47 protein-coding genes are annotated in these 57,671 nt (G+C 71.0%); 29 read left to right on the forward strand and 18 right to left on the reverse strand.

Features of this window, described 5'->3' with window-relative positions:
- Positions 1–599: tetratricopeptide repeat protein (locus ACIQV3_RS35780; protein ID WP_403720103.1), on the forward strand; the 599-nt coding region annotated here is incomplete at its 5' end.
- Between the two features lie 468 nt (positions 600–1,067).
- Positions 1,068–1,496 (forward strand): hypothetical protein, encoded by a 429-nt coding sequence (locus ACIQV3_RS35785; protein ID WP_403720105.1) that lies wholly within the window; start codon positions 1,068–1,070, stop codon positions 1,494–1,496.
- Between the two features lie 15 nt (positions 1,497–1,511).
- Here ACIQV3_RS35785 and ACIQV3_RS35790 read toward each other — a convergent pair whose 3' ends face one another.
- The 6 genes from ACIQV3_RS35790 to ACIQV3_RS35815 all read right to left on the reverse strand — a co-directional run bounded on the left by ACIQV3_RS35790 (position 1,512) and on the right by ACIQV3_RS35815 (position 7,884).
- Positions 1,512–2,489: a recombinase family protein gene (locus ACIQV3_RS35790; RefSeq protein ID WP_403720108.1), complete on the reverse strand. Its 978-nt coding sequence runs from the start codon at positions 2,487–2,489 to the stop codon at positions 1,512–1,514.
- 251 nt (positions 2,490–2,740) lie between these two features.
- The gene (locus tag ACIQV3_RS35795; protein ID WP_403720110.1) at positions 2,741–3,208 is read right to left on the reverse strand and encodes a hypothetical protein; all 468 of its coding nucleotides are present in this window, start codon (positions 3,206–3,208) and stop codon (positions 2,741–2,743) included.
- Positions 3,209–3,949: 741 nt separating this feature from the next.
- A complete protein-coding gene (locus ACIQV3_RS35800) occupies positions 3,950–6,061 on the reverse strand; it encodes a hypothetical protein (RefSeq protein ID WP_403720112.1) in 2,112 nt (703 codons plus the stop codon).
- Positions 6,058–6,180, reverse strand: a complete 123-nt coding sequence (locus ACIQV3_RS35805) for a hypothetical protein (RefSeq protein ID WP_403720115.1) — start codon at positions 6,178–6,180, stop codon at positions 6,058–6,060. Before ACIQV3_RS35805 ends, ACIQV3_RS35800 begins: the two co-directional genes overlap by 4 nt.
- A 320-nt stretch (positions 6,181–6,500) precedes the next feature.
- Positions 6,501–7,049 (reverse strand): UTRA domain-containing protein, encoded by a 549-nt coding sequence (locus ACIQV3_RS35810; RefSeq protein ID WP_403720119.1) that lies wholly within the window; start codon positions 7,047–7,049, stop codon positions 6,501–6,503.
- A 58-nt stretch (positions 7,050–7,107) separates the two neighbouring features.
- Complete coding sequence (locus ACIQV3_RS35815) at positions 7,108–7,884, reverse strand: GntR family transcriptional regulator (protein WP_403720122.1); 777 nt, start codon at positions 7,882–7,884, stop codon at positions 7,108–7,110.
- 694 nt (positions 7,885–8,578) lie between these two features.
- Between ACIQV3_RS35815 and ACIQV3_RS35820 the strand changes: the two genes are divergently transcribed.
- The 14 genes from ACIQV3_RS35820 to ACIQV3_RS35885 all read left to right on the forward strand — a co-directional run bounded on the left by ACIQV3_RS35820 (position 8,579) and on the right by ACIQV3_RS35885 (position 20,207).
- Positions 8,579–9,091, forward strand: coding sequence for a hypothetical protein (locus ACIQV3_RS35820; RefSeq protein ID WP_403720125.1), 513 nt, complete (start codon positions 8,579–8,581; stop codon positions 9,089–9,091).
- Positions 9,092–9,226: 135 nt separating this feature from the next.
- A complete protein-coding gene (locus ACIQV3_RS35825; RefSeq protein ID WP_403720128.1) occupies positions 9,227–9,628 on the forward strand; it encodes a hypothetical protein in 402 nt (133 codons plus the stop codon).
- The gene (locus ACIQV3_RS35830) at positions 9,625–10,101 is read left to right on the forward strand and encodes a hypothetical protein (RefSeq protein ID WP_403720131.1); all 477 of its coding nucleotides are present in this window, start codon (positions 9,625–9,627) and stop codon (positions 10,099–10,101) included. The genes ACIQV3_RS35825 and ACIQV3_RS35830 overlap by 4 nt, the downstream gene beginning before the upstream one ends.
- Positions 10,102–10,128: 27 nt before the next feature.
- Positions 10,129–12,129, forward strand: a complete 2,001-nt coding sequence (locus ACIQV3_RS35835; RefSeq protein ID WP_403720137.1) for a hypothetical protein — start codon at positions 10,129–10,131, stop codon at positions 12,127–12,129.
- A gap of 111 nt (positions 12,130–12,240) precedes the next feature.
- On the forward strand, positions 12,241–12,738 hold the full coding sequence (locus tag ACIQV3_RS35840; RefSeq protein WP_403720138.1) for a hypothetical protein: 498 nt from the start codon (positions 12,241–12,243) through the stop codon (positions 12,736–12,738).
- Positions 12,735–12,950 (forward strand): hypothetical protein, encoded by a 216-nt coding sequence (locus ACIQV3_RS35845; protein WP_403720141.1) that lies wholly within the window; start codon positions 12,735–12,737, stop codon positions 12,948–12,950. Before ACIQV3_RS35840 ends, ACIQV3_RS35845 begins: the two co-directional genes overlap by 4 nt.
- A gap of 125 nt (positions 12,951–13,075) precedes the next feature.
- Complete coding sequence (locus tag ACIQV3_RS35850) at positions 13,076–15,256, forward strand: hypothetical protein (RefSeq protein ID WP_403720145.1); 2,181 nt, start codon at positions 13,076–13,078, stop codon at positions 15,254–15,256.
- 14 nt (positions 15,257–15,270) lie between these two features.
- Positions 15,271–15,981 (forward strand): hypothetical protein, encoded by a 711-nt coding sequence (locus ACIQV3_RS35855; protein WP_403720148.1) that lies wholly within the window; start codon positions 15,271–15,273, stop codon positions 15,979–15,981.
- An 86-nt stretch (positions 15,982–16,067) separates the two neighbouring features.
- Entirely contained in the window at positions 16,068–16,913 is an 846-nt protein-coding gene (locus tag ACIQV3_RS35860) for a hypothetical protein (RefSeq protein ID WP_403720150.1), read from the forward strand.
- Positions 16,913–18,505, forward strand: coding sequence for a transfer protein (locus ACIQV3_RS35865; RefSeq protein WP_403720273.1), 1,593 nt, complete (start codon positions 16,913–16,915; stop codon positions 18,503–18,505). Before ACIQV3_RS35860 ends, ACIQV3_RS35865 begins: the two co-directional genes overlap by 1 nt.
- Before the next feature lie 78 nt (positions 18,506–18,583).
- Positions 18,584–19,123 carry a hypothetical protein gene (locus ACIQV3_RS35870; protein ID WP_403720153.1) on the forward strand — a complete coding sequence of 180 codons (540 nt, stop codon included), beginning with the start codon at positions 18,584–18,586 and terminating at the stop codon, positions 19,121–19,123.
- Positions 19,124–19,140: 17 nt separating this feature from the next.
- A complete protein-coding gene (locus ACIQV3_RS35875) occupies positions 19,141–19,464 on the forward strand; it encodes a hypothetical protein (RefSeq protein WP_403720156.1) in 324 nt (107 codons plus the stop codon).
- On the forward strand, positions 19,461–19,922 hold the full coding sequence (locus ACIQV3_RS35880; protein ID WP_403720159.1) for a Pycsar system effector family protein: 462 nt from the start codon (positions 19,461–19,463) through the stop codon (positions 19,920–19,922). The genes ACIQV3_RS35875 and ACIQV3_RS35880 overlap by 4 nt, the downstream gene beginning before the upstream one ends.
- Positions 19,923–20,060: 138 nt before the next feature.
- Entirely contained in the window at positions 20,061–20,207 is a 147-nt protein-coding gene (locus ACIQV3_RS35885; protein WP_403720161.1) for a hypothetical protein, read from the forward strand.
- A gap of 275 nt (positions 20,208–20,482) precedes the next feature.
- On the opposite strand, the gene ACIQV3_RS35890 is transcribed toward ACIQV3_RS35885, so the two are convergent.
- Complete coding sequence (locus ACIQV3_RS35890; protein ID WP_403720163.1) at positions 20,483–20,896, reverse strand: restriction endonuclease; 414 nt, start codon at positions 20,894–20,896, stop codon at positions 20,483–20,485.
- Positions 20,893–21,186, reverse strand: coding sequence for a hypothetical protein (locus tag ACIQV3_RS35895; RefSeq protein ID WP_403720165.1), 294 nt, complete (start codon positions 21,184–21,186; stop codon positions 20,893–20,895). Before ACIQV3_RS35895 ends, ACIQV3_RS35890 begins: the two co-directional genes overlap by 4 nt.
- Positions 21,187–21,571: 385 nt before the next feature.
- On the opposite strand from ACIQV3_RS35895, the gene ACIQV3_RS35900 reads away from it, so the two are divergent.
- The 3 genes from ACIQV3_RS35900 to mobF all read left to right on the forward strand — a co-directional run bounded on the left by ACIQV3_RS35900 (position 21,572) and on the right by mobF (position 27,755).
- Complete coding sequence (locus ACIQV3_RS35900; RefSeq protein ID WP_403720167.1) at positions 21,572–22,879, forward strand: hypothetical protein; 1,308 nt, start codon at positions 21,572–21,574, stop codon at positions 22,877–22,879.
- A gap of 13 nt (positions 22,880–22,892) precedes the next feature.
- A complete protein-coding gene (locus ACIQV3_RS35905) occupies positions 22,893–23,474 on the forward strand; it encodes a GNAT family N-acetyltransferase (protein WP_403720171.1) in 582 nt (193 codons plus the stop codon).
- A gap of 381 nt (positions 23,475–23,855) precedes the next feature.
- Positions 23,856–27,755 carry a MobF family relaxase gene (gene mobF / locus ACIQV3_RS35910; RefSeq protein ID WP_403720174.1) on the forward strand — a complete coding sequence of 1,300 codons (3,900 nt, stop codon included), beginning with the start codon at positions 23,856–23,858 and terminating at the stop codon, positions 27,753–27,755.
- A 574-nt stretch (positions 27,756–28,329) separates the two neighbouring features.
- On the opposite strand, the gene ACIQV3_RS35915 is transcribed toward mobF, so the two are convergent.
- Positions 28,330–28,923, reverse strand: a complete 594-nt coding sequence (locus ACIQV3_RS35915) for a hypothetical protein (RefSeq protein WP_403720176.1) — start codon at positions 28,921–28,923, stop codon at positions 28,330–28,332.
- Positions 28,924–28,946: 23 nt separating this feature from the next.
- Entirely contained in the window at positions 28,947–30,026 is a 1,080-nt protein-coding gene (locus ACIQV3_RS35920) for an NlpC/P60 family protein (protein ID WP_403720178.1), read from the reverse strand.
- 293 nt (positions 30,027–30,319) lie between these two features.
- Between ACIQV3_RS35920 and ACIQV3_RS35925 the strand changes: the two genes are divergently transcribed.
- Genes ACIQV3_RS35925 through ACIQV3_RS35965 form a run of 9 tightly spaced genes read left to right on the forward strand, consistent with a single transcriptional unit; the run spans position 30,320 to position 49,623 of the window.
- A complete protein-coding gene (locus tag ACIQV3_RS35925) occupies positions 30,320–31,213 on the forward strand; it encodes a hypothetical protein (RefSeq protein WP_403720181.1) in 894 nt (297 codons plus the stop codon).
- A gap of 16 nt (positions 31,214–31,229) precedes the next feature.
- A complete protein-coding gene (locus ACIQV3_RS35930; RefSeq protein ID WP_403720184.1) occupies positions 31,230–31,574 on the forward strand; it encodes a hypothetical protein in 345 nt (114 codons plus the stop codon).
- A gap of 2 nt (positions 31,575–31,576) precedes the next feature.
- Positions 31,577–32,356: a hypothetical protein gene (locus ACIQV3_RS35935; protein WP_403720188.1), complete on the forward strand. Its 780-nt coding sequence runs from the start codon at positions 31,577–31,579 to the stop codon at positions 32,354–32,356.
- On the forward strand, positions 32,346–34,193 hold the full coding sequence (locus ACIQV3_RS35940) for a hypothetical protein (protein ID WP_403720191.1): 1,848 nt from the start codon (positions 32,346–32,348) through the stop codon (positions 34,191–34,193). The genes ACIQV3_RS35935 and ACIQV3_RS35940 overlap by 11 nt, the downstream gene beginning before the upstream one ends.
- A 1-nt stretch (position 34,194) precedes the next feature.
- Positions 34,195–35,715 carry an SCO6880 family protein gene (locus ACIQV3_RS35945; RefSeq protein ID WP_403720193.1) on the forward strand — a complete coding sequence of 507 codons (1,521 nt, stop codon included), beginning with the start codon at positions 34,195–34,197 and terminating at the stop codon, positions 35,713–35,715.
- 1 nt (position 35,716) lies between these two features.
- The gene (locus tag ACIQV3_RS35950) at positions 35,717–37,276 is read left to right on the forward strand and encodes a type VI secretion protein (protein WP_403720196.1); all 1,560 of its coding nucleotides are present in this window, start codon (positions 35,717–35,719) and stop codon (positions 37,274–37,276) included.
- A gap of 1 nt (position 37,277) precedes the next feature.
- Positions 37,278–39,044, forward strand: coding sequence for a type IV secretory system conjugative DNA transfer family protein (locus ACIQV3_RS35955; RefSeq protein WP_403720198.1), 1,767 nt, complete (start codon positions 37,278–37,280; stop codon positions 39,042–39,044).
- Between the two features lie 33 nt (positions 39,045–39,077).
- Entirely contained in the window at positions 39,078–39,599 is a 522-nt protein-coding gene (locus tag ACIQV3_RS35960) for a hypothetical protein (protein ID WP_403720201.1), read from the forward strand.
- A 10-nt stretch (positions 39,600–39,609) separates the two neighbouring features.
- Positions 39,610–49,623, forward strand: coding sequence for a hypothetical protein (locus ACIQV3_RS35965; RefSeq protein ID WP_403720204.1), 10,014 nt, complete (start codon positions 39,610–39,612; stop codon positions 49,621–49,623).
- A 59-nt stretch (positions 49,624–49,682) separates the two neighbouring features.
- Here ACIQV3_RS35965 and ACIQV3_RS35970 read toward each other — a convergent pair whose 3' ends face one another.
- The 4 genes from ACIQV3_RS35970 to ACIQV3_RS35985 form a co-directional block, all read right to left on the reverse strand.
- Positions 49,683–49,925 (reverse strand): hypothetical protein, encoded by a 243-nt coding sequence (locus ACIQV3_RS35970; protein ID WP_403720206.1) that lies wholly within the window; start codon positions 49,923–49,925, stop codon positions 49,683–49,685.
- Between the two features lie 83 nt (positions 49,926–50,008).
- On the reverse strand, positions 50,009–51,385 hold the full coding sequence (locus tag ACIQV3_RS35975; protein ID WP_403720210.1) for a zeta toxin family protein: 1,377 nt from the start codon (positions 51,383–51,385) through the stop codon (positions 50,009–50,011).
- A complete protein-coding gene (locus ACIQV3_RS35980; protein ID WP_403720214.1) occupies positions 51,378–51,644 on the reverse strand; it encodes a hypothetical protein in 267 nt (88 codons plus the stop codon). Before ACIQV3_RS35980 ends, ACIQV3_RS35975 begins: the two co-directional genes overlap by 8 nt.
- 52 nt (positions 51,645–51,696) lie before the next feature.
- Entirely contained in the window at positions 51,697–52,140 is a 444-nt protein-coding gene (locus tag ACIQV3_RS35985) for a hypothetical protein (RefSeq protein ID WP_403720217.1), read from the reverse strand.
- A 366-nt stretch (positions 52,141–52,506) separates the two neighbouring features.
- Between ACIQV3_RS35985 and ACIQV3_RS35990 the strand changes: the two genes are divergently transcribed.
- Entirely contained in the window at positions 52,507–52,908 is a 402-nt protein-coding gene (locus ACIQV3_RS35990) for a hypothetical protein (protein ID WP_403720219.1), read from the forward strand.
- Here the strand turns inward: ACIQV3_RS35990 and ACIQV3_RS35995 are convergent.
- From ACIQV3_RS35995 to ACIQV3_RS36010, 4 genes are all read right to left on the reverse strand, one after another.
- Positions 52,905–53,447, reverse strand: a complete 543-nt coding sequence (locus ACIQV3_RS35995; protein WP_403720222.1) for a Ku protein — start codon at positions 53,445–53,447, stop codon at positions 52,905–52,907. The two genes, ACIQV3_RS35990 and ACIQV3_RS35995, sit on opposite strands and share 4 nt — an antisense overlap.
- Positions 53,448–53,456: 9 nt before the next feature.
- Entirely contained in the window at positions 53,457–55,988 is a 2,532-nt protein-coding gene (locus ACIQV3_RS36000) for an FtsX-like permease family protein (RefSeq protein WP_403720224.1), read from the reverse strand.
- The gene (locus ACIQV3_RS36005; RefSeq protein WP_403720226.1) at positions 55,985–56,695 is read right to left on the reverse strand and encodes an ABC transporter ATP-binding protein; all 711 of its coding nucleotides are present in this window, start codon (positions 56,693–56,695) and stop codon (positions 55,985–55,987) included. The genes ACIQV3_RS36000 and ACIQV3_RS36005 overlap by 4 nt, the downstream gene beginning before the upstream one ends.
- Positions 56,696–56,772: 77 nt before the next feature.
- Entirely contained in the window at positions 56,773–57,153 is a 381-nt protein-coding gene (locus tag ACIQV3_RS36010) for a peptidase inhibitor family I36 protein (RefSeq protein WP_403720229.1), read from the reverse strand.
- Between the last annotated feature and the right edge of the window lie 518 nt (positions 57,154–57,671).

A 57,671-nucleotide genomic window follows, 5' to 3' on the forward strand; every position in this document is an offset into this window, starting at 1 on the left:
CCGCCGAGCAGGCGTTGGAGGTCTACCGCAGGCTGGCGGCCGGCACCTCCGGCGCCTACGAACCCGACCTCGCCCGCTCCCTGTCCAACCTCGGCAAACGGTTGTCGGAGGCGGGGCGCCGCGCGGAGGCCCTGACCGCCGCCGAGCAGGCGTTGGAGGTCTACCGCAGGCTGGCGGCCGGCACCTCCGGCGCCTACGAACCCGACCTCGCCCGCTCCCTGTCCAACCTCGGCAACCACCTGTCGGAGGCGGGGCGCCACGCGGAGGCCCTGACCGCCACCGAGCAGGCGTTGGAGATCTACCGCAGGCTGGCGGCCGGCGACTCCGGCGCCTACGAACCCGACCTCGCCCGCTCGCTGACTGTCTTGGCAATGCTTACCGCGATGGAGGGTGACCTTTCCGGGGCTCTACGGGTGACGGCGGAGGCTGCGGAGCTCTACCACCGTCGTATCGCCACGACGCCCACCCTGCTTCCGGGACTTCATGCCGTGCTGGCGCTGCAAGCATTGGTGCTCGAGGAGCTCGGCCGCCCGGAGGACGCGGAGACAGTGCGCCGCTGGCTCGGGGAGAATCCGCTCCCACCTGGTTCTCACAATTGACCATCTGTGAGAGTTCTGAGAACGACCCCCGGGTGATCACGTTTCCGCAGGTCGCCACTCGCAAAAGTCCCCTCAAAACCCGCGTGTTGTGCGAGGCACTTCTGAGAGACTTCCCGCATGGATCTCACGCCCGATCAGGCCGCACTTGCGGTAGAACGTCACGACTGCCCGAACTGTGACGCCCCCGCCGGCAGCAGCTGCCGCACCCGGGGCGGGAAGACCGGGTGTGAGTAGTTGCGGTACAGAAAGTGCCGCCGAGATTGATCATGGTCCGGTGTGACTGCACGCAGGGCGTTGACGCGGTTCCCTTGCTTGGCTCTGTAGACGACAAGTGAATCCACTGGAAGGTGAGTTCTGGCTCCGACTGCGGCCGTACATCGTTACAGCCGTTGGCGCTGAGAACGATCACGGTCCGATCGGTGCGAACTCCTCACCGGGCCGCTCACCGGGATCTACGACCCGGGCGGCATGGGCGCGATGTTCTTCGCCGTGCTCGCCGTCGCCGGGCAGATCGAGCGCAACTACATCCGGGAGAAGACTCTCGAAGGCCAGGTCATCGCCGCGTCCAAGGGCAACCACGGCGGACGCCCGAAGGTCATCGACGACGACATGCTCACCTTCGCCGTCGCACTGAAGGACAAGGGCATCCCCGTCCCCGAGATCGCCAAGAAGCTCACCATCAAGGTCGGGAAAAACGCGGGCAAGCACCCCTCGGTCGCCTCGCTCTACCGGGCTCTCGCGGAGGCCGAGGCCGCCGCAGTGGACGACGGCCTGCCGCTCCGGCCCAAGCCCGCACGCATCCGCCGGCCCGAGGACCCGCTCACCGCCAAGGAGATCGACCTCCGCGCTCGGCTCCAGTCCGGCCTTGGGGAACATCGGTACAGCCGTTGGCGCTGAGAATGATCAAGCGGTCTAGCTGCGGATCTCCGTGTTCGGGTGGGGCTGGGACTGGAGGCGTTCGCGGAGGTCGATCTCTTCGGGGGTGAGCGGGTCCTCGGGCCGGCGGATGCGGACGGGCTTGGGCCGCAGCGGCAGGCTGTCGTCCACCGTGGCGGCCTCGGCTTCGGCGAGCGCCCGGTACAGCGAGGCGACCGAGGGAGACTTGCCCGCGTTCTTGCCGACCTTGATGGTGAGCTTGTTCGCGATCTCGGGGACGGGGACGCCCTTGTCCTTGAGGGCGAGGGCGAAGGTGAGCATGTCGTCGTCGATGACCTTCGGGCGGCCGCCGTGGTTGCCCTTGGACGCGGCGATGACCTGGCCCTCCAGGGTCTTCTCCCGGATGTAGTTGCGCTCGATCTGCCCTGCGACGGCCAGGACGGCGAAGAACATGGCGCCCATGCCGTTGGGGTCGTAGATCCCGGTGAGGGGGCCGGTGAGGAGTTCGAGCTGGATGCCGCCGGCCTGGAGCTCGGCGGACAGCGTCATCAGTTCGGCCGCGTTCCTGGCGAGGCGCTTGAGCTCGTGCACCGTGAGGATGACCGGTGTCTCGGGCGCGGCCTCTTTGAACTGGTGGGCCAGGGCGAGCGCCTTCTCCAACTCGGGCCGGAACTTCACCCGGGTGCTGATCTGCTCCCTGAAGACCTTGTGGCACTGGGCCCGGTGGAGGGCTTCGAGCTGGCTCGCCAGCTCCTGCCGGGCGGTCGACGTCCTCGCGTACCCGATCCGGACCGGCCGCTCGGTGCGGGGCGCGGGCACTATGGCGAGCGCCGGGCCCTGCTTCCATGCGCGGCCCGGGTGCCGGTCGGCGGGGACGGGGATCTCCAGTTCCTCGCGGAGCGCGGGGACCAGGACGAAGCGGGGGGTGTGGTACTTCGCGGCGGTCTTCCCGCCGCGGGTGCGGCAGGCGCTGCCGGCGGGCGCGTCACAGTTCGGGCAGTCATGACGTTCCACCGCAAGTGCAGCTTGATCGGGCGTGAGATCCATGGAGGCAACCTCTCAGAACCCCGTCGCACAACGTGCAGGTTTTGAGGGGACTTTTGCGAGTGGCGACCTGCGGAAACGGATCGGCGCCCGGGGCTCTCGCAGAACTCTCACAGATGGTCGTATCTGCGAGACCAGTAAACGGAACCATCGCTACCGTTAACCACTGTTCCGTTGGTCCTACCGACGCCATGTGCGCCTACCGGTGATCAGAGCGCTGCCTAGCGTCGCGACGAGCTGCGCCAGCACCGCCACGCGCGACGCAGCCGACCGACCCGCATCTCCAGCACGTGGGCAACCGCGGCGTCCACCTCAGCCCGGCCCTGCTCCCGCAACCAGCGAGTAAGGCCGCTATCGTCCGTCCCGTACGGCGCGGCGGCAGCTCGGTACCTCCGCCACAACGGCTCCACGCCGTCAGGTGCGAACCGCGCCAGCGCCCACGCCCGCAGCAGCGGCATCGGGAACTCGGACTCGGGCAGGAAACGGATCCGCGCTGACAGGTCCGGACTGGCATTGGTGCCGCCGCTCTCCAGCGAGTGCACGGCGATCTGGGCCAGCTGCTCCAGGTAGAAGTCCGCCCGCCGCTCCCGGATCAGCGCCCGGCTGGACGAGACCAGTTGCCACATCGCCAGCAGTACGGCGGCCACCGCCGCAACGTCGCCCCAAGAGATCTCGTTCTTCCAGGTCATCGAACGTCTCATCCGTGCTGGTAGCGGGCGGTTCCTTCACACGTTGAGAATCTACGCACCATGCCGGGACTGCGGCCGGCTCGACTCGCGCCTGCGGAGTCTCCTCAAAACCGGTTTCCTGGGCCGCTCCTACTCGGACCCCCACCCGCCTCAGGACCTCCACCGGCCTCAGGAGGTACCTATGCCGGAGAAGAGGGCCAGTAGGCCCCCCATGCGGCCCTTAGGGCGCCGATCCCGCGAAAGGGGCCCCCGTTCTACCCCCAGCCCCTGAGAGGCCGTTAGGCGGCGTCGCAGGGATTCGAGGCCTACCCTTTCCAGTCGCCGCGCGAAGCGCGTCCGCTTTCCTGACCTGCAGATAACCGCTCAGGCCAGCCCCCACGGCGCGGGGCCCCGTCATACCCCAGCCACACGCATGCGGTCAGCGTCCCACCGGCCGCCACCCGAACGGGTGACGGGGCCCCGCGCTTCTCCCTTCTAACCCCTAACAGGCCCTCGCGCCTTCCTTTTCCGGCGGCGCCTCGCTGCGCCTGTTCGCCACCCGCGGCTCCACCGTGGCGCAGGTTCGAGCTCCGCATTCAGCGCCTGGGGCTTGCCTGCCGAAGTGGCAGTGGGTCCAGTACCGGAAGGACTGGACCCACTGAGAGGGAGGCGCGAGGGCCTGTTAGGGGATGCACCAAGATGTGCTGATGCCCCGCGGCCGGCCCGCCGTCAGTGCCAGCTGGTACTGACGGCGGCGTGGATCTAGAACGGGGCGTCGGTGGCCTGGTTGTTCTCGACGGCCGGCCAGGCGCCGGGAGCGCGCGCGGCGCGGGCGGCCATGTCGGCGGCCTGGGCTTCCCGGTTCCGATCGGTCTTCCAGTCAGCCATGCGGCGGCGGACCTCGGTGTCCAGGGCAGTGCCCACCAGACCCTTGGCTACTAGCTCGGCGCGCACGGTCTGTTCCTTCGCGGCGCGGCGGCCACGTCCGGCGGCCTGAGGAAAGTCGGTGCCGGTGCGCGGGCCGGGGACATCAGCAGGGACGGCCGGGGCCTGCCCGGCGGCGGCCAGCTCAGCCCCCACCAGCTCACGGAGGCGGGCTGTCTCCGCGGCCTCGGCAGCGGCCTGAGCCCGGTGGGCGTCCTCGGTTAGGGCCGCGTCGTGGTCTGCGTCCCGGCGCGAGGCCAGGGCGGCAACCCGCTGTTCCCGCTCGGCCGCCTGGGCAGTCTCCCGCTCGGCGGCCAAGCGGGCGGTGGTGGCCTCGGCGATTCGACCGACCTTCCGACGCTCGCAGCTTCGGCACTCATCGCCGTCAGTGCCGAGGATCAAGCCGCGCTCACAGTCAGGGCGCTCACAGTCCTGGGCAACCAGGAGCTCGCGCAGGTAGCCCACGGGCCTCACGATCCGGTCGCAGTCCTCGCGGGAAGCCTTGCAGCCCGAGGGTGTGCACTGGTCACACCCCCGGTAGTCCGGGTGGGACCGGGCCGGTCCCTGGCCGTGGTACCAGCCGTAACTCAGCCGAGCCACAGCGTGCTCCACGGTGCGCGGGTACAGCGTGAAAGCGTGGCCCCGGGCGTCGGGGTCATGGCCGAGGAGAGCCCGTACGGCGCGGCGCAGGACGGGGATCCGGGCAGCGGCGCCGCTGGTGGCCTTCAAGGCGTCCAAGGCGGCGTACACGTCAGCCTCGCCGGCTACCGGCTTGCCGGGCTTCGTCGTCACGGCCTTCGGGCGCGGGAACTTCTTCGCGCCGGACTTCTTCGTGACGGCGGCGGAGCCGCCCTGCTCGGTCCGGCTGTCATCACCCGTAGCGTCGTGCGCACCCGCACGCGACAGACCACCCGCACTAGGCCTACGGCCGTCACCCCCTTGGTCTTGCTCACTTCTGGAGTCCTTCTTGTAATGGCGTCCAGCTGGTGAACCCACCCCCGTCCAGTTCCTGAACCCACCCCCGTCCAGCTCATGGCCCCACCCCCGTCCAGCTGGTGAACCCACCCCCCCGTCCAGCTCATGAACCCACCCCTGTGAGCCTGTGACCTGAGGGTTCTCTTCCTCGGCCTGGCGGGACCGTTCTAGAGCGCGGGTCGCCCACCACTTCCCGTCCAGCAGCAGATAGCCCGACGGGAGGCGTCCGCCGCCGTTGGCCGGGTCGTCGTACCGCTCGGTGAGGACCAGCAGGCCGATGTCGACCATGTCCCCAATGTTGCTCGCCACGGTGGAGCGGCCCAGGCCGGTGCACTTCTGGATCTCGGCGTACGACGGCGGCCGGTCGTTCGTGCCACGCTTCGTCCCGTGGACAAAAGACGCGACGGCCGCGTACACGGCCTTGAAGTTCGGGACGAAGTCGCCGTTCCCGACCGTGGGCGCGTCCAGCTTGATGAAGTCGAAGCCGGGGTCACGCTGCACCCGGGGCACCGGAGGACCGTCGCCCCGGCGCGGCGGCCACGGCTGGCCGGCGGCCAACGCCGCGTTGCGCTGCTGGGCCCGCTCCAGGGTCCGCTCGGCCCACCGCTCCCGGTCCGTCAGGTGGTACACGTTCGCGTCGGCCGCGCCGTTTGCACCGACCTGGGGGACGGTGATCAGCAGCTTCCGCGCCTCCAGGTCGGCCAAGGCCCGCTTCACCGTGGACTCGGTCCGACCCATACGGGTGCCGATCGAATCGACGTACGGGAGCAACGCCCGGCGGGCGTCCAGCGGGACCTGAGCCAGCTCGGCCGGGTCCATCGTGGTGTGGTCGTCCGTGCTGGCGAACGTGGCCAGGGCCATGTATCCGGCCTTCGTCGCGGGCTTACAGCTCCCGTCCCGGGCCAGGGGCGCGTCGAACTCGATGTAATCCAGCCCGATGGCCTGGTCTCCCGGGCGATACACGTTCCCGCTCACCGGCCACCCGCCAGGGGGGCCTCGATGCGGCGGCCGGGGGCCGTCTGGGTGATGGAGTCCACCCGGTGGGCCGACGGGCCCGTGGTGACTACGGCCGCGATGGCCGGTACCGTGTGCAAGACGTCCTGCTCCCTACGGGGACGTGCCCCGACGTAGAGCCCCGAGACCCTCGGGCCTCGGGGTAAATGAGCTGGTCGACCTTCCACCCGCCAAAGTGTTCGGGTCGGTCCAGCGGTAGCTAGTGGTAACGCGCCCTCTCGGTTCCCGCCGAGGGGGCGTTGCCATGTCCGGGGTGCTGCGGCGCCAGCTAGGCGGCCGTTCGCGGTTCGCGCTGCATCACTCCGAACGGCACATTCAACCGCAGATCATGACGTCCCGTCACAGTCGGTCGGATGTGCGAAGGCCCGGCCGCCGCGGCAGCCGGGCTAACGGGTCGCCGTCAGCTGAGCGGCACGTCGTAGCGCAGCGTCCAGCCCGGGGCGAGGGTGTGCACGCTGACCTCGACCACGCGCCCGTCCTCGGTGAGGCCGGTGTGAGTGATGGTCAGCAGGTCCTTGCCCTCGTCGACCCCGAACGCCTCGGCCTGCGCGGTCGTGGCTGACCGCAGCGTGACGTCTTCGACGACCTTGGTCTGGGCGAGGCCGGCGTCGGCCATGCGGTTGATGATCCCGCCCTGGCCGGTGTCCTGCTCCGCGACCGCCGGGGCGGCTTCGACCACGAAATTCGGGATGTACGTGTCGCAGAGCTGGACCAGGCGGTCGTCGGAGAACATCCGGCGGGCGCGGACGACGACGTCGCCTCCGCCCAGCTCGGCGACGTCGTCCGGAGCCTGGACGCGGCTGATGGTGACCTCGGCGCGAGGGGTCTTGCCGCTGGCGCGGGTCTCGACCTCGAACGCGCCGTGCGCCCCGTCCTGGGCGCGGTTGCGGTAACGGGACCGGGCGTCGCGCAGGATCGTCCCGTCCTCGCTGATGGTGTTGCTGGCCATGCGGTCGCTCTCCTCGGTTGGTGTGGGAAAGGCCGGCGGTGGGCCCACCGGCCTCGGGTTAGTTGACGTCGGCGTCCAGCGCCCACTTGTAGGTCAGAGACCACAGGTGCGCGGGCTGCACGTGGATGGTGACCTCGACGGCGCGTCCCTCGGCGGTCCGCCCGACGTGGGTCAGCTCGATGACGCGCTGGTCCTCGGTCATGCCGAGGATTTCCGCCTCGTCGGGCTCGGGGACGCGCACGATCATCGTCTCGGTGATCTCGGTCTGCTTGAAGCCCATCTCGCCGAGCCGGGAGATGGAGCCGCCGAGGCCGGTGTCGGCGCCCTCGATTGCGGACCCCTCCACGATCTCCAGCGGCAGGTACGACGTCGCGATCTGCACGGGCGCCTGGTCGGCGTACATCTTCCGGGCACGCATCAGCACCGACACTTCCTCCGCGCTGACGCCCAGGATCTCGGCGACGCGCGGCGGGGCGGGGACGTGGTCGGTGGTGGCGTGCGTCTCCGGCTCCATGCCCAGGGCGCGGATTTCGGCGTCGAACGCGCCGCGGTTTTGCCCCGACTCGCGGCGGGCGCGGGCGTATCGGCCGGTCCGGTCGGACTGGATACGGGCCGTTATGCGGCTGACGTAGGTCGCCTTCTTGTGCTTGTAGACGAGGCCTTCGGACTCCAGCAAGCGGATGGCCTGGCCGATGGTCGCGCGATTGAAGCCGAGGACGTCGGCGAGTTCGACGTCGGCCGGGAGGCGGCTGCCGGGCGCGTATTCGGTGCTGCTGATGGAGTCCCTGATCCGGTCGGCAGCTTGCCGGAACGCGGGACGTGTAGATCGGGCCATGACCGCACCTTAGCCCGACTGCATTGCATCCGCCTAGGGATGGCAGCGCATTCGGCGAGTTTGTGTTGCAACGCTTGACATTGCATTGCAATCCCCGCTGTACTCAGAGCGTGCCAACCGCCACACCCCGTATGGGAGTTGGTCGAACGGCATTCGCACAGCCCTCGCCTGCCACGGGCAACAGCCCGCTGACCAGGCCAGATTCACCGAACGAACCACTCGCTCCTTGCCGTCGGGTCCCACCCCCTTCGGCGTACGGAGCACGGCCCCGGCAGGACACCGGGGAAGCCGGGCCCGGCCGTTGGAGGCTGCGCCACGCATCAACAACTCGACAGTGGACGGGGCCGACGCAAGGGCCCCACCGGTGGTCGCCAGGCATGGCGGCCGGACCGCCACCCCTTCACCGGGTGGCGGGCGCAATCCCCTCGGAGGGTGAAAGACGCGGCCGGGAACGCGAACGAGAAGGGAGAGACACCCCCATGAACCCCATCACCAGCAGCACCACGGCGAACGCCGCCGACACCAGCCGCACCAGCGGCTCCCGCACCACGTAGAGCAGCTTCCGGGCAGCTACCAGCCCAGCATCCACGCCCGATTCGGGCCGGGTGCCGGAGCTGTGGCCGCCCGGCCGCAGGTGACCGGCAGAACCACCGCCGACGCCCGTACTCCACCTCACCTCGACCAGGAGGACCCCATGGCCACCCCCGCCCTCTACCTCAAGGCCGCCGAGGTCGCGTCCCGCGACGCCGCCGCCCTCATCGCCACCACCGACGCCGACGAGCGGGTCTGCCTGATGGCCAGCCGCCACGCCCAGGCCCGCCGTTCCATCGTCGCCGTCTCCACCCACAGCGACCTCACCGAGGAGGCCGCCGCGAACCTCGCCACCGCCTCCGGCTACCTCGAGGACGCCATGACCCACCTCAGCCTCGACCCGAACGAGAACGCCCGCACCCGCCGCTTCCTCGACGGCGCCGACGAGCTGATCTCCTGCGCCCGCACCACCTGCTCCGCCGCCCTCAACGAGCGCCTGGACCGCGAGGCCGCCGAACGCGAGAAGGCCGCCGCTGCCCGCACCGTCCGCACCCCGGAGCAGCTCGCGGCCCAGGACGCCGAGGAGGTCCGCGAGCTCGTCCGCGTCGGCGTCAAGGAACTCCTCAAGAGCCTGCCGGGCCTGAACCGCTTCAAGCGGACCCGCGCCGCCAACTGACCCGCCCGCGGCAGGTGCTCCACAGCACCTCGCCGGCGCGCATGCTCCACCCCACACATGAGGAGACCCCCGAGCGGATTGCGCCCGCCGGGGGTCTCGGCGAACCCCTAGCCCAACAACCCAAGGAGATCCGCCGTGACCATCATGGACCACCCCGGCCTGCCCCTGCGCGCGGACGGCGTCACCGACGACGTTCGCGACTCCCTCGCCGACGCCTTCCCCTTGTTCGAGTCCGTGCAGACCCTCGCCCGCCTCGGAATCCGCGTCGCCTTCGAGGTCAGCCCTAGCGTCATCCTCGCCACCCTCACCGTCGGCCCGGCCGCGATGCCCGTCCTGCCCAGCCTCCTCGCCGGGCTTGACTCCGCGAACATCACCGCTGCCCCCGACGGCAGCGGCGCCCAGTACGCCGTCACCGGCTCCATGTGCCAGGGCGTCGTCATCCTCCGCGTCCTGGTCCCTGCCGGATGGGTCACCGCCGCCGAACTCGCCACTCTCATCAACACCGCCAGCACCGCAGCCGAGGAGACCGCCCGATGATCCGCCTGATCACCGCCGCCCGACTGCGCCGCCTCACCCAGGCCGCCGACTACGCCGAACTCCGCGTCCGGGGCGCGCTCAAGGACGCCGGCGGGGCGGCCCGGCTCGCCGAGAAGGCCGTCGCCGACACCGAGCGCGTCGAGGACGCCTACCGGCGCCTGTGCCAGGACAACGTCGCCCAGCGCGAGACGGCCACCAGCCGCGCCGCCGACGTCCGCATCGCCGCCTTCGACATCGTGGCCGCCCTGATCGACGATCGGCTCACCGACGAGGAGCGACGCGAGCAGCTGGCCCGCCACCTCGTCGCCCGCCGCGAACTCCTCGGCCTGGACACGATGCCCGCCCCGATCTGGCGGCACGTCGCCGACATCGCCCGCCGCGAGAACGAGGTGGACGAGGACCTGGTCGAGGTGACCGGGAGCACCGGCGCCGGCGAGGTGGCCCCCGCCACCTCGACCACCCCGTCCCACTAGGCCGCCCGACCCCGGAGGAGACCCCCCGTGGCCCGCAAGACCGCCACCCGCCCCGCCCGGAAGCAGGCGGCCGCCCCCCGCCGGGCCGCCGCCCGCACCGCCCCCGCCACCACCACGGTGGCGGGGGCGGTCCCCCGTCCCGCACCCGCCCCGGCCGTCGAGAACACGGCGGCCGCGGCAGGTGCTCAGCAGCACCTCGCCGGCCCGCGTGCTCCCGAGCACACCGGTGAGGCGGACTGGCTCGCCGAGCAGATCGCCAACGCTCGCGACCGCGCCGCCGACCTCGCCGACCTCGCCCGCGAGAAGGCCGACCGCGACGCCGAACGGCGCCTGGCCGAAGCCGCCGCCCGGGCCGCAGCCACGATCGCCGAAGCCGACGCCGAGGCCGGGCAGCTCACCGCAGCCGCCCGGGCCGACGTCGAGCGGCTCCGCGCCGACGCCGAAAACACCCGGCTGGAGACTGCGGCCGCCGAGGAACGCCGCAACCTGTACGCGGAGGCCGCCGCCCGCACCCGGGTGTACGTCGACCTCGCCGACGACCGGGCCGCCCGCAGCCTCGCCGACGTCCGCCGCAACCTTGACCACGTCGAGGAGCTGCGCGGGCAGGCCGAGGTACTGCGCGAGCAGCTCGCCGCCGGGCGGACCGAGTTGGACCTCGCCGCCCGCACCGCCCGGGTGGACCTTGCCGAGGAGCTGTCCGCCACCCGGCAGGCGGCCCTGGACCAGGCGCGCCACGACGCCGAAGCGGCCCGTCAGGCCGCCCAGGCCGAGACGGATACCGTCATGGGCCAAGCCCGCGAGGCAGCCCGCGCGGTGCGCGCCGAGGCGCAGCAGGCGGCCGAAGCCGTCCTCGCCGAGGCCCGCCGCGACGCGGGCCTCCTGCGGGAGAGGGGCGAGAGCGAGGCCGCCGAAGCCTGGGCGCGCGCCGAGGCCGACGTCGCCGCTCTCCACCAGGCGGCCCGTCAGGCCGTCGACGCCCTGCGGGTGTCGGCCGAGGAACGGGCGGGCGGGCTCCTGCAGGCGGCCCGCGACAAGGCCGCCGACACACGCAAGAGCGCCGACACCTACGCGGCCGAGGTCCGGCGCAACGCCGCTGCGGCCGAGGCCGATCTGAACGTACGCCTCGCCGAGGTGGGCCGGCGGGAGCAGGACGCAGTCCGGCTGCTCGACGAGGCCGAGGAGCAGGGCGCCCGGCAGGCCCGCCGGGAGGCGGTCGGCGAGAAGGTGTGGCGGGCCACCCCGTGGGCCGCGCTCGCCTCCGGCGTCGGCCTCGCCGCCTCCGGCGAGTTCCAGCTCGCCCAGCTCGTCGGCTTCGACTGGGGGGTGGCGTGGCTGCTGCCCGCCTCCATCGACATCTACGCGGTGACCGCGTTCAAGCGGAAACGGGACGTCGGCCCGGCCCTGTCGATCATGGCCGTCTCCAACCTCGCGTATCACCTCGCCGAGCGGTACGGGGTCCACGGACCCGACGGCGACAAGATCGTCCTCGCCCTCACCGCCCTCGTGGTGATCACGTTCGTGGCGATCGTCTGGCGGGTCCACGCCCTCCTCGACGGACACGGCAAGCCCGGTGAGAACGAGGCCGCCGGACCCGGCAGCAAGGCGGCCGATCCGGCGATCCGGCAATCCGGCAATCCGGCAGCTGACCAGGCGAAGCCGTCCGGCAGTCCGGCATCTGGCAATCCGGCAATCCGTCCGGCAGCCGATCCGGCAGAACGTCCGGCAACTCATCCGGCAGCCGATCCGGCAATCCGGCAGGCCGACCATCCGGCAGCCCCCCGTCCGGCATCCGGCAAACCGCCGTCCGGCCCGGCACCAGCCGCCCCGCCCAAGTCCGGCAAGACTCCGGCCGGACCGAGCCGGGAACTGCGCGAGAAGATCCGCGAACGCGTCCGGCAGCTCATGCGATCCGGCGGCACCGTCTCCCACGCCGAAGTCGCCCGGCAGTTCGGCCTCGACCCGGTCACCGGACCCGAGTACGTCCGCCACCAGGTCCGCGCCGTCACCAAAGAACTCGCCACCACCTGACCCAACCCACCGCGGGCCTGAGGCCCGTCACCTGCGCCGGCGATGTGCTCCCCAGCACACCGCCGGCCTGGGTGACGGGCCTCAGCTGTGCCCGGTCCATGGAGGACACCCATGAGCACCAATCGCTGGACGAGCGATCACCTCCTGTCCGAGCAGGGGGTCGCGCTCTACTCCGACCAGATCCGCAACATCTTCCGCGAGTACGGCCGCGACATGCGCGCCTTGGCCGACGAGGTCCAGGGCCACCTGGAGGAGCAGCCGATCGACGGCGACAACGCCTTGACCAGGCGCCTGCATGCCTGGATGGTCGCCCGGCACCTGCGCGACATGGCCAAGTCCGCCCAGGCGGTCATGGACAGCGCCATCGCCTTGCAGACGGCGTTCCGCAAGACCCGCATCGAGCTGCCCCAGGCCCGCGCCGAGAAGGCCGCGAAGAAGGAACTCCACAAGGCCCGCAAGCAGCTGACGGCCTCTCCTTCGGGGGTCATCAACCAGGTTGCGGACGCCGCGTCGGCCGTGGTCCCCGCCCAGCAGCAGCCCGGCCAGGCGCCTGCTGCGCCGTCACAGCCGGTGATGGCGCTCGGTGATCTGTTCCAGAGGGCGGAGTGAACGCCGCCCAGCGCGAGGCCCGCGCACGCAGCAACACGGCGGCCTTCTGGAACAAGCGGCAGCAGGCCGCCGAGACGGAGAAGGACCTCGCCGCCGTGATGGTCGAGTACGCCAAGGCCGTCGCGACGAGGAGGGCCGTGGGCGACAACAGCGCGGTCTGGCGCGAGCTCGCCGAACTCCTCCACACCTGGTGCCAGCGTCACAGCACGTAAGCGACTTCTTGTTGTTGTTGCTGCCGGGCCCCGGTCGCACCGGGGCCCGAGGCGCGCGCGCGACGTGCGCGCGTGAGGCTCCCACCCTGCTCACAGAGTGTCAACCCCCTTGAAAGGCAGGATTCGTGACCGACGACCAGTCCGCAGACCCCGGCGGGCAGCTCATCACCTTCCCGCTGGTGGGCCTGCGGCCACGGATCGGCGACCCGGCCCCCGACCCCACACCCCCCGAGCCCTCGCCGGTACCGGAACCCGGCGGGGGCTTTCCCACGCTCCTCGCCCAGGCCCTCGCACCGCCACCCGCCCTCGGCTTACCGCCCATCGCCCCCGCGACGGACGGTGACGGAGGACCGGCCGCCGCGCTCGCCTCGGAAGGCCTTCCCGCGCAGCCGATGACCGCCCGCGAGGGTGCCACCCTCGGTGTCCTCGTCGCCTCCGCGATCACCGTGGCGTGCCTGCGCGGCACCGTCGCGCTGGTCTCGTGGATGAGGGCCCGCGCCGAACACCACCAGGCGCTCGCCGAGAAGACCGGGGCCGGGAAGGTGACGGGGAGCACCGCGGCCGGCAAGGCGATCCAGCCCACCTCGCCTGGCGCGAAGGTTCCCTCCTCGCACGCCTTCGGCTCCAAGTCCGGGAGCGGGCGCGGCAGCGGCTCCGGCGGGAGCGGCCGCTCCGGCACCGCTCCGGGCGCGCACCGATCCTCCTCTCCGTTCGGCAGGGGCGCCGACAAGCCGGGCAGCAAGCCGCCCGCTACGAAGAAGAAGGGCCCCAACTCCTCGGCGCCGGGCAGCGCGGGCGGCGAGGGCGGTTCGACCAGGCGGAAGGCGCCGCGCGGCCCGAAGGGGCCCAAGGCCCGTACGCCCAAGGCCGCCGACGGCTCCACCAGCAGCGGGAAGAAGCCCGGCGCAGCCCCCGGGCGCGGCGGGACCGGGTCCGGGAAGCCGAAGCCGGGCGGGAAGCCGGGACCCGGCGGTAAAGGGAAGACCGGGGGTAGCCCCGGCTCGCCGGGGGCCAAGCCCGGCAAGGGCCCGGCCTCCGGACCGAAGGGCAAGGGCGGCAAGGGCCCGGCCACCACCCCCAAGGGCAAGGGCAAGGGTGGGAAGGGGGGACCGACGAAGGGCCGCGCGCCCGGGTCGAAGAAGCCGAAGAAGTCCAAGACGCCCAAGGGCCCGGCCGCGCCGACGTCGTGCACGAGGAAGGCGTGGACGGCGACCGGGAAGGCGTTCAAGGCCACCGGCCGGGGCGTGAAGGCCACCGGCCGGGGCGCGAAGAAGACCGCGAAGCACACCGCGAAGGCCGCCCGGGGCGCCTACAAGGCGAGCCGGGGCGCGTACCGGGGCAGCCGGAAGGCGGCCTCGTGGACGCGGGCACGGTGGGACCGTCTCGCGGCCCGCGCAGAAGTGCGCTGGGCCCGCGTACGCGGCTCTGGAACGGGTTCTGCAGGACCGTCGGGCGGGTCCGGGCCGCCTCCCCCGCCTCCAGGCCCGACTCCCCCCGCTCCGCCTCCAGGCCCGGCCGCTCCGCCGCCCGGGCCGACTCCTCCGCCGGGGCCCCCGCCGCCTCCGCCGGGACCGACTGCCCCGCCGCCGGGGCCTGGCCCGACTCCTCCCCCCGGCGGTCCACCGCCGCCGCCTCCGGGCCCCGGCGGGCCGTGGGCCGGGCACGGGGCGCCCCAGCCGCCCCCGGCCTGGACGCCCGCCCCGCCGATCGTGGTCCTCACCCGCATCGACCCCGACCCGCCCGAACCCGCTGCGCCCGCCGCAGCGCTTGCCGGACACCCCGCCTGGCCCGCGTTGGAACCCGCACCCACTCAGGAGCCCGTGACGATGAGCACCTCCGCCGGCCAGGACCTGGCCATCACCGGATGCTTCACCGGCGTCAACGCCGTTGACGCCCCGCTGGAGGCGATGGCCGATCCCGTCTACGACTTCGGAGACTCGGATCTGACGATCTACGACCTGGTCGAGGGCGACGCAGATATCGCCGTCGAGGTCCTCCTGCGTGTGGACATCGCCCGCCTCGACGCCAAGGCCGCCCGGGAGCTGAACGGCCACCTGTCCACGCTGATGGTGCAGATCCAGGCGTTGAAGATCCCCGGCTCGCTGATGCGGCACGCGGTCCGCCTCTCCGAGATGGCCGAGCAGATCGAGAAGGACGCCCTGGCGGTGTCCAAGACGCTGCCGCAGGCCTCCGAGGCCATCGCCACGGCCGGGAAGCAGGCCGAGTACCGGCACAAGCAGCTCGCCGACCTCACCGCCGACCACGGCCACGCCGCACCGGCCGAAGCCCAGTACCACGACGAGTAGAGACGAGAGCCCTGATGTCCGAACTGCCCACGCCTCCTCCGGTCCCCGCCCTGGAACCCCCGCCCGCTCCGGCCGCCCCCGCCCCGGCCCCGGCGGCCGACGTGTCGCCTCTGCCGTCGATGCCCGAGTACGAGCCGCCCGCTCCCCCCGAAGCGGACCCGTACCCCGAACCCGACGCCGCGCCGGAGACGGCCCCGGCCGTGGCCGAGCCGGGCGAGACTGCCCCGGCCGCCGTCGACGGACCGGAGCTCAAGCCCATGGGGCAGGAGCTGGAGCCGGTGGATGACGGCCCGGAGCAGTCCGTCGAGGAAGCCGCCGAGAAGATGGGCCTGTCCGTCGCCGCGATGCTGGAGCTGTTCACCTACCTGCGGCTGATGGCGCAGCTCGCAAAGGCCGGGATGGCGCTGCGCGGCGTGGGGGCCCGGGTCCGCTCGACCTACGACTACGTCGGCGACTGCGCGAAGTCCGTCGACTTTCAGGTCGGCCTGGCCGCGCACCTGGACGTCGACCCCAACACGCTCGCCGAACACCGCCAAGCCGCCCAGGTGATGCGCGGCGCCCTCGCCTCCGCCCGCCGCATGGCCAACAACGCCGAGGAGATGGCCGTCCTGTTCGCACAGGCCGAGGCTGGTCACCGGGCGGACTACGGGCCCATCGCCGAGCACGCCGCGAACATGCCCGGCGGCATCCGCATGGCCAACCGGGTCTTTTACCGCAAGCCGTAGCCCGCGGCTGGTGATGGGGAGCACCTGGCCGGCCCCGGTGCTCCCCATCACCTCCCTCTCCCCCCCTTTTCTTGAAGGAGCCGTTCGTGCCGATCGCGCTGCCGTCCATCGACCGCATCAAGACCGCCATCGCCAACACCCGCAACACGGCCGGGCGGGCCGGGACGCTCACCGGCGCTGCCGTGCTGACGGCCTCCGTCGTGACCCCGGCCGCGACCCTGGGCCTGGTGCCCGCCGTCCTGTCCACCGCCGCCGGGTACTGGATGTCCGTGGCCCGCCACGGGCCGGGGGTGCCGCCCTGGCTCAAGGGCATGTACCTGGCCCCGACCGCCGCCCTGACCGCCGAGACGATCGCCTTCCAGCTGGTGCCCGACGTCCACCTGCTGGAGTACGGGGCCGTCGCCGTGTGGGCGGGCATCACCTGGTGGGTGCGGCCCGCGCAGTTCGCCCGCGACCAGGCCGCCAAGGTGACCCCCAGCACGGGCGCCGGCGAGGTGCTGCCCGCCACCTCGGTTCCGCAGATCCAGACCACCGGCCCACTCGATGCCCGCCTGGCCTCCTGGTGGCAGGCGGCGGCCGCCGTCGAGGGCGGCATCGCCCCGCACACATGGCTGGAGCAGCTGCGCGTGGCCGGTCCGCGCGACTGGTCGGCGCAGGTCGTCGCCCCCTCCGGTCAGCCCGTCCCCGCGCTGAGCATCGAGCGGTTGTCCGCGCTCATCAACTGCCCGCCCGACCTCATCCACATCGGCCCCGTCGCGGGGTACGGCACCGGCCGCAAGCAGGTCACCGTCGGCAAGGCGGCCGCCGCCACCGACTTCCCGTCCGTGTGGGCCCACCAGGTCGCCCCCACCGCGATGCCGAACGCGCAGATCGTCCGTATCCGCCGGGGCAGCACCGCCACCGGCCACTGGGAAGAGGTGACCGCCCCGTGATGGCGCCCCAGGCCGCCCCGGCCGCCGTCGACTTCGACGTCATCGAGATCGAAGTCGCCGTCCCCGCCGGGCGGGTCATCACCTACGACCACCGGCTACTGTGCTCCGCGCTCCAGGTCGCCGACCCGGCATGCATCGCGGTCGAGACCGACGGCCTGGGCCGCGCCCTGGTGACCATCTACAAGCGGCCGCCGCTGGCGAACCTGCCCCAGCCCAACCCGCTCACCGACCTCGTCATGGACGCCGATGGGTACGTCACAGTGGGCCGGTACCACGACGGCGAACCCGCCCGGATGCGCCTGTACGAGCCGGGGTCCGGGGCGCAGCGGGCCGCGATCTTCGGGACAACCGGCGCGGGCAAGTCGCGGGCCTTGCAGCTGATCCTGGCCGCCGAGAAGCGCTCGGCGATCGTGACCTGGCTGGCGGACCTCAAGATGGGCCAGTCCGTCCCCGAAGCGCGGGGGAACGTCGACTGGCACGTCACCACCCCCGAGGACGCGATCCGGATGCTGAGGGCGGCCGTCGCGGTCGCCCTGGAGCGGATGCGCCGCTACGCCGCCATGGGCCGCAGCTCGTTCTTCGCGGGGATGCCGGACCCGCTGATCACGGTCCGGATCGACGAGGCCAACAGGCTCTTGGAGGACGGTGCCCCCTACCGGCAGGAAGCCGCCTACCTGATCAAAGAGCTGGGCAGGACGGGCCGCTCGGTGGGCGTCGGGGTGTCCCTGTCGGCGCAGGCCGGGCACGTCGAAGAACTCGGCGGCTCGGACACGCTGCGCGGCATGTTGAAGGAGGGCGATACCGTCCTGCTGCGCTGGTCGAGCGGGATGATGGCCTCGCTCGTCTCCGACGGCCTGCTGCCCGACGGTGTGTCCCTCGTGCCGATCCCCCGCCTCGACGGACCGCCCACCCTGCGCTCCCGGTTCGACGCCGCGCACGGCGTCCGCAAGCCGGGATCCTCCACGGCCGGTATGGCCTACCTGCTGGGTTCCCACCGGCCCGCGACCCTGATGCGGTTCTCCCGGGTCGGCTCCCTGACCCCCGTCGACGGCCTGGACCCCGCGATCCTCGACCTGTACGGCAGCGGGGACCCGCGCCGCCTCGAGGCGGCGTCCCACCAGTTCGCCGGTGGCGCGTACGCCAATCGCGGCGGCCCCATCATCCTGACGGCCCCGGCCCCGGCCCCGGCCCCGGCCCCGGCCCCGGCCCCGGCCCCGGCCCCGGCCCCGGCCCCGGAGGTGGCACCCGCCGCCGAGCAGCCGCCCGCGGCAGGTGCTGAAGAACACCTCGCCGGCCCAGGCGTTCAAGAGCACCCCGCCGACGGTGGTGCTTCCCAGCACATCGCCGACCCGGACGCCCCCATCCAGGCCGCCGCCACCGGCGGCAAGGGCGGCGGCGGCCCCCGCAGCACGGCGGCCCGCATCAAGGACGCCCTCGCCAACGGGCCGCTGAAGAAGGCCGAGATCGTCGCCGCCCTCAAGGCCGACGGAGACCGTGACATCTCCGGCTCCCGAATCGGCGCGGTGCTCTCCGAGCTGACCGGCGAAGGGAGCCTCGTCTCCCCCATACGCGGCTCCTACCAACTTCCCTGACCTCCGTGCGCGTGCCCGCCCCGCCCCCCGGCAGGGCGGGCACGCGCGTTTTCCCTACCCCCGAAGGCGGACACCGACATGAGCCACCACCTCGACCAGGTCACCACCCCGGCCCGTATCTGGCAGCCGACCCCGGTCGCCCCGGCCGCCGAGCTGGAGCTGTACCCGGTGCCCGTCCCCGCCTCCGTCCCCGTCGTGCTGCCCGACGGACGCACCGCGTGGGCCCGCGAGGTCGCCCCGCGCCTGGAGGCGGCCCCGATGCCCGCCCAGGCCGTCCCGATGCCCGCCTGGGCCAAGGGCCTGGCCGTCGCGGCCGCCGCCCTGTCGGGGGTCGCCCTGTCCGGGGCGCTCGCCCTGCGGATCGCCGCTCCCGCCCTGGAGGCCGCCATCAACTTCCTCGAAGCGCTCCTCGTGTTCGCGGTCGTGGTCGCCGTGGTTCTCCTCGGTGTAGGCATCAAGGTCCGCACCGGCCGCCGCGCCGCCGTCGCCCCGGGAGCCCCCGTGATGAACCTGTCCTTCGGGGACATCACCGCCGGGGCCGGGGGAACCGGCGGGCGGTGGCTCTCCAGGGGCGGGCAGGGCGGCGCCGTCCATCTGAACATCACCAACCAGAAGTAGCCCGGAAGGGGCCCGTCATGGACCAGGTGAACCTCTACCGCAAGGTGCTCGCCGAACAGGGCGCGCACTGCGGCTGTCAGGGAGCGTGCGGCAAGGACCACAGCGGGACCTGCCGGGCCGGGGCCACCGGCAAGCCGGTCCGCCTCATCACCGCCCCCTACCCGCCCCACCCCAGCGACGCTGCCAACGCCGCCGCCCCGCCGGACACCTACCGCCCGTGGTGCGGGCCCTGCTGGGGCAACGCCCTCATCGCCGCCCGCGAGGCCCTCGCCGACACCAACGAGAAGCGCATGACCGCCGCCCAGATCCTCCTCTTCGACCTCCCCGGAGCCGCCGCATGACCGCCACCAGCCCCGCCCCGGCCACGACCGTTCACCTCGACCAGGCGCACGCCCACGTCGTCGCCGAACTCGCCCGCACCGACGCCAAGGCCGCCGCTCTGCTGTCCGCGCTCGCCCTGCCCCTGGCCGTCCTCGCCGCCGTCTTACCCGGCCGCGCCCTGCCCCCGGCCGCCACCGTCTTGACCGTCCTTGGCGGCGCCGGGCTCGCCGTCGCCCTCGTCCTGGTCCTGGGCGCCGTACGCCCCCGACTCCCCCACACCGCGCGGGCCTCCTTCCACCGGTGGGCCGACCTCGACCCCGACCAGCTGCCCGCAGCACTCGCCGCCCCCGACGAACACGCCTCCACCGTGGTGATGCTGTCCCGTCTCGCACGGAGCAAGTACCGGCTGCTGCGGGCCGCCGTCGACCTCGCCGCCGCCGCGATCCTCTGCCTGACCGCTGCCCTGTTCACCGTCTGACCGAGGTGACGGTGCACATCTGCGCCGGCGCTGTGCTCCAGCGCCTCGTCCCGCCCGTTGGCCGATACCGGCCCACCCGCCGCACGCCTGCCGCCATGCTGATCTCCAACCGGTGGCGGCAGCAGGGGGAGGGTCCGCGTGGAGTTCGAGTTCGTGTGCTGGCGGTGCGGCGCCGACTGCGTCGTCTGGGGCAAGCCCCGGGGGTTCTGGACCGAGTGGTACGAGCTGCCGACCGAGTGGGACTGCTGGAACTGCGACGCGACGAACACGACACCCGACGACTGAGGTGACCGCCAGCGCGTCCGCCGGCGAGGTACTCCCGAGCACCTGCCGCGGGCGGACCCTGCGACACGAGATGGCCCGCACCCTTCGGGGTGCGGGCCCTTTTTCATTTCCCCGAAAGACCGTGTCCGGAAATCCGGACGCCAAGTGCCGCAAGGGAAAACGGGGGTCCTGACAGAACTACCGACATCCAGCGGCAGAGCCCACTGACGTCTTGATGGCGGACGACACGGACCGGGTGGAGACGCAGGAGCAACCCACCTGGACCCTGTCGACGGTCAGCGGACCGGTGTGCGGGCCTGCTCGACCGGTTCCACTGCGTCCACGAGCCGGTCGAGGCGCTCGTACAACGCACGGACCATGCGGGCGCGGCCCTGGACACACTGGACAGTGCCTTTCAGGGGCGTGGACAGTCGCAGCTCAGCGTCAGCGAGGACCAGCTCGGCGAGCGCCCGCCGTCCGCTGGACTTCGGCAGCTGCTCAGCCTGCCGCCAGACGTCGGAGGCGACCGCGCGAGCGTGCCCGGTCAGCTGCAGCGCAATCTGCTCGTAGTCGCAGGGCTGGAGCGCGGCGTCCGGGTCGCTCCAGGCCAGCACGGCCTTTACGAGCGACTCGTATGGCTCGCGGTCGAGCGGAAGGTCCGCCTCGATCAGGCCCTCGGGGTCGTACAGGACGGTATGGCTGCTGATCATGAGGCGTCCGCCTTCGGCTGGTCGGCGCCAAGCGCGGCGCGCAGGTGTGTGGTGAGCTGGTCGGCGGGAACGAGCCGTGGGGTCGCGTTCTCGCGGGGCGGGGAAAGCCAGTGCGCCGAAGGAGTGCCGTGCGCGGTTGCGGGCATCAGGAGCTGGCTGCCGCTGGCGAGTATGCGAATGCCGGGAAGGCCGGCGGCCGCGCTGCCTGTGCCAGGCGGGACAAGGACGTACAGCTGGGGGTGGATGAAGTCGGCGAGGACCAGATAGCCGCTGCGCGGGTTCAGTCCCATCGCGGCCAGCACGTCCAGACCGAGCACTATCGGGGCGGATGGCCACCGCGTCCCAGCTCCCGCCGCACTCCCGCCAGATCGTGCGCTCGGTGCCACGAGCCCACAGGGCCCGGCGCTGGCCGGTGGGCTGCGCGAGCCGATGCCAGGCGGAAGCGGCACGCTTCGTGTTTGTGGCGGACCCCTTCGCCATAGCCGTTCTCCCTGATCGGTCGTCACGTCACCGTCCACGCAAGCAGCGACGCGGTGACGGGTGCGATGTCGGGCCGATGTAAGAGCGATGCAAGTCGGCTCGGACTGGGTGAACTGCGGCCAAGGACGGGCATGACAAGGGTGGGAGCGGTACGGTCGCCGCACCCGTCCATCGCGGATGCAGTCCGGAGCCGGTATGGCTGACCACCCTCGTTCCCCCAACGCCCAACTGCGCGCCGTGCGCGAGGGCGACTTTCAGATGTCCCGCCAGGAGTTCGCCAAGCTCATCGTCAAGACCGGCGACGGCATGGGTGAGCCGGTCGGCTGCACCTCACGCCTGGTGGCGGCTTGGGAGGATGGAGAGGTCAGGCTCCCCCGGGCTGTCTACCGCCGGGTCCTCACCAAGGTGACCGGTCGCACGCTGCGCGACCTCGGCTTTCAGCTCGACACCCCGCCACTCGCCGCGCAGGGCGTCACAGCGCACGGGACGGCACAGGAGGACCCGGTGGACCGCCGAGCCTTCCTCACCGACGACATGGGCGCCGCGCTGTCGCTCCTCCCTCTCGGGTCCACCCAGGAGAAGACTCCGGGCCGGATCGGCACCGGGGACATCCGTGCCGTCGACCGGGCCGTGACGACGATCTACGCCCACGATCACGACCACGGTTCCGCCGCGCTGCGCCGGGACGCCTCCCGCGCCCTGCATACCGCCTACACGTGGCTGCAGGACGGCATCTACACCGACAAGACAGGGAAGCGGCTCCGCTCAGCGACGGGCCATCTCTCGATTGCGGCGGGGTGGCTCTCGTACGACTCCGGCCGGGCCGCCGACGCCCGCTCGCTGTACGGCGAGGCCCTGGCTGCCGCGCGGATCGCTGACGATCCCAGCCTGGAAGGGCACGCGTTCGGCTGCCTGTCGCTGCTGGCCAAGGCATCGGGCCGGCCCCGTGAGGCGGTCGCTGCCGCACAGGGCGCACAGGCCGTAGTGCGCACGTACGGCTCGCCGCGGATGCTGTCGCTCTTCGCGATGCGGGAGGCTGGCGGATGGGCACTCCTGGGGGACGCCAGCGCCACCGACAAGGCGGTAGTCCGCTCTCACAACCTCTACGCCAAAGGCCCTACCGACGCCGACCCGGCTTGGCTGGAGTTCTTCACCCCCGCCGAACTTGCCGGACTCGAAGCCCTCGCACGCGCCGATCTCGATCAGCACGCACGGGCAGCCGCAGGAGCAGAGCAAGCCGTTCTCCTGCACGGCGATGCATTCGCGCGCAATCGCGCCTTGTACACCGCTGACGTTGCCATCCAACATGCAGTCAGGGACCGACCGGAGCCGGAAGCCGCGGCTGAGGCCGCCGGACGGGTCCTCGCGTACCTCCCCGAGGTGCGCTCCGACCGTCTGCTGCAGCAGCTGCACAACGTCGAGAGCGCGCTCCAGCGGCACGCCGCCGTCCCGGCGGTCGCCGACTGGCTGGAGAAGTACCGCACCACCGCCGGCGTCAGCTGAGGAGGAGCAGACGGTGACCATCCCGAGCACACGCACCGACGTGGTGATCCGCACCTATGGCCCAGGCCAGGTCCCCCCGCTGCTCGACGTCCTCGCCGACATCTGGGCCGATGCCCACCCCGAACTCGTCGACAACCCCGGTGCCGAGACCGCCGGTCTTTCCGTGCCCGCGCTCCACCGCCAGATCACGAGCCACCTCAAACACCCCGGCTTCGCCCTGGTCGTCGCGTACGCGGGCGGAACCGCCGTCGGCTTCGGCTACGCCTTCCCCTGCTCTCCGGACTACTGGTTCGGCCCCCACCTGGTCGACCAGGTCCCCCAGGGCGCTCGCACCGAGCGGCTGATGGGCTTGTGTGAGCTAGCAGTCCGGCCGCCGTGGCAGTCCCAGGGCATCGGTTCCCGGCTCCACGCCGAACTGCTCAAGACCATCGCCCCGCAGTGGGCGTCGCTTCTTGCGCTGCCCTCCAATCAGCGCGGCCAAGACCTCTACGCGCGCCTCGGATACGAGTACGCGGGCCCGTACCGCAACACCGAGAACGGTCCCGAGTTCGATCTCCTGCTGCTCCGCGTCGACAGTGAACCCACTAGGAAGTGACCCCCGCTCCTGACCCCTGCGATGAGGGCCAGGAGCAACTGCGCAGAGGTAGGACGACCTGCTGTACGACGAAAGCCCCCGTTCCGCCGATCCCGGCTGGAGCGGGGGCATTTCTGCGTTCAAGCCGCGCTCACTTCCCGACCGAAGTCGACTGCTGGGTCCTCCCGTTCTCTGAGATTCCCAGCAGGCGTCAGCGAAATGTTGACACCTGCTGGGAATCTCAGAGAACGTTCTATCGATCTGAATTGGCATGCCCATGTCATTTTTGATCGTATTCCGTGTGCTTCGAGGCTCGGTTCTTCAATCTGGTTAGTACTTCAGGTATCTTCGATACGCGATCATGGATCGCGATGGGCTGGGACCGGATGAGGGAGTGGGCGGGTGGGGTACGCGACTCCCATCTACGCCCCCGAGCAGGTCGACTACCGGCTGAGCGAGGACTGCGGATGCGACCGGGCCGAGGACGCCCAGGTTGAGTACCGCCTCGCTGGCGAGAGCACGTTGCGGTGGATCGGCGGCGGCCTGGTCGAGCTCGATCTGGTCGCCGGGGAGCGGGTCGATCCGGACGTGGCCCACGCGCTGATGGACGGTCGGGACTGGCGCACCGGCGAGCAGCTCGTTGCCCGGAAGAAGGCCCTCGATCCTCGCGGGAAGGTTGCCGCTCGCGCGCTCGTGGATGCCGTCGCCGAGGCGGCCACCGCGTCCGGGAAGACGGTCGTGGAGTTCTTGGGCCGGCCCGCGCTGGCGAAGAGGTTCGCCCGGGCTGAGCGCGGAATCCTGCGCGACGGTGAGAGCCACCTGCTGCCGCTGGCCGACGCGGAGCGCCTGGCCGACGCTGCCGGTCTCGACCTGGACGAGCTGTACGGCGCGGACACGGTGGCCGAGGCCCGGAAGTGGATGCGGCACCACGTCGACGTCGGCCTGCGTGGCGTGGACATCACCCTCGACCTTCCGAAGAGCATCTCGGCGGCCTACGGGCTGGCCGGCGCCGAGCTCGCCGGGCGGATCGAGGAGGACTGGCTGGCGTCCGTCACCGAGGCCGTCCACGCGCTGGAGGGGTGGGCGGCGTACGGGATGGCCGGCCACCACGGCGACGGCCAGCAGGCCGAGCGGGTGGAGACGTCCGGGCTGATCGGCTGGACGACCTTGCACCGTTCCGCGCGTCCGGTGGACGGCTCACCCGGTGACCCGCACTTGCACGTCCACGTGAACATCGCGCACATGGCGAAGTGCGCGGACGGCCAGTGGCGCACCATCGCGGGCGGCGGCGAGGATCTGCATCGCTACGCCCACCTGATCAACGAGATCGCCGAGGGCCGGCTCCGGGCCCGCCTGGCGGAGGCACACGGTGCCCGCTTCGAGCGGTCCGCGACCACGGGGGCCTGGGAGCTCGCCGGAGTCGACGAAGGCCTTCGTGACGCGTTCTCCCGCCGCTATCGGCAGGTCATTGACCTGGCGGGCGAGGGCGCCTCGCGCGAGCAGCTGAAGACGGCCGCCCGCAAGAGCGCGGAGGCCAAGGAAGAGGCCGGCCCGGACGCGCCGAGGGAGGCGTGGCGCACCCGGGCGGCCGCTGAACTCGGCGGCGAAGCGGCGGTCGACGCGATGGTCGCGGCCGCACTACCCGGGTCGGACGGTGCGGCGCCGCCGCTCTCCGCGGGCGGCGGCCCGCGGATGCCGGGCCCGGCCGAGATCGCCGCCCAGATCTGGGACGCCGAGCGCGGGCTGACCGCTTCGCGGAAGACCGTTTCGCACACGCATGTCATGGCCGCCGTCGCCAAGACGCTGCCTTACCTGCTGTCGGTGGAGCAGCTGACAGCGCTCACGGACGAGGTCCTCACGGTGGACGGCCACGCGGTCCGTCTGGCGGACTCCAACCGCGGCCACCACGCCCACCGCCAGCGCTACACACACACCACGGTCGTCGCCGCCGAGCAGACCGTGATCGAGTGCGCCACGGCTGGCCTGGACCAGCACCTGGCCCAGGTGACCGCCGAGGCCGCCGAGATGACGCTCGCCGCCGTCGAGGTCACCAACTCCACCGCCGAGCGCGCCTTCGTCTTCAGCGCCGAGCAGCGCGCCGTGGTGATGCGGCTGCTGACCGCCGGTCACGCGGTCGACGCGGTCATCGGCGTCGCCGGCGCGGGCAAGACCACCCTCATGCAGGCGGCCCGGATCGGCTGGGAAGCCGCCGGGCTGAGCGTCGTTGGCGCCTCCACGGCCGCGGTAGCCGCCGCGAACCTGACCGCCGAGGCCGGCATCGAGTCCCAGACGATCGCCGCATGGACCCAGGCGGTGAACGGCGGCCGAGGCCTGCACGGGGTTGGCGTCCTAGTCATCGACGAAGCCGCGATGGTCGACGACCGGGCGCTCGCCGCTCTCCTGCGGCACGCAGCCACCACCGGTACCAAGGTCGTCGCCGTCGGCGATCCGCTCCAGCTGCGCGCCGTCGGCATCGGCGGCGCCTTCGCCCGGATCCACAGGATCGTCGACGGCCTGGAGCTCACGGAGAACCGCCGTCAGCGCGACATCGTGGAGCGGGCTGCCCTGCAGGACTGGCGCAGCGGTGGCCGCACCAGCGCGCTCGCGGCCTTTGCCGCCCACGGCCGCGTCCACGCAGAGGACACCGCCACCGAGGCCCTGACCTCCATGCTCGGCGCCTGGAACGAAGCCCGAGTCCGCTGGGCTGGTGACCCCCACGGACAGGTAGCCGACTTCCTTTTGCTTGCCGCTCGCCGTGCGGACGTCGCCACCCTCAACGCCGGCGCCCGCGCCGCGCTTGTGGCCTCCGGGGAGCTGGAGCAGGGCCGTACGTACGCGGTCGCGGGCGGCGGCCGGATCGCCTTCGCGGCCGGGGACCTGGTCCACATCCGCCGCAACGACTACCGCAGCCGCCGGGACGAGTCCGCGGTCGACGTCCTCAACGGCTTCCGCGGCGTGGTCTTGGCGCTGGACGAGCGTAAGGGCGTGCTCGTCCAGTGGCGCCGCACCCAGCCGACGGGCGGGTTCGTGATGAGCGAGGCCTGGATGTCTGCGCGAGACGTCGCCGAGGGCCGTCTCACCCACGCCTATGCCATGACGATCGGCTCCGCGCAGGGCCTCACTGCCGACGTCACCATCGCCTACGGCCTGCACGCGGACTCCCACAGCCTCTACCCGGCCATGTCCCGGGCCCGGCAGGAGAGTCATCTCTACCTGCCGCTGGACGAGCTGGAAGACCACCCGACTCGGACCGCCCTCGGACCGGTCCGTACCGACGCCGACCGCCTTGACCGCGCCGTCGCCGCGTATGGCCGCGTCCTGCAGGCCGACGCCGAAGACACGATGGTCACCGACGAACTCACCCGCGTCCCCGCCGTCCAGACGCTGGTCAGGGAAGAGCCCGCCTACACCCCGTGGGAGCAGCGCCCCTACGGGCACCTGCCCGAGCAGCACCTGGCCGCCCGTGTCGACAGCGAAGCCGCCTCCGGTAGGCGCGCCGAACAGCTAGCCGCCGAATACGAGCGGCAGGCCGGTGAACAGCAGAACAAGCTGAGCGTCCCCGTCACGCCGGGAGGGGAATTCGCCGCCGAGGCGTATGAGGTCCTTGCCCGGGCTGGGGCCTGGACGCAGCGGGCGCGCGAGGAAGCAGCACGCCATACGGCGGCCGCGCGTCATGCCGAGTCGATGCGTCAGATCCTGGACCGGATCGAGCAGTCCGGGCAGAAGTCCCGGATAGCTCTTCGGCTGGCCGGCAGCAGCCGGAAGGAGACGCTGGCGCTCACCACTCAGTACGGGCAGCAGCATGCGGCCGCGGTTGAGGAGGCGCGACGGGCCTCGCGCGCCTCCGTGGAGGCGCTGCGCGGGGGCTGGCAAGCCCTCACCGCCTACCCGCATATCTCTCTGCTCGCACCGGGCGGAACCCCGGTGCCGCCCAGGGACGTGCAGGCCATGGAGGCCAGCCTGGAGACGCTGCAGCAGCGGGTCCCCGTGCTGGCCGCTCGCCTCGACACCCGCGTTGCCGAAGACGTCCAGCAGCTACGGGACAGCGCGCTGGCCCAGCGGGCGGCGGCCACGCGGCACCACGCGAACGCGGTCGAGATCCGGCAGGAGATCACGCTTCGCGAGGAGATGCAGGCTGCGGCGCCTATCCGGCACGCCCGCGAGGTCGACGGGCGCGCCGCCGCCCTGCGAAGGCCGCCGGCCCAGGCGCCCACTCCGCAGCCGATCCCGCCCCTCCCTCCGCAGCACCAGGGGCCCGTCAGGCCGGGGCTGGAACACCGGAGTCAGCCGCCGCGCGCGTAGAAGGCCCGCCGTTGGGTGCCGGTCACAGCTGCGGGGGCTCCGCCCCCACACCCCCGGCCACCCTGCGGAGGGTGGGGGATGCCCGTCGGCCGGTGGGTGGTGGAAGCGGGCGCGGTGGGGGTCCCTCGTTGGGCAGCTCCCGAAGTCCAGCACACCGCCCGCCAGCCATCCAGCACGCCTGCGGCGCCGCCTGCGGCGGTCGGGCGAGCCCGATCCTGGACGGCCGACGACCGGCGCACTTGACCACGTCCGCCGCCCAACGAGGGACCCCCACCGCTCGGGCCGACCGCGAGCTGGGCCGCTAGCAGGGATCCCCACCGCTCACCGCGACTTCCGGATCGCGATGTCCGGAAATCCGGACACCAGCAACCGCAAGGGAATCGAGCCCCCAGAGCCGCGCAAGGGGCAGCCCGACCGCGAGCTGGGCCGCCGGCAGAACCCGCCGCCCGCCGCTTGCCAGGTGAGCTGAGATGAGGGCGAATCGGCCACTTACGGAGACCGTCTGCATGTCGGCATTCCCGCTAGCGGAAAGTCACGCCCTCAGGCGGCGGTCCCGTTGGGTTCCGGCGGACACTCATGGCGCCGACACCGTTGCGGCGACCTGACCGTCCCCGGACTCCTGGAGCTGGCGGAGGTGTTCCCGCATGCGGCGGATCGCCTCCTCCCCCGTGCCCTGCACCTCGGCGAAGGCTTCGAGCAGGTCCCCGGCCAGACGGACCGCGTCCGGGGCCGGTAGTGCCTTCCACATGCTGTAGGCCCGGCGAACCGCGAGGACCGTCTCACTGTGCTCCGGTCCGTGGAGTGCGGCGTGCAGGCGGACGACATGGAGGTACCAGGCCACCGCGGTCTCATGGTGGCCGGTCAGATGTACGAGGTAGGCGCGGACTTCCCGGACCCGAACCGTCTCGATGTGCCCTTCACCGCGTGCCGCGGTGATCCTCGCGTCGAGCTCCACGGCGAGGCCTTGCGCACGGGCGAGGTCGACGGACGAGGCTGCCTGAATGGCAGCCAGCTGGTCGGCAACGTCGCCGCTCACGGTGGAGGCGGCATCCTCAACGGCAACGACGGGGACTTCGACTGGGGAGACTGCGGCCTTTACGGGCTCGGCGCCGGCCCAGAACTGTGGGTCGACATCGCCCCAGGCGCGGAAGAGGGTCTGGTCGTGCATGGGGGTTCCTGTGCTCGTATCGGTCACCAGGCCACCACCCGGCGGATGCCGGTTACCCGGGTCATGTAGTTCGTCGAATTCCGCCAGCTGCTGTAGGGGACGATGCGGGTTTGGACTCCGGTGCGCGGGGACTCGATGAGCATGCCGGATCCGATGTACATGCCGACGTGTCCCGGGTTGGAGGCCGAGCCGTCGGAACCGGCGTTGAAGACCAGGTCGCCGGGCTTCGGGCTGTCCAGGCCGACTTCAATGGGCAGGTCGATCTGGTCGAAGGTCACGCGCGGGATGGTGATCCCGGCCGCCTTGTACGCCTGCTGCATCAGGGAGGAGCAGTCGCACCAGTGCTGCCGGTTCTTCCCGAGGGCGTTGGTGCAGTCGCCGCCGAGCTGATACCAGCCGCCCTTCTGGGCCAGCGCCCAGGCCACGGCGGTGCGGACCGGCGGCGGGGTGTCCGGAGGGAGTTCGAAGCCGTCCGGTAGTTCGACGGGTCCGCTTCCGCCTCCTGGGGCGGTGTACTTCACCGCCCGGGCCAAGATCTTTTTGACGTAGTCGTAGGTCTGGCCCTCGGCGAAACTGGGGGGCGGGACGCCGTCGAACTGCTCGACTCTCCCCCACCCGGCGTTGTAGCCGGCCAGGGCCTTCTCGATGGGTGACCCGCTGTACTCGGGATGTGCCTTGGCCTTCTTCAACAAGCCGCACATCATGTTCCCCTGCGAGGGAATCGCGTCCTTCGGATCCATGACGTCCTTGTCGCCATCGCCGTCACCGTCGATGCCTTGAGTGGCCCAGGTCCCCGGGATGAACTGCGATATCCCGGACGCGATCGGACGGCCGGAGGAATCGCGGGAGATGGCCGTCGGGTCGAAGTTCGACTCGGCCCAAATCTGCGCGGCCAAAATCGCCGGCGGCAGCCCCTGGTCGCAGGCGGCGGCCGCATCCAGGATCAGCTGAGCGTACTGGGCGGGCACACCTTCACGGCCGCCGATTATCAGTGAGCCGGCTGTCGGCCAAGTGCCAACGTTGCGGCCCTTGCTGTCGTCATCGGCGAGCGTGGCGACGAGCATCACCACACCGAGCCCCAGAGCCAGCGGAGTGGCAACCACACCTGCACCAGCTACCCCCAGCCATCGCTTCGCCCCCACCAGGCCCCCCTCGGCAGTTCTTCTGATTTGCGCCCACGAAGACGAAATCAGGCCGCATGGCCGGAAATTGATGTCACTGTGAGTGCGTGGCGGATCGTGACACTATGCCATTTCGGCTCGCGGGGAGGGTCCTGAATATCCCTCAGACGATGTCGGAGGGGCCGTGTAAAGTGCCGATGCCTTTCAGTTCCAGGTCGGCCCGCGTGTGAATTTCACATTTGCGACGGCTTTGGTTGGGGTGCTTGGGGGGATTCATGAGCAAAAAGGGCAACTCGGTACACGCGGTGTTCCCCGAGGCAGCTCGCCTCGTTGTGCCGGTGATGGCGGCAACCGGGGGCAGCGCGCGCTCCACGGTCGCGCACCTCCTCGCCGACGAACTCGCGGCCGCGGCGGACACCGTCGTACTGGACCTGGCGCCACGCCTTGCCTCCTCCTGGCCGACCTGGAGCGGAGCGGAGCAGGCCGGCGGCCTGGCCGCGCTTCCGCCGGACCGACCCGCGACAAGAGGCCAGATCCGCGATGCGTCGGCAACCCGCCGGGCCCCTGAGGGCACCTGGCACGTACTGACCGACGGGCGCGAGTGGCATACGGCCCCACTGTCGCTGCCGTCCCAGCCCGCGGCCTGGTACCAACTTGCCGCTGCGGGCGGCTGGCAGGCCGTCATCGCCGACACCGTCCACCCCGTGGCGCACGACCTCCTCGCGACCCGCTACTCGGCCCCGCCGAGCCTGACCCGCGCCTGGTGCGACCTGCCCTTCACCGTCCCGGTCCTGTGCGCCCAGGCCACCGCCGACGGCATACAGACCCTCCAACAAGCCGTGATGGTGCTGCACGCCGAAGGCCTGCCCCTGCAGCGCACCGTGGTCGTTCTGGCCGCCACCGCCGACGGCCGGCCGCCCGCCGTGGTCCGGGCAGCGGCCACGATGCTCTCCGCCCGTGCCGCCGCCGTGGTTCACCTCCCCCACGACGCGGACATCCGCGCCAACGGACTTCAGGCCCAGCCGGCCCGGACCCGCCCGCGCACCCGCCAGGCGGCGAAGGAGCTGGCCACCGCCGTGCTCACTGCCGCCCGCGAAACCTTCGGCGATCCGCTGCCCGCAGCTCCGCAGCCCGCCCCGCTCCCCGCCGTTGCAGTCCCTGCCGTCTGACGAGGAATCACCGAACATGAGCCAGCTCCTAATGAGCCTGCACGCCCTTGCAACCGACACCGGCGCGAACTTCCTCGCGGCGCCCGCGCCCGGTCCCGTGCCGGACTTCGATCCGTCGCTGCCGAAGGAGGTCAACACCCCCGTCAAGACGATCCTGGCGTGGACCGCGGGCGGCGGCCTTGCGCTCGCCTGCCTCGGCGGGCTCAGCGGCTGGGCCCTGGTCGCGATCGGCCACAACACCGAGCGGGCCGCGCTGGCGGCCCGGGGCAAGCAGTCCGTGCTGTGGAGCCTGATCGGTGCGGGCGGCATCGGGCTGACGTCCTCGCTGATCTTGGCCGCGTACACCATGACGAGCGCCTGAGCGTGGACTCGACGAGCGGGCTCAAGGCCCGCAGAGCCCGCTTCGTGCTCGTCGCCATCGTCGTTGCGGTGGCCGCCCTGCTGGTTGTCGGCGGCTTCACCGTGGCCAACTTGATGCGGGACGACAAGGGGAAGCCGCAGGCAGGCATCAGCCCGTCTGCCAGCGCACCCGCGCCGGCGGGAACGGGTGGAAGCGCTGTCGGAACGATGACCCCCGAGAAGGGGAAGAAGATCACGCTGCGCAAGCCGACCGGCCAGAAGGACGGCGTGGTCACCGGCTTCCCGAAATCGCCCTCCGGAGGGCTATCGGCCGTCGTCTACTTCTGGGAGGAGTTCGCCTGGCTCGATGACGAGAAGGCCCGTCAGCAGCTCACTGCAGTGACGTCGAAGGACGCACCTGGGTACGTCGACAAACGGGTCTCCGACATTCGCGCGATGCGTGAAGCTCTCGGTCTGCCCCCGTCCGGCGGGATCTCGGCCGACATCAGCTTCACCACCGCCGTCCAGGCCGCGCGGGCCACCACCATCCAGGCCCCCGGCATGCCGGCCGGCTACGTCATGCAGGTCTGGCTCTCCTACGACCGCTACGCCACCGGCCCCAAGGGCGGCCGTGACGAGAACCCCCTGCGCGGAGACATGGTCGACTTCATCGTGAAGTGGGACGGTGCGGCCTGGAAGTTCACCGACGAGTTCGACTCGCTGCGGACCTTCCCCGTCGCCTACGAGCCCACCAGCCCATATGCCTGGGCTGACGGATGGGTCCAGGTTCGCCATGCAGACTGACCGCTTCAAGCGCACCGCACGTGCCCTCGTCATGCTGTGCGCTCTGCTTTCCTTCCTGAGCGCGGGTGCCACCCTGTCCATCGCGGTCGCGGCGGACGATCCAAATCACTACTCGACGGTGGGACCGCCCGATCCGATCCCCAAGGAGTGGGAGCAGTTCCCCATCGGCCTCACCCCGAAGGGGAAGTACTGCCTGTACGACCAGATCGACGACCTCGACAAGTGCCACCTGCCCGGCCCGGGCGATCCACGGATTCCCGGCCGACTGATCCCGTGTGAGGGTGCGGACGGCAACGCGGCCCGGGACTGCTCGGACGAGGAGCAGAGGGAATTTGAGATCCGGCGGCTGGAAGAGTGGCGCAAGAACTTCCCCGACAAGCAGTGGAAGAACTACGAGAAGCTCAACCAGTTCATCACTGACTGCGTGGTCAAGGACAACCGCCCGTTCTCAGTGTGCCGGCTTGAGGGTGAGGCGAAGTACCCGCCGCCCGCCAAGGGGCCCCTGGACTGGGTCGGTAAGAAGTTCTCCGAGTTTGCCTCCAACGCTCTGAAGGAGGCTGCCACCTACATCGGGAACTCGGTGGTCTGGCTGCTGAAGGAGTTCGCGACGCTCTTCAACGAGTTCTCCTCCATCAAGCTCGGCGACACCGGCATCGCGAAGTTCAACTTGATGATGGGCTCGATGTCCGCGGTCCTCGCGGCGTTCCTCATGCTGATCCAGTTCGGGAAGGTCGCGGTCAGCCAGAACGGGGCGCCGGCCGCGACCGCGCTGGTAGGTCTGGCCAAATGGGTCGTCATCTCCTCCGTCTACTGGCTCGTCGCCCAGACGGCCCTGGAGTGGTCGGATGCCGTGTCGACCTGGATCATCGACAAGTCCTTCAACGGCGGCGGCAGTGGCACCGCTTCCGAGGCCATGCAGCGCCAGCTCGGCGCGCTCTTCGGTGGTCTGATCACCGGTGGCGGCGGCACCGCCACCATCGGCGGTGCCCTCATTGCCGGCGAGACCGTCGCCACCTCCGCGGTCGGCGTCGTCATCGTCATGGGCATCATCTGCATCCTGGCGATCGCCGCCCTGTGGGTGGAGATGCTCCTGCGCCAGGTCGGCATCATGATCATCATTGCGACGATGCCCATCACCCTGGCCGGTCAGCTCTCCGACAGCACGGCCGAGTGGTGGCCCAAGGCCCGTAACGCCTTCATCGCCCTGGTCCTGATGAAACCCGCGATCGTCGCGGTGTTCTCCATCGGCCTCTTCGCGATGACAGAGGGCAGCGGTGTGCAGAACATGCTCGTCGGCTTCGTGATGTTCCTCGCGGCCTGCTTCTGCTGGCCGGCGCTCGCGAAGTTCATCACCTTTACCACCAACGGCGAGGGCAGCGCCATGGTCTCCGGTTGGCTCAGCTCGGCCGGATCCTCCGCCTCCTCGTCCTCCGGCGGAGCACGGCTCGAACCCGGCGGCGCCGGAGCCGTCGGCGGCGGCGCTGGCTACACCAAGGCCCTGGAATCGGAGAACTCCACACCCGCCGCGCCCTCCGCACCCGGCGGCGGTGGCGGCGGGGCGGCCAAGTCCGCGGCCCGGTTCGGCGGCAAGGCACTCGGTGTGGCCGCCTTCGGACTCCAGGTGGTCGCGGCCGGCAAGGACTCCCTGGAATCGGGGCTCGGTAGTACAGCCGCACACGCCGGACTGGGCCAGGGCGGCGGCGGCGGCCGACACGTCGTGATCGCCCCACGCCGGTCCGAGCAACCGGCGCCAGCACAGGTCGGGGCTCCCGCCTCCGGCGGGACGCCGGAGGCGCCATCAACCGGCCCGGACCCGGCGCCGCGAAGTGAGGGATGAGATGTCACAGCCCGTTTCCTACGGAGGCTGGCAGTCGGAGATCACCGGCTTCATGGGCCGCCTCTCCGGCCCCGGCTTCGCGATGGTCGCCGCCGCCTCCCTCCTCGCGCTCCTGCCGTTCAACGTCGGCTGGCAGGCCGCGTTCGTGTGCGTACCGCTCGCCCTGCTGCTGCTCGCGCTCGCCTTCGGGCGGGTCTCAGGGCTCAGCGCCGACGAATGGATCTCCCTCGCAGTAAGGCACCAGATCTCCGTGGCCACTCAGCGCAACCTCTTCTTCTCCGGGGCCTTCGCGCCCCGCTCCGCCAAGACCGGGCGCCAGCCGATGGACCTGCCGGGCGTCCTGGCCCGTCTGCGGATCCTGGAGGCCCCCGACGGACTCGGCGGGCAGCTCGGAGTCGTCCACGACCCCGTGGCAGGCACCTACAGCGCCATCGCCCGCATCTCCTTCCCCGGCCTGGCCCTGGTCGACACCGACAAGCAGACCGCCCGGGTCGCGGCCTGGGCGCAGTTCCTGCGGTCGTACTGCACCGAGGACTCCCCCGTCACCCGGATCGCAGTGCACCAGCGATGCCTGCCCGACGACGGCGCCGCCCTCGCCTCCTGGACCGCCCGCCACGTCACCGCGGACGCCCCGGCCGCCGCGGTGACCGCGCTCACTGAGCTGATGGACGGCGCCGGACCCGCCGCCGCCGCCCGCGAGACCTACCTGACGGTGACCATGTCCTCGGCCCGGGCTCGCCTGGCCATCAAGGGCGCCGGCGGCGGACAGATCGGTGCCGCGGCCGTCCTCGTGCGCGAACTGCACGCCATGGGCCAGGCCCTGTCGACCGCGAGCCTGCAGGTCGTCGAGTGGCTGCCGCCCCGCAAGGTGGCGGGCACCGTGCGCACCGCGTACGACCCCGAGGCCCAGCAGATGCTCGCCACCCGCGGCGCCGCAGCCCAAGCCCCTGGCTGGACGGGCACCGAACCCGGCGTCGACGTGGACCTCGCCGGCCCGGCCGCGACCGAGACCGCGTGGGGGATCTACCGGCACGACGGCGCGTGGTCGGTCTCGTACCAGGTCCGGATGTGGCCGCAGGCCGCCGTGTACGCGACCATCCTGCAGCCGCTGATGCGCCCGCGGCAGAACGCCCGCCGCGCGATGACGCTCCTCTACGAGCCGATCGGCCCCCGCCGGGCCCGCCAGGAACTGGCCCGCGACAAGGCCAAGCGCAGCTCCGCCCGCCACCTGCGCGCCAAGTCAGGCCGGGACGAGAGCGAGGACGAGCGCCGTGAGGAGGCCATCTCCCGCCAGCAGGACGTCGCCCGCGCCTCCGGGCAGGGCGTCCTGCGGATGACGGCCGTCCTCACCGTCACCGTCACCGAGCTCGACGAACTGGAGACGGCCTGCGCCGAACTCCAGGCGGACGCCGCCGCCTCCGGGCTGGAGGTACGCCGCATGTGGGGCGCCCAGGACACCGGCTTCGCCACCGGGGCCCTCCCGCTCGGCCAGGGCTTGCCCGACCGCCGGATGGGGTTCTGACATGGGTCTCTTCTCCCGCCGCCCCGCTGGCGACACCCTCCTCGAAGCCATCGGGATCGACGAGGCCGCAGGCATCGCCGACCGCCCGCCCGTACCGCTCCCGCAGCAGCGGACCGCCCGGGAAGAGCGTCGCGCCCGCCTCCTCGAAGACCCAGAGACCTCGATGCGGGTCGCCCCGAAGAAGGGGTGGACCCAGCCCTTCGCGGGCCGGGCCGCCTCGGTGCCCCGGACCGAGGTCGTACGCGCGGACACGGCGAACGCCGCCGGGATGTACCCGTTCCTTCACGCTGCGAGCCTGCCGCCCATTGGCGCGTACATCGGCCGCAACGTCCTGACCACCGAGGCCTTCAGCGCCCACCCCGCGGTCTGGGTAAAGGAGGGGCTGTGCACCAACCCCAACGTGATGGTGACCGGCATCCCGGGCTCGGGTAAGAGCGCGCACATCAAGGCGCTCTCCCTACGCCTGATGGCGTTCGGGCACCGCACGTTGATCGCCGGGGACGTGAAGGGTGAGTACCAGGCGATGTGCCGCCACCTCGGAGTCGAACCCGTACGCCTGGGTCCCGGCCTGCCCGGCCGCCTCAACCCCCTGGACGCAGGCCCGCTCGGCACCGGCCTTGACCTCATCAAGGACCCGGCCGAGCTCAAGGGCCGGCTCACCGAGATCCACCGCCGCCGCCTCACCCTGCTCAAGGCCCTCCTCGAACTCCAGCTCCGCCGCACCCTCCAGCCCCAAGAGGAAGAGGCCCTCGACGTCGCCGTGCGCGAGGTCACGGGCGAGCTCCACGGCGCGGGCGCCACCCGCTTTGCCGTGCCCACCCTCCCCCTCGTCTACGACCGGCTGCGCGACCCCACCGACGTGATGGCCCGAGAGCTGCGCATCCGAGATGGCGACATCCAGCGGGCCCGGGAGCAGATGGCCTCCATCCGCTCGGCGCTCGGCGGCATGGTCACCGGGCATCTCGGAGGCCTCTTCGACGAGGCCACCAGCATCAACCTGGACTGGGAGGCCCCCATCCAGAGCGTCGACATCTCGGCGCTGCAGGAGTACGGGGACGAGACGGTGGCCATGGTCCTGTCCTGCGTCAGCAGCTGGGCGCAGTCGGCCATCGACCAGCCGGGACAGAAACCGTGGATCGTCGTACGCGACGAGCTGTGGCGGCAGATGCGGTCCGGCGGCGCCACCATGGTCAAGAAGATCGACGCCGACCTCAGACTCAGTCGGGCGACCGGCACCATCCAGGTCCTGGCCACCCACCGCCTCTCCGACTTCGAGTCCGTCGGCGCGGCCGGCTCCGAGGCCGTCGCCATCGCCCGCGACCTCATCGCCTCCTGCGAGACCCGCATCAGCCTTGCCCAGGACACCCGCCCCCTGCAGATCACCCGCGAGGCCATCGGCCTCACCGACGCCGAATGCGACCTCATCGGCTCCTGGGGCGCCGGCCAGCGCGGCCGCGCGCTGTGGAAGGTCGGCCGTGGGGGCGGCTCGCACGCGGTCCAGCTGATGCTCTCCCGCACGGAGCAACGCCTGTTCGAGACCGACGAGAAGATGGTGATCTGACGTGTCCGAGCGCACCGGCCCGTCCGCCGCCGGGCTGGACGACAACACGCTGCTCGCCGCGTACGGCGCCGGCCTGGTCGTCACCATCGGCAGCTCGGTCCTGCTGGCCGGCCCGCTCGCCGGCCTCCTGTCCGGAAACGGCTGGGTCGGCAGCACGGACAGCGTTCCCTCCACCGTGCTGTCGGCCCTCGTCAAAGGCCCGGGCTCCGTGTACCACCCGGCGCCGCCGTCCTGGCTGTTCTACGGGCTCACGGCGTTCTTCGTTCTCGCCCTGGGCGCCGTGATCGTCAAGATCTCAAGTGCCCTGTCCTTCGGCGGGTCTTCCGGCGGCGCCCAGTGGGGCGGTCCGAAGGTCGAGCGGAAGATGTACGCCGCGAACGACCCGGCCAAGAGGGTCAACCGCATCACCGCAGGCCGCGGCCTGCGCACCAAGAACATCGTTGCCGCCCAGCCCAACATCTCGGCGACCGTGTTCGGCGTACCCGGCTCCTCCAAGACCACCGGCCTGGTCCTACCGAACGCCGCGGAGTGGCAGGGCCCCCTGGTAGTGACCACCACGAAGGCCGCCGACCTTGACGTTATCTACAACCGCCGCGGCGCCATCGGCGTGACCACCAAAGACTGGAGTCCCGATGCGGCCGCACCCGGATCCGCGCGGCCCCCGATCTGGGTCATCGCCCCGGCCGGCATTCCCGGCCGGGACAGCGACCACTGGTCCCCCGTCGCGTACTGCACCGACGCCAAGGCCGCCGACCGGATGGCTTCCTGGCTCGCCGAGGCCTCGGCCTCCGGAGACGACAAGCGGGCCGCCCCCTGGATCGACCAGGCCAAGAGCGTCCTCAAGGGCATCCTCCTGGCCGCTCACCTTTCCGGCGGTGGGATCTCCGACCTGCGCCGCTGGATCTCGCTCGGCAAGGACGCCGTCGACCACGTCCGCGCCATCCTCCTCGCGCACGGGTTCACCGACGTCGCCGAGGACTACGCCTCCCCCTGGCTGCGCTTGCACGAGGACGGCATCGGCTCCATCCAGTTCAGCCTCAACGTCCTGGCCCGCGTCTTCGCCGACGAAGAGGTCCGCGAGACCTGCGCCCGCTCCGACTTCACCTTCGAGGAGTGGCTCGACAAGCGCGGCACCATCTGCGTGATCGCCTCCGAGGCCGACGCTGACCGCTTCGCCCCCTTGATCAGTTCTCTGATCGCCGGCGCGATCCACGCGGCGGAGGCCCGCTACAACTCCACGGGCAAGGCGATCGATCCGGCCGTCGGCTTCCTCATCGACGAGGCCGGCAACATGCTCCGCTACCCCCGCCTGCCCGCCATCCTCACCACGGGCCGCGGCATGGGCATCGCCATGCTGACGGTCTGGCACGACCTCTCCCAGCTCCGCGAATCCCTCGGCGTGCAGAAGGCCAACACCGTCCTGTCGGCGAGCGGTCTGCGGATGCTCCTGCCCGGCTGTGGAGACCTGGAGACCCTGCGCTACTTCTCCGGCCTCTACGGGCGCACCGAGGTCATGAAGACCAGCCACGGCCGCTCCCGGGGCGAGCATTCCACCAACACCCAGGCCAACGAGACCGACCTCGCGCCGGTCCACTCCCTCCAGCAACTTCCCGACTTCACCGCGATCGCCCAGTACACCAACCTGCCGCCGATCAAGGTGAAGATGCGCCTCACCTTCCGCGACAAGGACCTCAAGAAGCTCCTCGCGGCCCCCAAGGCCACCCCCGTCGAGGAGGCGGTCCCCCAGGTCACCCCCGTCAAGAAGTAGAAAGCCAACGATGACCGAGCCCAGGAGGCATTCGTGCCCGACCCGCTGAACCCGGCAGACCTCTGGCCGTCACCACCCGGAGCCGCCGCCGCGAAGAAGGCGGAGCCGCAGCGGTGGGTGTGGGTGGCCATGGACCCAGCGGAGCGGCGGATCCGGATGCGTGAACTCGGCTGCTGGGTGGACTGGCTCCGTACCGCCTTCGAGCTCCACAACACGATCACGCACTGCTGGTACCAGCACTCCGCCGTCGTCGAACACCTCACCGCCCTCTACACCGGCTGGCTCCGCACCTACGCAGGCGAGGAAGCACCCGGCCGCGAACTCGCCGAAGCCGACTGGATCAACACCCTCCACGCCTTCACCCCCCGCCTCCAGCTCGCCGCCTGCGCGACCGGCACCCACCAGGAACCACCGCCCCGCGTCCCCCCACCGCCAGGCAGCGACGAGGCCTTCGACCTGTACCTCGCGCTCTCCGACACGACGACCGCTCCGCCCGCCCATCCGGCGGCCGCCGAACTCGGCCGCCGCGAAGCCGAGCTGAACGCGCCGCTGTAGAGGAGGCCGTGTGTCTACCCCCATCGAGCGCCCCACCGCGGCGGACAACCCGGAGGGTGATCTGGCCGCCGCACCTGCTCCGCTGCCACTCCCCGAGGGAGCGCAGTCGGTGGAGGGGGCGACGGGCTACCACGCCCTCGTCAAGGGCGGTGCGGTCACCGTGTTCGGCCCGGACGGCGCCGAGATCGCCTCCGCTGCCCGCCGGGGCTACAACGACGCCCTGGTGGGCCGGGTCGGAGACACACGGCTCGTCAGCGACGGACTCGGGGACAAGCGGCTCACATCGTTCGCGGAGCTGGCCGCGCGCCACCACCGGGCGGCAGCCGACCCGAGCGTCCGCGACCGAGTGTGGGTCCGGTGGGAGGAAGACGGCGTCGCCGCGGTGTACGGCACCGACAGGCACGATGCCGCCGACCGGCGGGCGGTAAAGGCCGGCAACCTGTACTGGTCCGGTCAGCGTCAGGGGTACGCGACGGGCCGGAAATGGAACTCGGGCACCCGCGACCGCAACCTCGCCGCAGTGCTGCTGGCGTTCTCCCGGCAGGACCGCAACGTCGTAGTCCTGGGGCCCGGACAGACGCCGGAAGACCTGACCGTCGTGCCGGCAACGGCCGTGGCCACCGCGGCGCCCGTACAGCAGGTCCGGCCCGCGGCCGCGGTTCCCGTCGCCGTGCCGGAGCCGGAGGACTTCACCGGTCTCTCGTATGAGGAGCTGGTCGTGGCGGAGGACGTCGCCGCGACAGAGAGGTCTCGGGAGTACAGCACCGCGACGCAGGAGCGGTGGCAGGCCCTGCGAAAGCTGCGTGGTGAGCGGCTGCTGGAGCGGGTGGAGGCATCGACGCCGGTTACCGAGCTGAGCAACGAGGACCTGGCGGCCGAGAGCGAGTGGTGGCCGAAGGCCCTCATCAAGAGCCCGTTCCACGGCTCGGAGAAGAGTTACCGGACGCTGGAGCTCCGTAAGAGGGCAGTGAACGTCGAGGAGGCCGCCCGCAGCGCCCGGACCGTTCTGGCGGGGGGCCCGGTGGCGGACCTGGACGATGTGGCGCTGGAGAGCGCGTACGAGCAGATCGGGGCAGCGTGGACGCGTCTGCCGGTCGACCACGAGATCCACGACCAGGTCAATGCCCACCGCACCGCTCTGAAGGAGGAGCGGATCTCTCGGCGGGCGCGATCCTATGGCGAACGGGCACCGGTAGCCGAGATGCCATTGGAAGACCTGGTCGCGGAGAGCGCCGACCTGGGGTCGCTCGTGGCGGGGAACGCCGAGCAGTCCGCCTACTCCTACAGCGAGGCGGTCAAGACGGCCCGGGCAGAGCGTCTGCGGGCCGTGGACGCCGAGTGGTACCGGCGGGGCCTGGAACAGCACCCGGACGCCGCCCGCGCGACCCTTGACCGGGACATCGGCGGCCGCCGGGGCGTCCTGATCGACGGCTCGGAGCGCTCCTACGGCTACGTGGAGCGCCAGGGACGGAAGTTCCGGGCTCTGGCCGACTACGACCAGCGCAGCAGCATCGGCGACTTCGACTCCGGGCCCGCGGCGATGGCCGCCCTGGTGCAGCGCTATGACCAGGACCCGGAGACGATGCCGCGGCGTACCTGGGGCCGCGAGCGGCAGGTGACGCTGCCGATCAGCTCCCACGAGCCGATGGTCTCGTGGCTGCGGCGCAGGCCGGCAGAACTCTCCCGCGAGCTCGACCAGGTGCTGAAGACCCTCGCCCCCTTCCCCTACGAGCTACCGACGCAGACGAAGGTGATGAACCCGCTGACACGCCAGGTGATGCGGGCCTACCCGTTCACCTTCGAGGAGGGGCTGCTCGGGGAGCTGGCGCGGATCGCGGAGAGGACCACGGAGGACCTGCGCGAGCAGTCCCTGAACACCGGCCTGCCCAAGGGGGAGCGGGAGGCGGCCAAGCGGCGCATCCCGGCGATGGGCGCCGCGCTCATCGGCATCAACGCGGTGATCGAGCAGGTGCGCGCCGCCGGCGGCGACGTCGAGCGGCGAGGCGTGGACTCATCCCGGCTGGCGGCACAGATGGCGGCGCTGAACGGTAGCGTCACCGAGGACGAGGGAGGCGAGACGGATGGCGACGACCAGCCAGTACGAGGCGCTGCTGCGCAGGCACTGGGAGGAGTTCCGGCCGCGCGAGCTGGCGGCGATGCAGGACCCGGACCTGTTCTTCCGGCGGCTGGGGACGCAGACGGAGGAGGCGATCGAAGCGGCGGAGGAGAGCCTGGAGGAGGCGCTGGAGCCGGAGACGGACTACCAGGCCAGGGTCGGCCAGTTGCAGCAGATCGCGGCGACGGCACGGGAGCAGGTGCTGCGCGAGGTGCTGCCGCCGGCGGAGGAGCCGGACGGCCAGGCGGCAGCGATGAGCCCGGAAGCGGCGGAGCTGGCGGCGATCCGCACGGAGCTGGAGAACCTGTAGCGGAGCCATTCCGCCCTGATCCGGCGGACCTGCCGCGCGGCCCGCTGGCCCGTGCCGAGGCGAACCTCGGCGCGATCAAGGTGCTGCGCACGCTGGAGAACGACCGCCGAGCTGCCACCGCCGATGAGAAGCGCGTCCTGGCCCGCTGGTCGGGCTGGGGATCGGTCCCGACGGTGTTCCTGGACGAGCCCGACCCCGAGGAGCCGGCCTACCTGCCCGGCGGGGAGCTGGAAGGACGCTTCGAGGCGGATCACGCCCGCTGGGAGTCCTACTCCCCGGTGCGCGGCGAGCTGAGAGATCTGCTGAATCCCTTCGAGTGGCGGGCGGCGTCCCGGGCCGTGCTGTCGGCCCACTACACGCCGCAGGCCGTCGCCGAGGCGATGTGGCAGGGACTGGCCGCGTTCGGCTTCGACGGCGGTGAGGTGCTGGAAGCCGGCTGCGGGGGCGGCGCGTTCTTCGGGGTGGCCCCGCAAGCCGCACGGCTGACCGGCATCGAGCTGGACACCACCACCGCGGCGATCGCGGCCCGGATCTACCCGCACGCCAACGTGCTCCCCGAGTCGTTCACCGACACCGACGCCCCGCCCGGGACGTTCGACTTGGTGGTCGGGAACGTGCCGTTCTCACAGGCCCCGTTCGGCGAGCGCCGCTACGGCGCGGCGGGACACTCCCTGCACAACGGCTTCATCATCAAGCAGCTCGCCCTTCTCCGGCCGGGCGGCTACATGGCCGTGATCACCTCCCGGTGGACGCTGGACGCCGAGAAGACCGCCGCCCGCCGGGACATGGCCCGCTGGGCAGACCTGGCAGCCGCCTACCGGCTGCCGGCGGGCACGTTCGGCGAGACCGCCGACACCGACGTCGTCGCCGACGTACTGGTCTTCCGCCGCCGCGCCGAGGGCGAGGAGCCGGGCGACCAGGGGTGGATCCAGGCACCGGAACGGGAGCTGGGCGGCAACCGCCTGCCCGTGAACGCCTACTTCGCCGATCACCCCGAGAACGTGCTGGGCCGCCTCACCTCCGAGATGGGCCCGTACGGGCCGCGCGTGACGGTGCAGGGCGACCCGGGCGCGGCGTCACGGCTGCTGGGCGAGCGGATGGAGACCACCGCCGCCGAGGCGATCGCCGCTGGCCGCGGATACACCCCGCACGAGGACGGGCCCGACCGCACGCCGCTACTGCTGCAGACCGCCCGCGACAAGCACGCGAGCGACTTCACCGGCCGCCTCTACACCGACGACCAGGCGCGGATTTGGCAGCACGTCAACGGCGCCGACCCCATCCGCGTCATCACCGCAGACGGCACCGCCGGCACCGAGCAGCTGCGGATGCTGCTGTCGCTGCGCGACGTCGCCGCGGAGGTGCGGGAGCTGGACCGCACCGGCAGCGACCCGAACCACGGGAGCGAGGCCCGGGGCCAGCTGGCCCGCCTGCACACCGCCTACACCACGGCGTACGGGCCGCTGTCGAAGCCCGGCCAGACCCGCAGGGCCCAGCCGACCGATGCGGCCCGGGCCGCCGCCCGTGATGCCGGAGTCGATCCGGACAGCGAGGGCCGGCTCCCCACCGGCTGGGGCTGGTTCCGCAAGGACCCGCATGCCGCTCTCGTCCTTGGTCTGGAGCACTGGGACCGGCCGAACGACCGGGCCGTGCGCTCCGAGGTCCTCACCCAGAGGCCGGGCGCCCGCCGCGGCGACCTGGAGCCCACCGACGACCCGAAGACCGCGCTGACGGCCGTGATGGGAGCCACCGGCCGCGTCGACCTGCCGCTGATCGCCTCACTGCTGGGCACCACGCCCGAAGAGGCCCGCCGCCGCCTGGGAACCGAGGTCTTCGACAACCCGGTCACCAAGCAGCTGGAACACGCTGGCGCCTATCTGTCCGGTCCGGTCCGGCAGAAGCTGGACCAGGCGCGCGAGGCCGCGGCCACCGACCCGACGTACGCGGTCAACGTCGCCGCGCTGGAGGCCGCGCAGCCGCCGCCCAAGCGCCTGGGGCAGTTCACCGCCCAGCTCGGCGCCCACTGGGTCCCTGCCCCGCTGGTGCAGGGGTTCCTGCGGGAGTACCTCGGCGACCCGACGCTCCAGATCAGCCACAACGAGCGCTACGGCTGGTCCCTGGCCGCGGGCAAGGTCCCCGACGCGATCAACGCGCTGAAGGGCACGGAGCGCCGCTCGGCGGTGCACATCGCCAAGGCCCTGCTCGGGCGGGCCTCCATGGTCGTGAACCAGCTGGACGGCGCCGGCGTCGACGAGGACGCCACTCGCGCGATGCGATACAAGGCCGACGCCATGCGGTCCGCCTTCGAGGACTACTGCACCGCCAGCACCGCCCGCGTCACAGTCCTCACCGACGCCTACAACCGGACGATGAACGGGCACGTCGTCCGCAACTACGACAGCCTCGCCCCGACCCTGGCCGGGTTCACCACCGAGCGGACCCCGCACCCGTGGCAGCTCTCGGGGGCCGCACGGATGCAGTTCGAGCGGGGCGTCGTCCTCGCGCACGAGGTCGGCCTCGGCAAGACCACCACCATGGTGATGGGCTCGCAGGCCCTCAAGGCCTCCGGCCAGATCGCCAAGCCGTTCGCGGTCGTCCAGCCGCACCTGGCCCGGCAGTGGCTGGACGAGGCCAAGCTCCTCTACCGCAACGCCGACATCCGTCTGATCACCTCCGACGACCTCGAAGGCGAGAACCGCCGCCCGGTCCTGGAGTGGCTGCGCTCGAACACCCCCGACCTGATCATCTTCACCGAGGGTGCGTTCCGGTCGGTCCGGATGAGCCCCGAGCAGCAGGAGCTGTACCTCTTCCGCGAGATCGAGTCACTCAAGGAGCAGCTGGAGCGCGAGCGCGGGGTGCCGCACAACGCCTTCGCGCTCATGAAGCTGGAACAGCGCCTGGCCACGGTCGAGTCCCGGATCAGGCGCAACGACTCACCGATGCGCACCCCGGGCGAGGTGTACTGGGACGACCTCGGCTTCGACTACGCACTCATCGACGAGGCCCACCGCTTCACAGCCATCGGGTTCCGTTCGAAAGAGGCCGGTGGTGAGACCGCGAGCGTCCGCGGGGTGGACCTGCACCAGAAGCTCTCCTGGCACCACCGGATGGCGGAGTACGACGGCGGCCGCCCCACTGTCACCCTCGGCACCGGCACGCCGATGGAGAACTCCATCTTCGAGCAGTACTCGGTCCTCGAACTGGCGGCGCCGTGGCTGCTGGACCAGTTCGGGGTCCACGGCCCGGACCTGTGGTCGGAGACCTTCGGGCAGAAGGTCCAGCGCATCGAGATGGCCCCGGACGGCAGCGGCCTGACGGTCGTGGAGCGGTTCTCCCGGTTCGTGTCGAAGTCCACGATGAAGACCATGTGGGGGCTGGCCGCCGACACCAAGACCGGCGACGAGGTCGGCATCGAGCGGCCGACCCTCGCCGGCGGCGCCCCCGAGCTGGTGCTGGTGGAGCCGACCACCGACCAGCGCTCCCGGCTCCAGTCCCTGGTGGCCCGCGGCCAGGCGATCCACGCCGGCGACGTCACCCGCGAAGAGGACAACATGCTGGCCGTCACCGGCGAGGGCCGCGCGGTCGCACTCGACCCCCGGCTGGTGGACGCGGGCGCGCCCGCGGCGAACAAGCTGATGACCGCGGCCGACATCATCGCGGCCCGCTACCACGCCCACAAAGACCACACCTATGCCTTCTCCAGCCGCGACGACACCCCGCACCCGATCCTCGGCGGCCTGTTCTTCGTCTTCTGCAACAGCGGCACCCCCGGCGGCACCAACAAGGGCAACTTCAACGCCTACGCCGAGCTGCGCGACCTGCTTGCCGCCCGCGATGTCCCCCGCGACCTGGTCCAGTTCGCCCAGGACAACGCCACCCCGGAGAAGAAGGCCGCGATGGCGGAGGCATCCAACAACGGCGGCATCGCCGTGCTTATGGGCTCCACCGAAGTCCTCGGCACCGGGTTCAACGGCCAGAACCGGGCCCACTCCCTGATGCACCTGGACCAGGACTGGACCCCGGCCAGCATGATCCAGCGCAACGGCCGCGTCATCCGCCCCGGAAACCAGCACGAGGAAGTGAACATCTACTTCCTGGCCACAAAGGGCAGCATGGATGCCTGGCAGGTCGGACTGCTCACCTCCAAGGCGGAGGGGCTGCGCGACATCCAGCGCCCGCCCGGCGTCGGAGACGACGACAACGACACCGTCGAAGAGATCGGCGCCAGCGACTGGGACTACGCCACGATGGCCGCCGAGATCGGCGGCAACCCCTACATGAAGCAGTTCATGGAGGCCAAGGGGCATCTCCAAGGCCTGGAGGCCGACCGCCGCAACCTGGCCGCCGACCGCGTCCGCCTGGCCGAACTCCTCCTCGACAAGGAAACCGAACGCGCCGCCACCATGGCCGCCGTCGCCGCCCGGGACACGGCCCTGCCGAAGATCACCGCCACCATCCGCGGCAACGACTTCCACATCCGCCTCGCCGGACGCGACTTCGACCAGCGCGGCGAGGCCGGCCCCGTCCTGCGGCAGGCCGTCGCGACGGCCCTGCGCGGCCACAGCACCCTCGGAATGGGGTCGTGGACAAAGCTCGGCACCTTCGGCGGACTCGACTTCGCGGTGCGAGCGGAGATCCTGGACGGCGGCGCGGAGATCCGCGCGCACGTCGGCTTCCCCGACCTGCGCCACAGCGATTCCGCCTGTTCCGTCGGTGACCTTGCCAATCCCAAGTTCGGCTCCACCATCATCGGCCGCCTGGCGACCGCGCTGGAGAAGGCAGAAGACCAGCAGCTCACGGACCGCGAGCTGATCCCGGTCCTGGAAGCCGGGATCACCATGCTCGCCGTACAGGAGGCCGCCGTCGACTACGGCCCGGCCATCGAGCACGCCCGGCGCCGCGTCGAGCTCCTGGACGCCGTCGTTGGCGCGATCACCGAACGCGACAAGCTCCCCGAGCTGACCGAGTCCACGCTCGACCCGAAGCAGTACCCCACCCCGGAAAGCCGCCGGAAGGCCGTCCAGCAACGCGTCGAGCAGCGCGCACCCCACCAGGACAAGGTGGACCAGGCCGCAGACACCCTCGCAGCGTACGACCAGACGACCCCCGCCCCTGAACTGCCCGCAGCACCCGCCGCCCCGCCGGAGGCTGCCCCTACCGGGCGGATCGACGGGTTCGGCGACAGCGTAGCGATGGGGCACAACAGCGGACCGTCGGCATCACCGGAGGCTGGCGACAGCGCCGAGGAGCCGACAGCGCAGGACACGCAGCCGGACGGCGACGGGTACGGAACGAGGGACCTGTTCGACGAGTACGGGCTGACCCCGCCCACACGTATCCCGGCCCCGCACCTCGACCCCGAACCTGAGCCCGAGCCCGAAGGGGTACCGCAAGGGCAGATGACCGTAGAAGACATCCAGCCCACCACCGAGGCCTTGCCGGTCACGGCTGAGCCAGGGCAGACCCCTGTGGACACCGGCCGGCCGGAGGTTCCCGAACAGGAGCCGCTCGACGCCGTCATGCAGAAGCCCGCAGGTCGGGACAAAAGCACCGGCCCGACAGCCGAGCCATCCGCCGATACGGCAGAGGGCCCCACTGCACCAGCTGCCACACCCCCCACCGAGCAGCAGCTCGGGCTGTTCGGTCCGCCTGACACCCCCGCACCAGCCCAGGAACAGCCGGGGCCGGCTGATGCCAGCCAGGGCGAGCCGTCACCGGCCCCCACCAAGGGCGGCGAGGTCCCGCCGACCGCGGCCACCGGCCAGACGAACGAGGCCCCCGAGCCTGACGCGACCCCCACTCCCCCTGAGGAGGCGCCGCCGCCAGTACCCCCCGAGCCGGCAACCAAGGACACACAGCTGGACCTCTTCGGCAGCCCCCACTCCGAGTCCGGCCAAGCAGCACGGGGTGAGGAGACGGTGTCTGGACAGCCCGGCCCGCAAGCCATGCCACGTGAGCCCGAAGCGTCGACCCCGCCCGCCGATACGGCACAGACAGCCCCCAAACCCCCGGCCGCGGCAGGCCCGAAGGGGAGCCCGAGCGAGTCCACCAGCGCACCGAGAGACCAAACGGAGCCAGTAGACGGCCCCGCTGCCAACCAGTCCCCCGCCAGCGACTCGGACCGGGCGCCGGCAGCACCCAAAACCCCGACGGACGAGAAGGCCGAGGAGGCGGAACCACACAGCCCCCCGCCCCTCGGCGATTCCGTGGTCGAACCAGCCACCCGTAACGCCAGCGGCGGAATGCCGGAACCCGAGTCCGGCCCCGGACAGCAGGACCACCCCGAGCTTGTCTCCGGCACCCCGCAACGCACCGCCGATCCGCAGAGCGCGCCGCCCACGGCGCAGGACCCCATGGAGGTACCCGCGATGGCCACACCAACAGACCAGGAGCGCCGTCCCGGGCGCGAGTCAATGCCCTTGTGGGACGGGCCTGATCGGCCGGTCCCCTCGACCGCTCCGGAGGCACGACCCGCCTCCGTGCCGACGGCATCCGGGCCGGCCCCGACCCCGGAAGACCTCTACTGGGCGGAATTCGACCAGGCCCTCGAAGCCTGGGACGAACTCGGCCTCCCCGTCCAAGCATCCGAGATCCGTGCTGCCGTGGCTGAGGACCTGGCCGTCCTCAGCCCGCCGCCCGCACCGCCTACCCAGACGCCCTGGGCCCCGATCTCGGCGGCAGCTCCCATTGCTGACCCCACACCGGCAGTTCCCGCCGCGGCGAACGCGGTCGAGACAGCCGAGGCAGGGGTGGACGCCCACGCCGAGAGCCTCAAGGACCACCCCGAATGGCAGCGCATCCAGACCGTCCGCGGCGCCCTCAGGCACGTCTGGGACGTGATGAAGGAGAACGCCGGCCCCTACTGGGAGAACCTGAAGGCCGACATCCGGTTCCAGGGGTTCTGGAAGACCGCGTCCATCCGGGCCTGCGAGGCGATCTCGTCCTCCGCATCGGCGCTGGCCCGACGTTTTCAGGGCGACCTCCCCACCGCCGACGCCCTACTCAAGCTCTCCGACGCCACCCTCACCTACAGCACCGTCGCCACCACCGCCGAGCCCGCACCGGCACCCGCCGCGACGCCGGCCGAGGAGCCCGCCGTCTCTGCCAAGGAGTCCGGCATCTCCGCCGAAGCGCCGATGCAGCGGCTCGTCGAGCGGGCGACCCCGACGGCGTACGCCACCCGGGAGGACTCCGTACGCGCCGCAGAGGAGGTGACGACACGCTTCCAGAAGTGGATCAGCAGCCCCATGGGCCAGGAGCTGGTCGCTTCCGACCACCGCAGGGTTGCCGAGTTCCGCGACGCCTGGCAGCAATTGCCGCCGCATGACAGCGGACCGGGCCCGGCTGTCGGCCCGTACGGCAACGTCGCCGAGCGGGCCAAGGCCCTCGTCACGGCGGCCGTCGGCTCCGCCCGCTTCACCCCTGGTGACCTCCAGGCCCTCCAGGTGCTGGCCCAGGCGGCTGACCACCACGCCGCCCGGCTCGCGGTCACCCTGCCGCCCGGCACGGCGACGCTGGCACTGAAGGCAGCGGCCCCGACACCCCGGGTCGCGGTTCCCGCGACGGCAGTTGCCCGCACCCCACGGGCGTCCGTGTAGACCGCGGTGGTGCTGGGCAGCGACTGCCTGGCACAACCGCACACGGGGGAGCGAGTGGGCTACATGCTGGAACGCAGCATCCCCGCGGTCTTGGCCATCGCGGTCTTCGTCGACTCGTCGGCAGCGGTCTGTGCGGCGGCCTCCAGCAGGAGGGCGGCCGCCTGGAGGAGACCGACGTGCACGGGCACGGTCTCCAGCCCGGTGAGCGCGGCCATGGCCTGGTCGGTAGCGCTCTGCGGAATAAGGGTGCTGACGCCGCGTCCGATACCGCGGTCGCGCTGGGGCTGTACTGGTGTGCTCACCCGGTGATTCTCTCGCGTGCAGGCCGCGCTGGAGGGCGGCCCCGCTTCAGCGAGCGTCATCGACGCGGGGGCCGGCCTGCTCCCTACCGGGATAGTCCCCGGCCCGGTGGGCGCTGTTCAGGGCCCTGCACCCTCGGCGGGAGGGCAGGGGCGGGCGGTGTCTGCACCGGTGGACGAGTGGTCTGCAGCAGGCCCTGAAGGCGGAGCCGTAGCGCGTTCTCGGCCTGGGCTGCCTCGGGTGTGAGGCCACGGCGCCGTTCCGTCTCGGTGGCGACGTGTTGGGCCTCCAGTAGTCGCCGCCCGGCTTGCTCATGAGCACGGGATTCCCGTGCGCGTGCGTACTCCCGGTCCTCCAGCGCCGAGTTCCTGGCCCGTTCGATGATCTCGGGGGGTGCCCCCTGCTCGATCAGTTGCTGGGTCATATCCGGTGGAGTTGCCGGCGAGGCCGCAGGCGCGGCTGTACGGGAGAGCTGCGCCGCCCGCGAGGCCAGCTCCGAGTCCGTGACCAGCAGCAGGGGCAGCGGCCCGTCGAGCGAGAGCGGATCGGAACCCAGAGCATCCAGGAGCGGCCGAACCGCTTCGTGGCGGAGCCGAGCCGTGCTCTGTGCAGGGACCATGGTGGCGATGACGTCCGCGTCGAGGGCCACTTGCCGCAGCACCGAACGGGTGGTGGCATTGACCTCGCCGCGCGCTGCGAAGGACAGAACGATGGCTTCGCGCCGCTCAAGCCAGCCGGCCGCCTCCTCGGAAGGGAGGGGCCGGGCACGCACGGAATGCACGGCCTGAACCGCGGCAGGATCAGCGCCCCACGCCCCCTGCGGGGTGCGTTCGTTGACGTAGTGGCCGATGGCAGTCCGGTCGGTGATCGTGATCCGCTTGACCGCGGGGCTGGCCTCGACTGCCGCGATCGTCTCTGGTATCTGGGGCAGCGCCAGGTCGTGGACATGCGGTGGGGTCCACCGGCCGCCTTCGAGGTACCGATGCAAGCTGTCCAGCCGGCTCCGCTCCGCGCGTACCGCCATGCCGACCACCTCTACCCGGTGGGTGGGGGCGAACTCTTCGGCGGTGGCCACGGTCATCGCCGGATCCCTGAAGATGCCTTCGAGCATCAGGCTGTAGCCGTGGTCCCGGGCGTGCTCGATGCTCATACGGACCCAAGCGCCGGACGCCTGGCCCGTGGCCTGTGGAAACAGCCACGGCTCCTCATCCAGCAGCATCTGGTAGTCGGGGTGGAACGAGCGCAGTTCGTCTCCGGTCAGCGGGACCAGTTGGCGGTCGGAGTGCCGCTGCTCCGCCGCGGCCATGGCCTGGCTCTTGCCCGCTGCGGGCTGCCCGCCGAGCAGTACCAGCACAGGGTCGTCCTGCGGGGAGTAGCCGCTGAAGACGAACTCCTTGACCCGCTCCTCGAAACGGTCGCGCAGCTGCTTTTCCGTGAGGAAGTAGTCCCTCGCCTCAGCCATGCTGTTCGACCTTCAGCGCCTTCAGCTCGGTGTTCCACTGCTGGATGTGGGCGATCAGCTGGACGCGGTCATGGGCCGGCACTGAGCGCTTGGCGTCACGGAGGGTCATGACCTTTTGCCACCACAGCTGGCGCTCTTCCGGGGTGGGCGCGGTGTCCGACCTGCGTACGTAGAGGCCGGTGAGCTGGGTGGCTGTCTCGGCGAACGTGTCGTACACGAGGGTGGTCGGCACGTTCTCGTACGGATCGGTGGCTGTCACGGGATCTCCTTCGGGGCGAGTGAAGTGCCGTACGGGCGAGGTGCTCGAGCTGTCAGTGCGGAGTGCTCGGGCCGTGTTCCTGGTACCAGTCGAGGAAGGCGGCGACCGAGCCGTCGAAGTCAGCACGGATGACCTGGTGGATGGCGCGCTGGTCGTGTCCGGGCCGCCACGTCGACTGGGTTTCCTCGCCGCAGCCGCAGCGGCAGAGGAGGTTGTCGAAGGCCGGCGCCTCGACATAGGTGACCGGACTGCGCTTCGCGGTCGGGGTCGGGTCGGGCTGGCCGACGTAGGTGTCGTACACCGCGTCGCCGGGACCAAGGATGGTTCCGGAGAACGCGCGCCGGCCGCTGCCGTCGTGATGCCATTGCTCGATGGCGATGGCCATGACCACCTGGTCGGTATCGCGGCTGACGACCACGGCGAACTTCTCCGCTTCCGCGTACTCGGCCAGGACCCACCAGCCGCGGGCGGCGTCGTACACCTCGGCGGTAGTCATCGTCGGGTCGTATCCGCGAAGTTGGCGGGTGAGGAACGGATGCTCCTGGGGCTCGTAGAGCCGAGCACCTGGACGGATTCGCAGCATGAGTGAACCTCCAGTGAAGTCGTGACCCCACACTACACAAGAACCCTCAACCCATCTATTGGTTTGTTTTTTTAACCTCGACACCGGCTGATTTGTTCTTGATTCCCGGATTCCCTACCAGGCGGAAGTTCTTGTCCTACCGCCTGCAGGTCGGCCGCCGGGCTGAGGAGGGAGCCGTCGAGGCGTAGCCGCCTTGGTCGGCGTGGGCCAGCTCGCTCGTCGGGGTGCACTTCGCTGTGCACCCGTGTCCCTACGGCCCGACGGGCCGATTGACGAGACATGCGGAAGATCATCTATTTGCACTCGGCGGGCGCTCTCGCGGCGGCCTTCGTCCTGTCGACAGCGGCGCCGGCGGCGGCCGACTCCAGTTCCTGCACACACCACTTCTCCGGCCCGCAGATCTGCGTCCGCCTGGAGGGCTCAGACGTCTGGAACACCCCAGTCGCAATCTGGGTCAACCCACCGAAGGGCGTGAAGACGCGGCAGGTGTCGCTGTACCTGAACGGAGAAATGCCCCACTTCAGCAACAACCCAGGGCGGGCGACGCGGGTGGGTAAGACCCTCAGCTACACCTGGAGCCGCTCCCAGTGGGAACCCGAGGACAGGATCTGCGTCCGCTTCAAGGACATCGACCGCGTCGCCTGCGAGCGGGTCAAGAGCATCAACCGGGCCCAGTTCTAGGCGCTCCGGTGCGGCGCGCGCCGGCCCGCCGTCTTCTTCGCCGCCGCCTTCTTTGACGTATCCGCGGCTTTCGACGGGGCTCCCTTCTTCTTGGTCGCCTTCTTGGCGGGCAGGTTGTGGACGGTGGCATCGGCATCCTCACCGCGGGCGGAGCGGGCGTCGCGGACCGATGCCTGAAGGGCCGCCATCAGGTCGACGACCTGACCGGCCGGGGCGTCTTCTTCGCCTGGCTCCGGACGTGCTCCCTGGGCCTTGGCGGTGATAACCGATTCGACGGCCTCGCGGTAGCGGTCCCGCTGCTCCGACAGGTCGAAGCCGACCGCGAGGGCGCTGGCCAACTCGACCGCGGCCTCGATCTCGTCCTCGCTGACGTCGACCTCCGCAGGCGCGGGTACCGCGCTGGTCGGGCGGATCTCATCAGGCCACCTCAGCTGGTAGAGCGCGATGACGTCCCCGACCACCCGCAGCGCCCCAAGCCTCTCCCGGTCCCTCATGGAGTACTTGGTGATCGCGACCTTCCCGGCCCGCTCCAGCGCCATGCGCAGCCGCTACTGGCCTGTCCGGAGTTGGCGGCCGTTGGGGGCGAGGAGGGGGCTCAGCGCGATGCTGAGGAGGATGGGCGCGAGGATCCATGCGGTGAGCTGGGTCCAGGGGACGGCTACTTCGATGTCGTAGGGCACCAGTCTTGAGGTGGAGATGGCGAGTCCCGCGATGACGCCGCAGATGGTCGAGAGCAGGGCGATGGTGATGGACTGCCAGGCGATGATGCGGCGGCGTGCGGTGGGCGGGAAGCCCATCTCGAAGAGCCGGCGTAGGTCAGGGCGGAGTTCCTGGGCGGAGGCGGAGAGGGCGAGGATGATCGAGATCGCGGCCGCTACGGATCCAAGGGAGAGCACGAGGTACCACTTGGTGGGGACCATCCCGCTGGGCCCGCGTTCGATCCGTACGTCGGTGATGGGTACGCCGAGAGGTTCGAGGACACGTGCGAGCCGGGCGGTGGTCTCCGCCGGCGGGATGCCTCCGGGGGTGACCATGATGCTATTGGTGGTGACGGTGGCGCCGAGCTTCTGGGCGGTCCGGCTCGCCATGAGGGCTCCGACGCGTCCGAGGGTTGTGGCGTCGGTTTCGGCGGCCAGGGCGATCCGGTTCACGCGGACCTGCTGTTCAGGCTGTGCCGGGTCCGCACCCGGGATCGCAACCGTCGCGAGTCCGTCCTGCTGGTAGGCGGGGTGCAAGACGAGGAGGCCGTCCTTGTCGATGACACGCCACTCGGTATCGGTGGGGGCCCGTCCGGTCACTGCACGGAATTCCTCCGGGGTGTCCACGGCGCCCAGGGGGCGGTCGCCGTATTCCATGCCGGAGCTCCCGATCGAGATCCGGGGGCCGTTGACCTTGATCTGCCAGGGGGGCGCGCTGAGCGGGGAAGCAGCAGTCGGGGTCGTCTGTGCTGGGGCGGCGGTGACGTCCTTGACGGGGACCACTGTGGTGGATGGTCCGAACTCGGCTGCCAGCGCCTGGGAGATAGGAGTGACGGCCTCGGTGTGCCGAAGGATGACCTCGATCTGACCGAGGTGGCGGGGGCCGACGTAGGAGGTCTTCTCGTCTTGGGCGCCGCTGGCGAGGATGACCATGGTGGCGGTGGTGGAGGCCACTGCGAAGATCCCGATGGCTACGGCCGCGACTGGTCGTCGGGGCTCGCGGGCGAGGTTGCGCAGGGCGATACGGAGCGTCGCGGTCGCCGGGGTTGCGAGATGGGCGAGCAGGCGCAGGCTGGCGGGGACGGAACTGAGCAGGATCAGGAAGAGACCGGCGGTTCCTGCGGTGGCCAGGAGCGAGGACGTCGAGCGGGAGGTGAGCAGGACGGAGGTCGCCAGGGCCGCTGCGGCGAGCCCGCCGAAGACGGAGCCGACTGCGAGCCGCCAGGACAACGAGTACCGGGTGGGTGCTTCGATCTGTCGCTTGACCGGCTTGCGCTGGGAGAGGCGGGTGGGCCACCACACGGCGACGACGGCGCAGACCGCGCTCACTACGAGGAGGGCCAGGCCGCGCTGCCACGGCACCGTGAGTGGGGCGAGGTCTTTGTCGACGACGCTGACCAGCAGGGGGCGGACCAGAATGCTGAGGGTGGTCCCGGTGAGGTATCCCACCGTCGCGCCCCAGACGGCGGCGGTCAGGCCGGCGATGCGGCAGGTGGCCAGGACCCATCGGCTGTCGAGTCCGACCGCCGAGAGCAGGGCGAATTCCTGCTGGAGGCGGCGCATCCGGATGGAGAAGGCGGCTGCCGCACCGACGCTGACGAGGAGGACGCCTGGGATCATGATGATGCCAGGTTCGCGTTCGAGCATCGACCGTGAAGCCTGGATGTCGGCGCGGGTTCGGATCAGGACGCCGGCGTCGCCCGCCGCGCCGAGCACGGTGGAGAGCTGACCCGGGTCCGAGGTGGCCAGGAGCCAGCTCGCCTGGGTGCCGTACTCATCCGCGTGCTGGGCGTCTTTCCAGAGGGCGCTCTGTCCGGGCGCAGCCACGATCATTTGGCCGAGATAGCCCTGGGGATTTTGGATGATGCCGGTGATCCGTGCTGTAGCGGGCGACCAGCGGCTGGCCATCACATCCCCGAGGGCGAGCTTCTGCCTGGCGGCGAGGTTCTCGGTGATGGCGACCTCGCCGACTGCGGTGGGCAGCGTGCCGGAGAGGATCCGCACTGCGCTGCGGGCGGGCCCGTGGCTCCAGTCGGTTTCCTTGAAGGAGACCAGGGTGGTGATGCCGTCGAACACCATGGGGTACTCGAGGGAGTCGATCATCTCGGTAGCCGTGAGGCCGGGCCCTGCGGGCCGGATGATTCCAGCGATCTGGTCGGCTGTGGGCCTGGTCTCGCCCGGCATGATCAAGGCGGCGGCCGAGCCCATCTGGTTCGTCGCACGCTGGTCGGCGGTAGCCGTGATCCATTGCAGGGAGCCGGCAGCGAAGGCGGCGAGGAGGACGGGGACGGCGAACAGGCTCAGGAGCATCGCCCTGCGCCGTCCGCGTCCGATGATGACGCGCCAGGCAAGGGCGAGTTGGAGACGTCGGCGCTGGATCACGTGCGGGCCGCCGCCTCTGCCGAGGGTTCGCGGTCTTCCGCGTCCACGCGGCGACCGTCGCGCAAGGTGACGACTTGGGAGGCGTAGGGCAGGTTCGCGGGGTTGTGGGTGCTCAGGACCACGGTGGTGCCCTCCGCGCTCAGCGCGCTCAGCAGCTGCATGATCTCCTGCCCGGTAGTCGAATCCAGGGCGCCTGTGGGCTCGTCGGCGAGGATGATCTCGCGCTCACCCACGATGGCCCGCGCGATGGCCGCCCGCTGCTGCTGCCCGCCGGAGACCTCGCTGGGGAACCGGTTCCCGAGGTCACCGAGGCCGACCCGTTCCAGTGCCGTCGCGGCGGCTGCTCGGGCAGTGGGGCGCGGAACACCAGCCCCTTCTAGGGGCAGCGAGACGTTCTCGAGCAGCGTCAGGTCTCTCAGCAAGTTGAAGTCCTGGAAGACGAATCCGATCCGGGTCAGGCGCATCCGCGCCAGATCCTTCTCGGAAGAGACCGTCATGTCCGTACCGAGTACGGCTAGCTTGCCTTCGTCCGGCCGGTCGAGCCCGCCGATCAAGTTCAACAGGGTGCTCTTGCCCGAGCCGCTGGCCCCCACGAGGATCGCCAGCTCGCCTTCCTCGACTGTCAGCGACACCTTGTCTACCGCGTGCACCGGCTCGGCCGCGCTGGGATAGATCCTGCTGACCGAGACCGCTTCAACCGCTGCCATTTTGCTCCCCACCTCAAGAGGGGGCACCCGGCACGCAGCCAGATGCCCCCGTTACCACTTGGATCCTGACGCTATTGCTAGCAGGCCCTGTTGTCGGTGTAGATGGCCAAGGAGCTGGCCTCGTCGTAGTCGTACAGGCTCAGGCTGTGGTTTCCGAGGCCGGCCCCCATGCAGCGGCTCGAACCGGTCTGGTTCGTGTTGAAGAACCACTTCGCATCGACGGCCGCATTGTTCCACCAGGAGTTGGTCTGGTCGTTGAAGCCCTCGTTGCTCAGGTTGTAGCGGCCACCGGGGGTGTTCTTGAAGAAGCCGCCCCCTGAGTAGTTGTCGTCACGGTACATACAGACAACCGTGACGTTGCACCCCTGCGGCGCCGCAATGGCTACACCGACCCCCGCCGTGGTGCCGACCAGTGCAGTGAGCCCTGCCAGAGCTCCGACCAGCGCAAGCTTGCGCATGTGCCCTCCCCAATTGTTGAACAGGGCTGTGCCGCCCTGCGAGCACACAGTCCAACATCAAACAGCGCAGGACAGCAGGGGAGTTCTGGACCCTGCATGAAGGATTCGAAGGCATGCCTTTGTCCTATGACAAACAGTCATGTCATCGTTCCGGTTGCAGCAATAGGTCCGAGATAGCCCAAATAGGGCTTTTGGTTATATCGGAGAATTTGGCTCGATTAGATACGCACCTCGGTGGGGGCTGAGCCTCGATAGGCCGCTAAACCAATGCCGCATCAAGCGACGTTCACCCTGCAGGTCAAGACCTCGGCCGCACTTAATGACGCTGGCGGGGGCCGCGGCGGCGGATGGTTGAGACGCCCTTGCCGAGTTGCTGCCGAAGGGCTTCGTTGTCGTGAAAGAGGGCGGCGATCGCGGTGCGGGCGGTCTTGAGCTTGTTCTCCAGGAGAGTGCCCACCAAAGGGCAGGACCAGCCCTCCGCCGCCGCGTTCTAGCTCGGCCGGTGGACCCGCGGCGCC

Source organism: Streptomyces sp. NPDC099050 (assembly GCF_044759865.1).
Lineage (GTDB): Bacteria > Actinomycetota > Actinomycetes > Streptomycetales > Streptomycetaceae > Streptomyces.

Bases quoted from the DNA above. Each gene is read 5' to 3' on its own strand.
- ACIQV3_RS35785 (WP_403720105.1), top strand. From the start codon at position 1,068: ATGGGCGCGATGTTCTTCGCCGTGCTCGCCGTCGCCGGGCAGATCGAG.
- ACIQV3_RS35795 (WP_403720110.1), bottom strand. From the start codon at position 3,208: ATGACCTGGAAGAACGAGATCTCTTGGGGCGACGTTGCGGCGGTGGCC.
- ACIQV3_RS35810 (WP_403720119.1), bottom strand. From the start codon at position 7,049: ATGGCCAGCAACACCATCAGCGAGGACGGGACGATCCTGCGCGACGCC.
- ACIQV3_RS35815 (WP_403720122.1), bottom strand. From the start codon at position 7,884: ATGGCCCGATCTACACGTCCCGCGTTCCGGCAAGCTGCCGACCGGATC.
- ACIQV3_RS35820 (WP_403720125.1), top strand. From the start codon at position 8,579: ATGGCCACCCCCGCCCTCTACCTCAAGGCCGCCGAGGTCGCGTCCCGC.
- ACIQV3_RS35830 (WP_403720131.1), top strand. From the start codon at position 9,625: ATGATCCGCCTGATCACCGCCGCCCGACTGCGCCGCCTCACCCAGGCC.
- ACIQV3_RS35840 (WP_403720138.1), top strand. From the start codon at position 12,241: ATGAGCACCAATCGCTGGACGAGCGATCACCTCCTGTCCGAGCAGGGG.
- ACIQV3_RS35855 (WP_403720148.1), top strand. From the start codon at position 15,271: ATGTCCGAACTGCCCACGCCTCCTCCGGTCCCCGCCCTGGAACCCCCG.
- ACIQV3_RS35865 (WP_403720273.1), top strand. From the start codon at position 16,913: ATGGCGCCCCAGGCCGCCCCGGCCGCCGTCGACTTCGACGTCATCGAG.
- ACIQV3_RS35870 (WP_403720153.1), top strand. From the start codon at position 18,584: ATGAGCCACCACCTCGACCAGGTCACCACCCCGGCCCGTATCTGGCAG.
- ACIQV3_RS35875 (WP_403720156.1), top strand. From the start codon at position 19,141: ATGGACCAGGTGAACCTCTACCGCAAGGTGCTCGCCGAACAGGGCGCG.
- ACIQV3_RS35880 (WP_403720159.1), top strand. From the start codon at position 19,461: ATGACCGCCACCAGCCCCGCCCCGGCCACGACCGTTCACCTCGACCAG.
- ACIQV3_RS35890 (WP_403720163.1), bottom strand. From the start codon at position 20,896: ATGATCAGCAGCCATACCGTCCTGTACGACCCCGAGGGCCTGATCGAG.
- ACIQV3_RS35895 (WP_403720165.1), bottom strand. From the start codon at position 21,186: ATGGGACTGAACCCGCGCAGCGGCTATCTGGTCCTCGCCGACTTCATC.
- ACIQV3_RS35900 (WP_403720167.1), top strand. From the start codon at position 21,572: ATGGCTGACCACCCTCGTTCCCCCAACGCCCAACTGCGCGCCGTGCGC.
- ACIQV3_RS35915 (WP_403720176.1), bottom strand. From the start codon at position 28,923: ATGCACGACCAGACCCTCTTCCGCGCCTGGGGCGATGTCGACCCACAG.
- ACIQV3_RS35925 (WP_403720181.1), top strand. From the start codon at position 30,320: ATGAGCAAAAAGGGCAACTCGGTACACGCGGTGTTCCCCGAGGCAGCT.
- ACIQV3_RS35930 (WP_403720184.1), top strand. From the start codon at position 31,230: ATGAGCCAGCTCCTAATGAGCCTGCACGCCCTTGCAACCGACACCGGC.
- ACIQV3_RS35940 (WP_403720191.1), top strand. From the start codon at position 32,346: ATGCAGACTGACCGCTTCAAGCGCACCGCACGTGCCCTCGTCATGCTG.
- ACIQV3_RS35945 (WP_403720193.1), top strand. From the start codon at position 34,195: ATGTCACAGCCCGTTTCCTACGGAGGCTGGCAGTCGGAGATCACCGGC.
- ACIQV3_RS35950 (WP_403720196.1), top strand. From the start codon at position 35,717: ATGGGTCTCTTCTCCCGCCGCCCCGCTGGCGACACCCTCCTCGAAGCC.
- ACIQV3_RS35975 (WP_403720210.1), bottom strand. From the start codon at position 51,385: ATGGCTGAGGCGAGGGACTACTTCCTCACGGAAAAGCAGCTGCGCGAC.
- ACIQV3_RS35985 (WP_403720217.1), bottom strand. From the start codon at position 52,140: ATGACTACCGCCGAGGTGTACGACGCCGCCCGCGGCTGGTGGGTCCTG.
- ACIQV3_RS35990 (WP_403720219.1), top strand. From the start codon at position 52,507: ATGCGGAAGATCATCTATTTGCACTCGGCGGGCGCTCTCGCGGCGGCC.
- ACIQV3_RS35995 (WP_403720222.1), bottom strand. From the start codon at position 53,447: ATGGCGCTGGAGCGGGCCGGGAAGGTCGCGATCACCAAGTACTCCATG.
- ACIQV3_RS36005 (WP_403720226.1), bottom strand. From the start codon at position 56,695: ATGGCAGCGGTTGAAGCGGTCTCGGTCAGCAGGATCTATCCCAGCGCG.
- ACIQV3_RS36010 (WP_403720229.1), bottom strand. From the start codon at position 57,153: ATGCGCAAGCTTGCGCTGGTCGGAGCTCTGGCAGGGCTCACTGCACTG.